The sequence below is a fragment of the Duganella violaceipulchra genome, assembly GCF_019166075.1.
In the GTDB taxonomy this organism is placed as follows: Bacteria; Pseudomonadota; Gammaproteobacteria; order Burkholderiales; family Burkholderiaceae_D; genus Rugamonas; species Rugamonas violaceipulchra.
Map to the genome: position 1 here is coordinate 282,453 of NZ_JAHTGR010000008.1, position 50,157 is coordinate 332,609.

Consider the following 50,157-nt stretch of genomic DNA (forward strand, 5'->3'; position numbering starts at 1 on the left):
GGACTGCTGACCTGTCCCGGATGAAAGCGCACCTTGATCGGATAAGCTTCGGCGTCGCGAATCGCCGCGCGTAGGCGCTGGTCCGAATCGCCTTTGACGAACAACACGAACTGGCGCTGCTCGCCGTCCAGCGTGAAATACAGGCCTCCCTGCGCCGACTGCGACCAGGCCACGCGGCCGCTCGCCGTCTCCAGCTGCTCGGCATTGGGGAAGTTGCGCTCCAGCGCGACGAACAGCATCATCAGACCGATACCGAGCAGCAGAAAAAAGTACGCGCCGCGCTGGCTGGCAAACCAATTCTTCATCGTGTTTCTGTCCAAGAGTGATGCCGCATCATAGCGCAACGATGTATAGTTAAGGTTCTTGCAACCAAAAGCTAAAAACGTGCGCATCCAACTAAGAGAAAAAATCATCCGCGTCTGCAATGACAAGATCGCGCAAAAAGGCGAGACGGTCGGCCTGTCCTTCTACGCCTTCTTCGCCAACAGGAACGACGACCCGGAACTGCTGATGGAAGCGGCCGAATGGTGGATACGCACCCACGAACTCGATCACTTCGAGAAGGCCGTCAAGATCCGCACGATGGTCGAGCAGCAGCGATAGCCACCATGCAGATCGATCACCTGTTCATCCGCGCCCGCGCTGGCGCGCTGGAAGCCGAACTGCTGCGGTCCCTCGGACTGGCCGAAGGATCGGGCAACCGCCATCCGGGCCAGGGCACCGAGAACCGCCGCTTTTTCTTCCACAACGCCTTCCTCGAACTGCTGTGGATCGCCAACGACGATGAAGTGCGCAGCCCGCAGACCAGCCCCACCCTGCTGGCCGAGCGCCTGGCCGAAGGCAGCCCGGCCTGCCCGTTCGGCGTATGCTGGCGGCCGTCCGGCAACGATGCGACCGCGCCTTTCCCGTGCTGGAACTACGCGCCGTCCTATCTGCCGCCCGGCATGCAGATCGGCATAGGCGCGGACGTGCCGGCCTCGGAGCCGATGTGGTTCTTCCTGCCCAAAGGCGCAGCGCCATCCGCCTATCCGGAAGCGCGCCGCCAGCCGCTGGACCACGCGGCCGGGGTGAAGACGATCACTACGGTCACGCTGACGCTGCCGCCGCAAGCCTTGTCGGCGTCCGCCCAGGCCAGCAGCTCGGGCACGCAACTGAAGCTGGAAGAAGGCGACGCCTACCTGATGGAAATCCACTTCGACCATGGCGCCCAAGGCCAGACTCACGATTGCCGCCCCACTTTGCCACTGCTGCTGCACTACTGAGTTTATAAACATTTTCGTTTACTTATTAGCGGAGGCCGCTTACAGTGTCGGTACTCGCTCCCTTTGATTGCCGCTGATGAAAACACCTCTGCTGATAGGCGCCGCCTGCCTGCTGGCCCTGCTCTCGACGATAGGCGCGTCGCTGCCTTATCCCATCCTGCCGCCGCTGTTCGCCGCCGGCGTCAGTAACGGCCTGAACCAGTTCCTCGGCCTGCCGCCCAAGCTGCTGTTCGGCCTGGCGCTGACCATCAATCCACTCGGCCTGCTGATCGGCTCCGCGCTGCTGGGCCCGATGTCCGACCGCTACGGCCGCCGCCCGGTGCTGCTGATCACCGCCGTCGGCGCCGCCATCGGCCACGCCGCCACCGCTTGCGCGCTGCTGCTGGAATCCTACCCGCTGTTCATCATCGCCCGCTTCGTCACCGGTCTGCTGGAAGGTAACGGCTCGGTGGCACGCGCCATGCTGGCCGACCGCCTGGACGGCGACCTGCGCCGCAAAGCCCTGTCGTGGCTGAACGGCGCCTTCTACATGGGCTGGCTGGCCGGACCGCTGCTGGCCGGCATGACGCTGGTGTGGGGCGTCACCGTGCCGTTCTGGATCGCCGTGGCGGCGCTGCTGATGGTGGCGCTGCTGGTGGCCGTGGTGCTGCCGAACGAGGCGCCATCGCTGGCGACCACCTCGTGGTGGCAAGTGGCGCGCGACCGCCACTCACTCAACCTGCTGCGCGAACCGGACCTGCGCAACCTGTTCATCGTCACGCTGGCCTACACCTGCGGCGTGACGGCGTTCTACGAATTCTATCCACTGTGGCTGGTCGAAGTGCCCGGCTACGGCGCGCGCGGCATCGCCTGGACCACCGCAGCCATGTGCGCGGTGATGACCACCACCACCATGTTCGCCGGCCGTCCGTTCAAGGGCGAGCCGCTGCTGCGGGCGCGCCGCTTCGCCTTCGTCACGGCCTCGCTGATCGCGCTGCTCGCGGCCAGCAACGCATGGATAGGCATCGCCGCCATCATCCTGTACGGCATACCGCATTCGATCTACAACGCGATAGTCCCCAACTGGTGCGCCGAGCGCTTTGGCGCGCACGGACAAGGCGCCGTCATGGGACTGATCTCCACCACCTTTTGCCTGGCCAATATCATCATGGCCCTGGTCGGCGCGGTGCTGACCCTGATCGACACGCGCCTGATCCTGGTGCTGGGCGCGGCGTTGACTGCGTGGTCGGCCTGGCGCATGCAGACCTGGCACGCCAGCATGGCCCGCGATGACCGCGACAAGCTGGAAGGCGCGCTGCAATGAACACCGCCGAACACACGCTGTTCCTGCTGAAGACGCGCGGCCCGCAAACCGCGCAGCAACTGGCCGCCCTGCTCAACCTGACCTCGATGGGCGCGCGCAAGCAGCTCGAATCGTGGCAGGAAAAAGGCATGGTGACGTACGAGGAAGTGGCCGACAAGCCGGGCCGCCCGTCGCGCCGCTGGCTGTTGACGGAGGCCGGCCACGCCCGCTTCCCGGATCGCCACGCCGACCTGACCTTGCAGCTGATCGACCAGGTGCGCGGCCTGTTCGGCGAGGCCGGTCTCGATAAACTGATCGGCGCGCGCGAGGCGGCCAGCGAGCAGCAGTACCGCCAGCATCTGCAAGCATCGGGCACGCTGTCGCAGCGGGTGGAAGCGCTGGTGCAGGCGCGCAGCACCGAAGGCTATATGGCCGAAATCGAAACCCGCGACGACGGCAGCATGCTGCTGATCGAGAACCACTGCCCGATCTGCGCGGCCGCCCGCCAGTGCCAGAAGTTCTGCCGCTCGGAGCTGGACGTATTCCAGCGCGTGCTGGGCCCCGAGTGTTCGGTGGGCCGCGTCGAGCACATGCTCAACGGCGCGCGCCGCTGCGTCTACGTGATCAAGCCGCTGTAGTCTCCGGCGCGGCCACCTGCCGCGCAAACGCATGGGTCAACAGCAATTGCCGCAACTGCTCCGGCGGCAGCGGACGGCTGAACAGATAACCCTGCATCTCGTCGCAGCCGTTCTGGCGCAGGAAGGCCTTTTGCTGCTCGGTCTCCACGCCCTCGGCGATCACGCGCAGGCGCAGGCGGTGCGCCAGGTCGATGATGGAGCTGGCGATGGCTTCGTCGCCCTCGCTCACGCCCAGGTCGCGCACAAACGATTTATCTATTTTCAGGGTACTGATCGGGAACGACTTCAGCGCCGACAAGCTCGAATAGCCGGTGCCGAAATCGTCGATCGCCAGCGACACGCCCATCGCCCGCACCTGCGCCATCTTGTCCACGGCCTGCTGCAGGTCGCGCATGATGACGCCTTCGGTCACTTCCAGTTCCAGCCATTCCGCCGCCAGGCCGCTGTCGGACAGCGCCTGCGCCACCCGCTGCACCAGCCCCAGCTCCTCGAACTGGCGCGGCGAAACGTTGACGGAAACGCGCAGCGGCGGCAGGCCGGCGTCCTGCCAGGCACGGTTCTGACGGCAGGCGGTCTGCAACACCCACTCGCCCAGCGCGATAATCATGCCGCTTTCTTCGGCCAGCGGGATGAAGCGGTCCGGCCCGATGCAGCCCTGTTCCGGATGTTCCCAGCGCACCAGCGCCTCCACGCCGAAGATGCGGCCCGTGTGCAGGTCCACCTTGGGCTGGTACACCAGCCGGAACTGGCCTTCGTCCAATGCGCTGCGCAAGCCTTCCAGCAGCACCAGCTTCTCTTCGATGCAGGCGTTCATTTCGCGGGTGTAGAACTGGCAGTTGTTCTTGCCCAGGTCCTTGGCGCGGTACATGGCGGCGTCGGCGTGCATCAGCAGCGTTTCAGCGTTGGCGCCGTCGTTGGGATAGACCGCCACGCCGATGCTGCAACTGACCTGGACTTCCTGCCCGCTCAAGGTGATCGACTTGAGCACCGCCTCGCGCACCCGTTCCAGCACCGGCGCGGCGCGCTCGCTGTGGCGCGGCTCGTTCAGCACCAGCACGAATTCGTCGCCGCCGAAACGGCCGACGGTGTCGCCGGCGCGCAGGCAGGCGCCCATGCGCGCGGCCACCACCTTCAGCAGCTCGTCGCCGGCGTTGTGTCCCAGGCCGTCGTTGACCAGCTTGAAACCGTCAAGATCGATGAAGGCCACCAGCACCGCGCCGCCGTTGCGGCTGGCCTGGGCGATGGTCAGGTCGAGCCGGCTGGCGATCAGGCTGCGGTTGGGCAGCCCGGTCAGGGTATCGTGATGCGCCAGGTGCAACATGCGCTCCTCGGCCAGTTTGCGTTCGCTGATGTCGCGCACGATGGCCACCAGGCCGCCCTCCACCGGCACCACCTGCTGGTGCAGCCAGCGCGCCCGCAGCTGCGGGATATTGCTCTCCCATTCCTGTTCATGCACGCCGCCGACCTGCGTCACGTGCACCAGGTGTTCGAACATGCCGTTGCCGCGCGCCTGCGGCATCAGGCCGCACAGCGTCATCAGGCGCAGTTTTTCCTTGCTGTAGCCGGTCATCTTCTCGGCCCGCGAGTTGGCGTCGACAAAGACGAAGTCGATGATCTCGCCGCCGATGTTGCGCACCTCGCGCATGACGAAGAAGGCGTCCAGGCTGGCCGCCGATGCCGCCGCATAGGTTTCCTGCGCGCGGCGCATGCGGGCGCGGTTGCGCGCCCCCTGCCAGGACCACAGCCACACCAAGGCGGTGCTCACGACCAGCACCACGCTGACGACCGAAGCCTCCCAGATTTTCTCGCGGCGCTGGCGCTCGAAGCCCGCCATCTGCTCGCGCTCCGACAAGCCGACCACCACGTTCAGCGCGACGCCGTGCAGCTCGCGCATGCCGCTGTAGCGGCGCACGCCATCCACGGTGCTGAGCTGCTCCGCCGCGGATTCCATGTGCTGGCCAAAGGACAGCTTGTCGCCGACGCGCAGCGAGCGCACCACGCCGTCGCTGCCCACCAGGCCCAGCATGCCTTGCTCGCCGAGCTGGCTGCGTTCATAGCTGCTGGTGAAGTAGGCCGGATCGGTTTCGACGATGACGATGCCGGCGAAGTTGCCCATGTCGTCGTCCAGCCGGCGCGTGAAGTGCAAATGCCATTCGGTGTTGGCGGCGTCGCGCGTGGCCTGGCTGACGAAGGTGACGCCGCTGTCGCGCTCCTGGTGGAATTTGAAGTAGTTTTGATCGGCCACCGAAATCGGCAGTGCCTTGGGATTGCTGGCGACGGTGAGGCCGTTGCGGTCGACGATGCTGACCACAAACACCACGCCCGGTGGCAGCAAGCCCTCGCGGCCCAGTTCCGGCAGCGCGCCCAGCGCTCCCTTGCGTTCGACCGCGTATTTGAGCACGCGCAGCGTCTGGTCGATGCCGTCCAGGCTACGCGCCACCTGCGCCTCGTAGGTGCCCATCAATTCACGCAGTGTATCGGCGGCGGCCTCGCGCGCGTGGGCGCGCTCGGCGTCCACCTCGTGGAAAGTCACCACCCAGATCGCCAGCAGCAGCAGCAAGGCGAACAGCGGCAGCGAGAAATGCGTGTCCAGCCCGCGCCGGAGCCAGCGCTTGCGCAAGGTGTCGCCGCCGCTGCGCGCTGTCATCGCGTCACCAGCACGGCTTTGACGCTGCCATCCAGGGCCGCGCGGTCGATATAGCCGATCATCGATGGATTATCGGCCACCATCTTGCGCACAGCGATGCTGTTGGCCAGTTCGCGCGGCGGCTGGCCGCGGCCGGTGAACACCATCTTGGTCCAATAAGCCTTCATCAGCGCCGGCGACTTGGCCGCGACCTTGCTGTAGAACTCATCGCGCAGCGGGCTGCCGAGCGGCAGGTCCAGCGCCATGGCTTCATCGCCGCCGGGGAAGCGGCCGGTCTGCGCCAGGAAGATGTCGACCACCTGCTCGGGACGCAGCACCGACAAGGGATTCCTGGCCGAGACGATGACAACCAGTTCGGCCGCGCCGGCGCCGGCACAAGCCAGCACCAGCAACACCAGGGAGATCAAGCGAAGGATAAACATGTGATCCCCGTCAGAACACAAAATCGACCGACGCGCTCATCACGCTGATCGGGTGGCCGGACTGGAAGCCTGGCTGCACATTGATGAAGGTGCCGTTCGAGCCTTGCTGCGGCGTCAGGCGGTCGTACTGCAGCTTGACCGCGTAGTTGGCGCGCAGGTCCCAGCGGATGCCGGCGGTGATGCTGCGCTGCTGCGGTATCGTGTCGAGCATCTGGTTCAGGCCAGCGTTCAACTGGGCGCCGGCGCCGGCCAGTTGCGGCGGCAGGCCGCGCAAGTCCAGGCCTGCGATGCGGGTCGGCATATTGGCGCGCGACACGGCGTAGGAGAGGTAAGGCGTCAGGTCGCCGTAGCGATAGCCGCCGCTGACATAGGCGGCGGTCTTGTCGCCCAGGTAGGAGCGGGCGTTCATGCGCCCCACTTCGCCCATCAGGAACCAGGCGCCCGGATCGTAGCTGGCGCCCAGCGAGACCACGTCGGCCCGCTTGGCGTCGACATCGTAGCGGGCCGCCAGCGCCACGCCCTGCGGCCCGAACTGGTTCAAGCCGGCGAACAGCTCGCGCGCCAGCTTGAGTGTCAGCTCGGTGCTCATCGCGCTGGCGCGCACGGTCAGCGCGCCGCTGGTGGTGGTGTTGGACAGGCCCGTCATCGCGCGCGCCTCGGCATGCGCCTGCGGCGTAACGGTGACATCGGTGTGGCCGAAGAAGAACTGGGTGACGTTGTTGATGCCGGCCGCGCTCCAGCGGTAGCTGGCGTCGACGCCGTCGCTGTTGCTGATCGGGATGGCGCCGTACACCTCGACCGGCGGCCGCACCCATGGCAGGGCATAGCCGGCCTTGCGATAATCGCCGGCCAGGAACAGCGGCAGCGCGATGCGTCCCACACGCAGGCTCAGGTCCGGCGTGGCCTGGTACTTGACGTTGGCCCATTCGACCATCGGTGCATAGCCGCTTTGCAGCGTGCGCTCGGACACCAATTGCAGCACCGCCGACCAGTGGCTGTCCAGGTTCAGGCCCAGTTGCATGCCCACGCGGCTGTCCACCGTGGCGCTCCATTCGTGGCTGGCGCCGGCGTTGCCGGGATTGAGGACGTTGCCGGTGAAGTCGGACTGGCTGTCGTTACTGTGTACAAAACCCAGCGTACCGTAGCCGCCGAAAGTCCAGCGCGGCGCGGCGGCGCCGTCGTCGGCTTGCGCCACGGCGCAGGCCAGCATCGTCAAGGTAAAGGCCAGCGACGCCAGGGCGGCGCGCTGCGGTGAAAAATCAAACGTCATTCGTGGTTCCTGTCTTTCGTTACATACGGCGTATTCTGCCAAGTGCACCGTGTTCAGGACGCGCGAAGACGCGGACGCCGGCCGCAAGGACGGGCGATCATGCTCAACAAGGTGGGAAGTTCGCGGCTAGCGCGCGTGGCACATGGCTGGGGTGCCGTTCCGAAGTACTGATACGGATGTAGGTACTTTATACTGCCGCAAAGCAACTGTCGATGCATTAGAGTACAACACCAAAAAATCTATCGAAAAACCACGGATTGGGATAATTAAATACCAATTCAAATAGCATTACATCACCAAATGTCTTGTATCGCCGATCATCTTGCGAAGGCGACTACACGCGCCGGACACCGACCGTGGCGTTCCTGAACAGGGCGTCGACAAAATCGACGAACACCTTGACGCGGGCGGCGCGCTGGTGGCGCTGCGGATACAGCACCGACACATCCGGCCCCGGCGCCTGCCATTGCGCCAGCAACGGCACCAGCGCGCCGCTGCGCAGCGGCTCGATCAGCGACACCGACAGGTGCTGCACCACGCCCCCGCCGCCGATCGCCATCTCGATCAGCGCTTCCACATGATCCATCGCCACCGCACCGCGTGGCGTGGTGGTGAAAGGCTGGCCATCCTGCTGGAAGACCCACGGCCGCAGCTGGCGGGCCTTGGGATAGACGAAATTCAGGCAGGGGATGTCGTTCAGGTCATCGGGATGCTGTGGCAGGCCGTGGCGCGCGATGAACGCTGGCGAGGCGCAGCAGATGTAGTGGTTCTTGAAGACGCTGCGCGCCACCAGGCCGGAATCGGGCAGTTCGCCGATGCGCAGCATCACGTCCACGCCCTCGTCCACCATGTCGATCAGGCGGTCGTTGGCGGTCAGGCGCACACTCAGCTCGGGATACGCGGCCAGGAAGCCCGGCAGCGCCGGCGCCACGAACTGGCGCGCCAGGATGCCCGGCATGTCGACCCGCAGGCTGCCGCGCGGCGTCTGGTGGGCGTCGCTCATGCTGCTCTCCAGCTCCTCCATCTCCTCCAGCAGCCGGCGCGCCTGCTCGACGCAGCGGCGGCCCTCGTCGGTCAATGACATGCTGCGCGTGGTGCGGTTCAGCAGCTTGACGCCGAAATGCGTCTCCAGCACGCCGATCTGGTGGGTCACCGAAGACGTCGAAATCCCCAGCTTGGCGGCCGCCCGGCTGAAGCCTCCGGCATCGACGACGGCGCAAAAAACCTTGAGGGCATCCAGACGGTCCACGTTTTCTCCTTGTTCTGGGCTGATTATCCACGATTCCGGGATACTGAATGCGGCGCAGCCCACTTTTTCCCGCCGTCGCCCGGCCGCAGAATAGCTCCATCAACCCATCACCAAGGAGCTCCACCATGAACACCATGCAAGCCGTCGTACTGAACGCCTTCGATACGCCCCTTTTGGACCAGCAGATCGCCCGCCCAGTGGCGGCCGCCGGCCAGGTGCTGGTGCGCGTGATCGCCAGCGGCGTCAACCCGCTCGACACCAAGATCGCCGCCGGCAAGGCCGACCACGCCCAGGTTCAGTTGCCCGCCGTGCTGGGCATCGACATCGCCGGCATCGTCGACAGCGTCGGCGACGACGTGGAAGGCTTCGCCGCCGGCGACCGCGTCTTCGGCATGACGGGCGGCATAGGCAAGGTACAAGGCTCGCTGGCGCAGTACGCGGCGGTGGATGCCGGGCTGCTGGCGCATATGCCGCCGCAGCTGAGCATGCGCGAGGCGGCCGCCCTGCCGCTGATCTTCATCACGGCATGGGAAGGCCTGGTCGACCGCGCCCGCGTCGGCGAGGGTATGAAAGTGCTGGTGCATGGCGGCGCCGGCGGCGTTGGCCACATGGCGGTGCAGTTGGCCAAGGCGCGCGGCGCGCAGGTCTACGCCACCGGCAGCGCCGACCAGCGCGAGATGATCGAGAAAATGGGTGCGACCTTCATCGACTACCAGAGCACCAGCGTCGAACAATACGTCCAGCAGCACACCGACGGCGAAGGCTACGACGTGGTCTACGACACGGTGGGCGGCGCCACGCTGGACGCCTCCTTCCGCGCCGTGCAACAGTACGGCGGCCATGTGGTGAGCTGCCTGGGCTGGGGCACGCATGCGCTGGCGCCGCTGTCGTTCCGCGCCGCGACCTACTCTGGCGTATTCACGTTGCTGCCGCTGTTGTCCGGCAAAGGCCGCGCCAATCACGGTGCGATCATGAAGGAAGCCGGCGCGCTGGTCGCCGCCGGCAAATTAAAAGTGACGCTGGATGCCGGTGTCTATACGCTGGACGCTGCCAGCGTCGCCGCCGCCCACACCGCGCTGACCGAAGGCAAGGCGCGCGGCAAGGTGGTGGTGCAGGTCGCCGATATTTAAGGCTTGAGCGTGTCGGCCTCGCCAAACGAGGCCGGCGGCGCGAACTGCATGCCCGGGTTGGCGAACATCTTCACCGGCCGGGTGCCGGTGTTCTTGATGTAGCCGAACTGGCCGGGGTCATACTGGAACTGGCCTGCTTCGTTGACGATGGAAATGCCTCCGGCGCTGACGTGCACATGCAAGCCCGGCTCCAGCCCCGGCGACGGCTCGGCATCGCCCTCGCCGGTCAGGTATTCGAGGAAGAAGGTGGTGCCGCGTATGCCGATGGTGGCGCTGGGCGTCTTCATCGCGAACTTGTCCTTGTTACGCTTGCCGAGGATGCCGGTCAGCGAACGCAACCCGCCTTTGACCAGCGTGAAGGCCGCGCGATCGCCTTCAGGCCTGTCGCCGTCGAAAGTAAATTGGTCGACGACGACGGTGGTACCGGGCTTCAAGGTCAACTCGCTGTTGTCGATGAAGCGCACCAGCGCCCAGGCGCCGGCCGCGGTGGCCAGCGCATCGCCGCTTTCCACTTCCGATTGCGCCTTGAGCGGCTTGACCGCACCGGACGGCGAACGCGCCGTCATCGAGCCGCTGGCCTGCACCACGACGCCCGCCACCTGCGCCGCCACAGCCAGCGCCGCGCAACTCCACAGCAGCAGCGCCGCCAACGCATCCCTGATCGACATGGGTCACCCATCCAGAATGTGAACAGGTCTTTATACCATGCCCGGCCGCTGCCGATTGACTTCCAACGCGACATCCCCAACTATAGCGGCATGCGCAAACCGCCCACCGCCGCCGATCTGTGGCAAAAATTCCACCCCGCCGTGGCGGCATGGTTTCGCTCGGCCTTTGCTTCGGCAACGGAGGCGCAGCGACGCGCCTGGCCGCTGATCCAGGGCGGGCGGCCGACGCTGATCGCCGCCCCCACCGGCTCGGGCAAGACGCTGACCGCCTTCTTGGCCGCCATCGACGCGCTGGTGGCGGAAAGCGCCGGCGCGCCGCTGCCCGACGAGTTACGGGTGCTGTACGTGTCGCCGCTGAAGGCGCTGTCCAACGATATCCGCCTCAATTTGCTGGCGCCGCTGGAAGGCATCAGCCGCGAACTGGCCACGATGGGCTTGGCCGACCACGGCATCCGCAGCGCCGTGCGCACCGGCGACACCACCCAGACCGAACGCAACGCCATGCGCCGCCGCGCGCCGCACATCCTGGTGTCGACGCCGGAGTCGCTGTACGTGCTGCTGGGTTCCGACAGCGGCCGCGCCATGCTGTCGACCGTGCGCACGGTGATCGTCGATGAGATCCACGCGGTGGCCGGCAGCAAGCGTGGCAGCCACCTGGCCCTGAGCCTGGAGCGGCTCGACGCCTTGTGCGCGCGGCCGCCGGTGCGGGTGGGCTTGTCGGCCACGCAGAAGCCGCTGTCGCTGGTGGCGCAGTTCCTGGTTGGCGCCGGCGGCGATTGCGCGGTGGTCGACGTCGGCCACGTGCGCGCGCGCGACCTGGGCCTGGAGCTGCCGCCGGTGCCGCTGGAGGCGGTGATGGCCAACGAGGTGTGGGAGCGCGTCTACGACCGCCTGGCCGAGCTGGTGGTGCTGCACAAGACCACGCTGGTGTTCGTCAACACGCGGCGCATGGCCGAGCGCATGGCGCGCCACCTGGGCGAACGGCTCGGCGCGCAACTGGTGGCGGCGCACCACGGCAGCCTGGCCAAGGAATACCGGCTCGACGCCGAACAGCGCCTCAAGCGCGGCGAGTTGCGCGTGCTGATCGCCACCGCCTCGCTGGAGCTGGGCATCGACATCGGCGACGTCGACCTGGTGTGCCAGATCGGCTCACCGAGGAATATCGCCTCACTGCTGCAACGCGTGGGCCGTTCGGGCCACCAGGTGGGCGGCCTGCCCAAGGGCCGCCTGTTCCCCACCTCGCGCGATGACCTGATCGAATGCGCGGCGCTGCTGGACTGCGTGCGCCGCGATGAGCTGGACTTGCTGCATATTCCATCCGCGCCGCTGGACGTGCTGGCGCAGCAGATCGTCGCCGAAGTGGCCTGCCGCGAATGGCGCGAGGACGAGCTGTTCGACATGGTGCGGCGCGCCTCGCCCTACGCGCAGCTGGAGCGCGGGGGCTACGACGCAGTGATCCGCATGCTGTCCGAGGGTTACACTGGCCGCAACGGCGTGCGCGGCGCCTACCTGCACCGCGACACGGTGGCCGGCGCGCTGCGCGGCCGGCGCGGCGGCAAGCTGACCGCCGTCACCTCCGGCGGCACCATACCGGACAACGCCGACTACACGGTGGTGCTGGAACCGCAGGGCCAGATGGTCGGCACGGTGCACGAGGACTTCGCCGTCGAGAGCCTGGCCGGCGATGTCTTCCAGCTTGGGAACACGTCCTACCGCATCCAACGTATCGAAGCGGGCAAGGTGCGGGTGGAGGATGCGCACGGCGCGGCGCCCAACATCCCCTTCTGGCTGGGCGAGGCGCCCGGCCGCAGCGACGAACTTTCGATGGGCGTGGCGCGCCTGCGCGGCGAGATCGAACGCCAGTTGGCGGCCGCCCCGGACGGCACGGCCGCCATTGAGCGCACCGTCGACTGGCTGTTCGAGCATCTCGGCCTGGCCGACGACGCCGCGCGCCAGATCGTCGAATACCTGGCCCGTTCGCGCGCCGCGCTGGGCGCCCTGCCCACCCGCGACACGCTGGTGATGGAGCGCTTCTTCGATGAATCGGGCGGCATGCAGCTGGTGCTGCACTCGCCCTACGGCAGCCGCATCAACCGCGCCTGGGGACTGGCGCTGCGCAAGCGCTTCTGCCGCAGCTTCAACTTCGAACTGCAGGCGGCGGCCACCGAGGACGCCATCGTGCTGTCGCTGTCGACCGCGCACAGCTTCCCGCTGGACGAGGTGTGGCGCTACCTGCGCTCGGCCAGCGCCGAGCACATACTGATCCAGGCGTTGCTGGACGCGCCGCTGTTCAACGTGCGGTGGCGCTGGAACGCCACCACCGCGCTGGCCCTGCCGCGCTACGCCGGCGGCCGCAAAGTGGCGCCGCAACTACAGCGCATGAAGAGTGATGACCTGCTGGCCTCCGTCTTCCCCGACCAGGCGGCGTGCCTGGAAAACATCGTCGGCGAACGCGAGCTGCCCAGCCATCCGCTGGTCGACCAGACCCTGGACGACTGCCTGCACGAGGCCATGGACTGCGAAGGCTGGCTGGCCCTGTTGCGCCGCATGGAAGCGGGCGAAGTGCGCTTGTTCGCGCGCGACCTGCCGGCGCCCTCGCCGCTGGCGATGGAGATCCTCAACGCCCGCCCCTACGCCTTCCTCGACGACGCGCCGCTGGAGGAGCGCCGCACGCAGGCCGTCATCAACAGGCGCTGGACCGATCCCGCCTCCACCGACGACCTGGGCGCGCTCGACGCCGGCGCCATCGCCAGCGTGGCGGAAGAAGCCTGGCCCACCGTGCGCAACGCCGACGAGATGCACGAGGCCCTGATGTCGCTGGCCTGCATCACGCAGGCGGAGGCGGCCTCCAACGACGGCTGGAGCGGCTGGCTGGAGGCGCTGGCGGCCGGCGGACGGGCGACGCGCCTGCGCGGCGATACCGTGGCAGCAGGCGGCATCGACTTCTGGGTGGCGCTGGAACGCCTGGCCTGCGTGCAGGCCGCCTATCCGCAGGCGCACGCCACGCCGCCGCTGACCGCCCCCGCCGATGCTGGCCTCGACGCCGATGGCGGTTGGACCGCCGATGCAGCCTTGGTTGAAATCCTGCGCGCGCGGCTAAGCGGCTTCGGCCCGCAGACGGTGGCCGCCATCGCCGGCGCGCTCGGTCTCACGGCCAGCGCCGCCACCATCGCCCTCACGCAACTGGAAGGCGAAGGCTATGTGATGCGCGGCCGCTTCTCGCCCGGCGCCACGACGGAGCAATGGTGCGAACGGCACCTGCTGGCGCGCATCCACCGTTACACCATCAAGAGCCTGCGGCGCGAGATCGAACCGGTGGAGCGCCAGGACTTCATGCGCTTCCTGTTCGACTGGCAGCACCTGTCGCCCGACACCCAACTGCAAGGCGAGGAATCGCTGCCGCTGCTGCTGGCCCAGCTGGAAGGCTACGAGGCCGGCGCCGGCGCGTGGGAAAGCGATCTGCTGTCGCTGCGCATGCAGGACTATTCGAAAACCTGGCTCGATGACCTGTGCCGCAACGGCAAGCTGGTGTGGACCCGCATCGGCGCGCCGTCCAGCGCCGCCGGAGGGCCGGTGCGCAACACGCCGCTGGTGCTGCTGCCGCGCCGCCAGCTGGCCCTGTGGCATGCGCTGCCGGCGGTGGCCGCCGAGATCGAGATTTCGCCGCGCGCCGCGCGCGTGCTGGCCGCGCTACGGCGTGACGGCGCCATGTTCTTCGATGAACTGGTGCAGGACGCCCGCCTGCTGCCGGTGGAGCTGGAAAACACGCTGGGCGAACTGGTGGCGACCGGTTTGGTCAACGCCGACAGCTACGCCGGCCTGCGCGCCATGCTGCTGCCGGCGAACAAGCGCGCCAGCAACGACAAGCGCCGCCACCGTGGCGCCGGCGCGGCGCCGTCGATGGAGGAAGCCGGACGCTGGGCGCTGGTGCGGCGCGGCGACGGCGTCACGATCCGCGAGCGGGTCAGCGACATCGCCGCCGCGATCAAAGAGCCCGCGTCGGCCGGCGACATAGCCGTCGCCACCCGCGCCGCGCCGCCGGCCCGCAAGCCACGCACCGATCCCGGCACGCTGGAGCACATCGCCATGACGCTGCTGCGCCGCTACGGCGTGATGTTCTGGCGCCTGCTGGAGCGCGAGGCCGCATGGATGCCGTCGTGGCGCGAGCTGCTGCCGGTCTACCACCGCCTCGAAGCGCGCGGCGAGATACGCGGCGGCCGCTTCATCGCCGGCCTGTCGGGCGAGCAGTTCGCCCTGCCCGAAGCCATTCCGCTGCTGCGCGACGTGCGCCGCCGCCAGCACGACGGCGGCCTGGTATGCGTCTCCGGCATCGATCCGCTCAACCTGTGCGGCACGCTGCTGCCCGGCGACAAAGTTCCCGCGCTGGCCGGCAACCGCCTGCTGTTCCGCGACGGCCTGCCGGTGGCGACCCTGGTGGCCGGCAAATTCAACTATCTGTACCAGCCGTCCGCGGCGGAACGGGAAGCGCTGCGTGGCGCGCTGGTGCACGCCTGAATCAGCCGCCCCGGCTGTGCTCGGCCGCATGCATCGCCAGATAGGCCTTCAGATTGTCGTCGCCGATGCCCATGGTGCGCAAGATTTCCGCCATGAAGCTGACCGGCGCGCTGCCGGGCGCCGTGACCACGCGTTGATCGGCAACGGCATAGGGCACGTTCTGGTAGTGGGCGGCGCCGGCATAATTGAGTTGCGACAGATTCAGCGCCGAGTTGGACGTATGGCGGACATGATCGAGCACACCGGCCCGCGCCAACGCGCGGGTGCCGTCGCAGATGCCGGCGACGACTATGTTGCGGCTGTGGGCAGCGGCCAGCAGCGCGCTGATCTCGGGCGCCCGGTCGGTCTGCCAGATGGTGCCGCCACAGACGATCAGCAGGTCTAGCCCGTCGAGCTGAATGGCGTCGATCGCCAGCTGCGGTGTCACCTTCATCCCGCCGGACGAGGTGACCGGATTGCCACCGGGGCTGGCGAAGCGCGTGTCGAAGCCGTAGTAAGCGCGCGCGGCTGAATTGATCAGCGCGGTTTCCCAATCGGAAAAGTCTTCAGTGAGGATGGTGATGGAACGTTTCATGATGGCCTCCTATTTCGGAAAACATCAGCGTAGCCGAAACGCCTGTCAATTTGTGTCAGGAGCCGTAAGGTGTGATGGCGTACAGAGTACGCGGAGATAGACGCATATCTTGGCGGTTGACTGTTTAACCAACGAAGGAATCTCCATGCGCCTGCCTCTGATCGCCCCGCAAGACCTGACGCCCGAACAAAAGCCGCTGTACGACAATATGCGCAAGGGCATCACCAGCAACTTCAACGACTTCATCGCCGTGCGCGAGGACGGCGCCTTGATGGGCCCATGGAACCCGTGGCTGCACGAGCCCGGCATCGGCAAGGCGATCTGGGACTTGACGCTGGCGATGACCGCCAACGCCACGCTGCCCGACAACGCGCGACAGATCGCCATCCTGGTGATGGGCGCCAGCTACAACGCGGCCTACGAAATCTACGCCCACATCGCCGTGGCCGAGCGCGAAGGCATGTCGGCCGAACGCCTGGCCACGCTGATGGCGGACGTCAAGCCCGGCGACCTGAGCAAGGAAGAAAGCGTGGCCTATGACATGGCGTATGCGCTGAGCCGCGGCGGCACGCTGCCCGAACCCCTGTACCGTCTGGCGGTCAGCACCTTTGGCCAGCACGGTGCCAATGAGCTGATCTACCTGGTCGGCCTGTACGCACTGGTGTCGGTCACGCTCAACGGCTTCAACGTGCCTGTGCCCGAACGGGATTGAGGCCTGCGATGAAAGCACTTCAGTAGCGTGAACGTCGAGGTTCAGGTCGTCACGGCCCTCTGCGCCGCCACGAAGACGTCGCGCGCGGACGTTGTACCCGCTATGTGCTCCGTCCCCTCGGCTCCGAGGTCCATCCATCCCGCATTAACGGCCTCGTACATTTCTTCGGCAGGTCCGCTGTGGCCTTTCGGAATGCCGAATTGCTCTAACGCTTGCGCCCACCCGGCACGCGGGATTGCAAAGGCTTTCACGTCGAGATTCAGGACTTCGCCCAATTGCTCCGCGACTTCATCAGCAGTGACCATCGAACCAATCTCGACGATGCGCTGCCCTGACCACGCTGGTCCGGTCAACAGGGCTGCGAACTCCGCGCCGATGTCGTTCGTCGCGACCATGGTCGATTTCCGGTTTGTCGGATGGTAGAAGACCGGTAGCGTTCCGCCCTTCGCGGCCTGCAAGCCGAAAAGAAAATTCTCGAAGAATCCGCCTGCGCGCACCAATGCGACTGGCGATATCAGGTCGCCCAAACCCTGCTCCAGAAGCGACAAGGCCGTGATCACCCCGTGTCCGGTGGTTCTGTTCGCACCCATTGACGAAAGCGCAACCACTCGCGGCGGCGCTACCTTGGTGAGCGCCGCGACATAATTTGCAATCACGCCCTTTGCTTCCTTGTAGTCGGGTGACGGCGCCCAGACGGGTGGCAACATGACAAACGCACCTTCGACGCCTTTGAGCGCTCGCTCGATGGCTGCCGCATCGTTCCAGTCGCCGTCAACCAGTTCCACCCCCTGGTTCGCCCAGCTAAGTGCCTTCTCGCGGTCGCGGACCAGCGCGCGCACCTTCTTGCCTTGTGCAAGCAAATGCCTTGCCGTCGCGCCGCCCACGTTACCCGTGATTCCCATGACTAAAAACATGCGTCTTCTCCTGATGTTGAGGGACAGAATACTGCCCTGGTTGTTAAAAAATATACGTTCTCTTCCGGTCTTGAAGGACACAACACCGTCCTTTTTGATTCAACGGATGAGGGGCAGAATGGCCCGAATACGGGGATCGCGCGCATAGAGGCCGCCCCAGGTCATCGCGCCCAGAAGCAGGGAAATGATTTCCGGCGGAGACCCTAACTCACCAATGCGGACATGGGCGCAGATGGCGCCTCCCAAAAAGCCTGTCAACAGGATGGCGCCGAGAAAAGCGGTCGCCGGGACGGCGTAAAGGATGGCGGAGGCAAGCAGGAGCGGACCGACGACACGGGTTAGTTCCAGCGGGAACCCGGTTTCATGCAACATGCCGGCGATCTGTGCCGGGGCGAAAAGCTGAATCGCGCCGTCCGCCAGCAGAGCGATAACGACTAACGCGCTCATTATCCGGCCAGCCCAAAGCCTGCGACGCAACGTCAAGGTTTCAGGCATCCGATGCTGGTTCATAGTTTCAGCCATTTCATTTCTCCGATGGGGAATATCAATATTTGGAGCATACTGTGTCCCTTGGCAGCAATAAACACCGATAAAACAAACTCATTGTTCTCTCTATAACCATCAATGCCATACTGAGGCACGACAATGCAAAATCTCGAACCCATCCTCATTTTCATAACCGTAGCGGAAATGGGGAGCTTCACCCATGCCGCCGATAGCCTGGGCATTCAGAAAGGAAGGGCCTCAACGGCGGTCCGAAAGCTGGAAGAAGATATCGGGGTCAGGCTTTTGCACCGGACCACTCGTCGTGTGCAGTTGACAGAAGACGGACGGGTATTTCATGCACGTGCACGCGATCTGCTTGCTGAAGTTGATGATCTGCATTCAATGTTCGCAAGCGATCGGGTGGCGCTTCGCGGGCGCTTGCGGGTTGATTTGCCGAGCGAGCTGGCCCGCATCACTATCGTGCCAGCCTTGCCGGACTTCATGGCGAACTATCCCGAGTTGGAGTTGGAGATGTCGAGTACGGATCGCCAGGTTGATCTGGTTCAAGAGGGGTTTGATTGCGTATTGCGACTTGGTCCCATCGGGGACGAGACGCTGATCGCCCGCCCGCTGGGCAAGTTACGCATGGTTAACGCCGCCAGTCCTGCTTATCTGGCGCGCCATGGCGTCCCCCGCTCGCTGGAAGATCTGCAACTGCAGGAACATCGGGCAATTCATTTCGCCAGGACGCTCGGCGCCAAGCCCTATGGATGGGAGTATCCGCACGGTGACGGCTACGCGCGGCTACAGTTACGCGGTACGCTGCACGTCAACAGCGTACAGACCTATGAAGCCGCTGGCATCGCCGGCCTTGGCTTGATTCAGGCACCGCTGCTGGCGATCGGCCGCTACTTGGAGAGCGGCGCATTGATAGAGCTTCTGCCCGATTTCCAGCACAAGCCGCTCGACGTCTCTCTGGTAGTCGCACATCGGCGCAACCTGTCGCGCCGAGTCCGCGCCTTCATGAAATGGATCGAAAGCGTCCTCGCGCCCCACTTGGAATAGCGAAACGGACCGCTACGTCCGGCCCTCGAAATCAATGCCCACACAAAAATATCGCTTGCCGTCACGCCCCGTGGAATATATGATTCATATACGTTTCATATATAGGATAAAAATGGGTATTGTAAACATCGACGAGGACCTGCACGACCAGATCCGCAAAGCGAGCGCGGTGGTGTGCCGGTCCATCAACGCGCAAGCGGCCTTCTGGATCAAGATGGGCATGTTGAGCGAAATGAATCCTACGCTGACTTTCAACGAGATCATCGCGCGGGAACTGCGGGCCGCCGGCGTCGAAACACAGGTGGGCCGGAGTGTGGTGGCATGACCAAGCGCCCCGAGGAAATCGCACTGATGGCGGAATCGGGCAAGCTGCTGGCCAGCGTATTCGGCCGCCTGGACCAGCTGGACCTGATCGGCATGTCCACCATGCAGGTCAACGATCTGGTCGACCGCTACATCGTTGATGAACTCAACGCGCGGCCGGCCAGCAAGGGCCAGTATGGATTTGCCTATGCGCTGAACTCCTCCCGCAACAGCGTGGTGTGCCACGGCGTTCCCTCCGCGACGGAGTTCTTGCAGAGCGGGGATATCGTCAACTTCGATATCACGCTGGAGAAGAATGGCTACATCGCCGATTCCAGCAAAACCTATCTGGTCGGCGACGTGCCGCCATTGGCCAAGCGGCTGGTGCAAGTGACGTATGAGGCCATGTGGATGGGAATCAACGTCGTCCGTCCCGGCGCCAGGCTGGGCGATGTCGGCCATGCGATCCAACGTCACGCCCGGCGCAGCGGCTATTCGGTCGTCAGGGAATACTGCGGACATGGCATCGGCCGCGAGATGCACGAACCGCCGCAAGTACTCCATTGGGGAAAGCCAAAAACCGGCCTAGTGCTGCGCGAAGGCATGGTGTTCACCATCGAACCCATGCTCAACCAGGGTGGCCGCGCCGTGCGCACCGAAGACGATGGCTGGACGGTCGTGACGACAGACGGCAAATTGTCCGCGCAGTTCGAGCATACGGTGGCCGTCACACGCAACGGTGTCCAGGTCCTGACGCTGCGCCACGGCGAAAGGCCGTTGAACTAAAGCCTACTTGTAATCGTCGGGCGTCAGCGCGTACTTCTGCATTTTATAGTACAGCGTTTGCTTGGGCACGCCCAGCGCGCTGCTCACTTCGGTGACGCTGCCGCTGGCCCGCCGCAATTCCTGTTCGATGACGGCCCGCTCGAAGCAACCCACCTGATCGGCCAGCGGCAGCGGCGCCATGCTGCGCGCCGACAGCAGTCCGTCGGCCCCGCTCGACAAGCCCAGCACGAAGCGCTCGGCGATGTTGCGCAGCTCGCGCACATTGCCCGGCCAGTCGTGCGCCATCAGCGCCTGCATCAGCGGTCCCGGCACCGGCGGCGCGCTGCGCTTGTAGCGCGCGGCGGCGCCCAGCAGGAAGTGCTCGAACAGCAGCGGGATATCCTCGCGCCGCTCGCGCAGCGGCGGCAGGTTCAGCACGATCAGGTTGAGGCGGTAGTACAGGTCGCTGCGGAACTTCTGCTGGTCCGACCATTCCTTCAGGTCGACCTTGGCCGCCGCGATCACCCGCACATCCACCGGCACCGGGCTGTTGGAACCGAGCCGCTCCACATAGCGCTCCTGCAGCACGCGCAGCATCTTCACCTGCAGCGCCATCGGCAGGCTTTCGATCTCGTCGAGGAACAGTGAGCCGCCGTCGGCGTGCTCGATCTTGCCGATCTGGCGCTTGCCGGCGCCGGTGAAGGAGCCCGACTCGTGGCCGAAGACCTCGCTCTCGAAGATGGTCTCTGGGATCGCGCCGCAATTGAGCGCGACGAAATTACGCTGGTGGCGGCGGCTGAACTGGTGCAGGCAGCGCGCCACCATCTCCTTGCCGGTGCCGGTCTCGCCGTAGATCAACACGTCGGCCGGCTCGTCGGCCAGGTCCAGGATCAGGCGGCGCAGCTCGCGCATCGGCGCCGAATCGCCCAACAGCGTCGCTTCGATGCCCTCGCCGTGTTCGATGCGGTGGCGCAGCGCGGCCACCTCCAGCACCAGCCGCCGGGTTTCCATTGCGCGCTGCACCACGTCGGTCAGCTGCTCCGACGAGTACGGCTTGGCGATGAAGTCGTAGGCGCCGTCGCGCATGGCGCCGACGGCCATGGTGATGTCGCCGTGGCCGGTCACCAGCACCACCGGCAGTTGCGGGTCGATGGCTTTGACGGCGGCCATGAAGTCCAGGCCGCTCATGCCTGGCAGGCGCACGTCGCTCACCACCACGCCGTCGAATCCCGGCGTGATCAGGGGCAGCGCCTGTTCGGCGGTGTGGAAGGCTTGCACCTCGATGCCCGCCAGGTCCAGCGCCTGCGCGCTGCCGGCGCGCACGGTGGCGTCGTCTTCGATCAATAATACTTTCATGCTGTCTCCTGCTGCGCAATGGGCAACTCGATGATAAACCGGGCGCCGCCCGCGGTGGTGGATTCGGCCAGTAGCTGGCCGCCAAACTCGCGGATGATCTGCTCGGATATCGCCAGTCCAAGGCCGAGGCCCTGCCCTTGCGGTTTTGTTGTGAAAAATGGTTCGAATAAATGACCGCGGACCGATGCCGGTATGCCCGGCCCCGTGTCCGAGACGGCGATCATGGCTTTGTTGAAACTGCGGGTCACGCTGACGGCCAACTGCCGCACTTCGCAGCCGGCCATGGCGTCGAGCGCGTTGGTGAACAGGTTGACCAGCACCTGTTCGAGCCGGTTGCTGTCGCACAGCGCATACACGTCCTGGCTCAGCATCGACATGCGGAAGTTGACCCGCTCCTGCTCCACCCGCCGCTCCACCAGGAACAGCGCGGCGGTGATCGCGGCCGCCACCGGCACCGGCCTGAGGCTGGCGTCGGACTTGCGGGCGAACTGGCGCAGCTGGCCGGTCAGCGCGCCCATGCGGCCGACCAGTTCCGAGATGGTGGTCAGGTTGTCCTTGGCTTCGTCCAGGCGGCCGCGCTCGATCAGCACGCGGGCGTTGTCGGACATGGTGCGCAGCGCCGTCAGCGGCTGGTTCAGCTCGTGCGTGATGCCGGCCGACATCTGGCCCAGCACCGCCATCTTGCCGGCCTGGACCAGCTCGCTCTGCGCCTGCCGCAGCTTCTGCTCGGCCTGGCGGCGCACAACGTTTTCCTCGCTCAGGTTGTGGGTCATCTGTTGCAGGCTGGCGGTGCGCTCGGCCACCATGGTTTCCAGGTGGTCGTAGGCGCGCTGCAAGTCCACGCGCGCGCGCTGGCGTTGCCGTCCCAGCCGGCGGCGCTGGCGGCCGTACAGCACCAGCATCAGCAACAGCGCTTCCGACAGCAGCGTGAACAGGAAGGCGTTGCGGGCGCTGGCCTCGGCCGGCGCCAGGTCGGACAGGTAGACGAATTGCCATTTGCGCGGCGCCAGCGAACGGGTCTGGCTGAGCATGCGCGCATGGTCGGCCGGCGCCGGCGTGGCGACGATGGTGGCGCCGTTGTCGAGCTTGCGCAATGCGCGCATGCCCAGGGGCAGCAAGGCGTGCGAGAAATACTGGCGCGACACTTCCAGCTCTTGCAACACCTCCGCCGACAGCGGCGCCAGCGTGCGGTATTTCCAGTCCTGCACCGAGCTGAGGAAGACGACCCCGTGGGCATCGGTCAGCATCACCTTGTCGGCGCCCTGCACCCAGCCGTTTTCCAGCGTCTCGATGTTGACCTTGACGGTGGCCACGCCCAGCATGCGGCCGTTGTGATAAATGCCGTGCGCGAAAAAGTAGCCCGGCTCGCCGCGCGTGGTGCCGACGCCGTAGAAGCCGCCCGGCGTGCGCCGCAGCGCATCGCGCACGTAGGGACGGAAGGCGACGTTGTCGCCGACGAAGCTGTCCGGCTGGCGCCAGTTGCTGGAGGCCTGGGTCAGCCCCTGCAGGTTGACGATGTAGATGGTGGTGGAGCGGGACAGGCGATTGACCTGTTCCAGGTAGGCGTTGACGTCGGCGCGCAGGGCCTCGTCGTCCGGCCGTTGCAGCAGGGCGATGACATCCTTGTTCAGTTCCAGCGTGCCGGGCAGGAAGTCATATTTGGACAGCAGGTTTTCCAGGCTAACGGCGTAGCTGTCGAGCCGCTGGGCGCCGGCCAGGCGCAGCTTGTCGGTCGCTGCGCTTTCGGTCCAGCGCCAGGCCAGCACTGCCACCGCGATGCAGCACAGCAGCACCAGCACCCACGGCGCGGCCCGGCGCAGCAACCGGCGGCCCGGCCGTGACGGCAAGTCGGTCTGCGCTGCTGCGGCCATAAACTCCCCTGTTGTTATTGTGGTTTCATCGGCTCACATTAAAACACATGGCGCACGCCGAGGTTGAATCCGGTGGTGCCGGTGCCGGTGTCGGTCGCCGTGCCGACGTGGAAATTGGCGCCGTTGCGGTTGAGGATGCGGCCATATGCAGTGTACAGGTCGGTACGCACCGACAGCGGATGCAGATAGCCGATCGCCGCTTGGCGCGAACGCTGGTGCGCGGCCGAGTCGTCGCGATGGTCGATGTAGGAAGCGAGGAACTTGCCCGCGCCCGCCGCCACGCTCACGCCCAGCAGCGCATCGCGGCTGGTGACGCCGAGCAGGTCCTGGTTGCGCGAATAGGCCGCGTGGCCGGTCACGCCGTCGATGCGGTAGCGTCCGGCCAGCATGGTGTAGCGGGTGTGCGCGGTGGCCAGCGCGTTGTCGCGCTGATGGTGGGCCAACACCAGGCTCAGCGGGCCGTTGTCGTAGCTGGCCGAGCCGCCGATGCTGCGGTTCTTGGCGCTGTCGCCGGCCGTCTCGCCGAAGCCGTACATCACGTCGGCCGAAAAGCCGTTGTAGCGCGGCGTGATGTACTCGACCGAGTTGTCGACCCGGGTGCTCGGGAAGAACAGGTTCTGCGCATTGCCGGCGAAGCCGGTGACGAAGGGATCGGCCACATCGCGCAGGGCTTTGTAGTACGGCATGTACTGGCGCCCCATGCTGACCGCGCCGGCCTTGCCGGACAGGCAGACATACGCCTGGCGGCCGAACAGCAGGCCGCCCTGCCCGGCGGCGCCGGTGTCGATGGTGTAGCCGTTCTCCAGCACGAAGCCGGCGCTCATGCCGCCGCCCAGGTCTTCCTTGCCCTTGAAGCCGATGCGCGAGCCGGAGCCCACGCCGCTGCTGATGTTTTGCAGGTTGCCGGCGGCGCCGCCGCGCTCCAGCACCAGGCCGGCGTCGGCCACGCCGTACACGGTCACACTCGATTGCGCCTGCGCGACAGCCGACACCAATCCCAGCGCCAGCGCGCTCATGACATACTTTTGCATCTTGCAGTCTCCTCTAATTATTTCAAGCCGCACGCATCGTGGCGACGACAGGTTGTTCCACTTCTTCGTTCAACGCACCTTCCCACTTGGCGACCACGGCGGTCGCGACAGCGTTGCCGACCGCGTTGGTGGCGGAGCGGCCCATGTCCAGGAACTGGTCGATGCCCATCAACAGCAGCAGGCCCGCTTCCGGAATATGGAACTGGTTCAGCGTGGCGGCGATCACCACCAGCGAGGCGCGCGGCACGCCGGCGATGCCTTTCGAGGTCACCATCAGCAGCAGCAGCATGGTGATCTGGGTGCCCAGCGACAGGTCGATGCCGTAGGCCTGGGTGATGAACAGCACGGCGAAGGTGCAGTACATCATCGAGCCGTCCAGGTTGAAGGAATAGCCCATCGGCATGACGAAGCTGGAGATCTTGCGCTGCACGCCGAACTGGTCCAGCGCCACCAGCAGTTTTGGATAGGCCGCTTCCGAGCTCGCGGTCGAGAACGCCAGCAGGAAGGGTTCGCGGATCAGCACCATCAGGCGGAACACGCGCTTGCCGATGAAGGCGAAGCCGCCCAGGATCAGCAGCGCCCACAGGCACACCAGGCCCAGGTAGAAGCCGCCCATGAACTTGGCGAAGGTGGCCAGGATGCCCAGGCCGTTGGTGGTGATGACTGATGCCATCGCGGCGAACACGGCCAGCGGGGCCAGGTTCATGATGGCGCCGGTGATGCGCAACATCACCTGGGCCAGCTGGTCGATCACGGCGGTCAGCTTGGCGCCGGCTTCACCCATGGCGCTCAGCGCGCTGCCGAAGAAGATGGAGAACACCAGCACTTGCAGGATCTCGTTGTTGGCCATCGCCTCGATCGGCGACTTCGGCACCATGTGGCTGACGAAGTCCTTCAGCGTGAAGGCCGCGGTTTTCAGGCCGGTGGTGGCGTCGACCGCCGGCAGCGGCAGGCCCAGGTGGGAACCGAGCTGCATGAAGTTCGACAGCACCATGCCCAGGGTCAGCGACACCAGCGAAGCGATGACGAACCAGCCCATGGCCTTGATGCCGACCCGGCCGGCCGCCTTGGCGTCGCCCATGTGGGCAATCCCGACCGCCAGCGTGGAGAACACCAGCAGCGAAATGATCATCTTGATCAGACGCAGGAAGACATCGGTGACGATCGAGATGTGGCTGGCGATGTCGGCGCTGAGTGCCTTGTCAGGGAAGGTGTAGTGGCAGGCATAGCCAACCAGCACGCCGAGTACCATGGCGATCAGGATGTAGAGGGTTAATGGGCGTTTCTTTTTCACTTGGCTTCTCCGGTTTTTGTTGTCGTCACCGCTCAGCATGCGCAGGCGGGTGTGGGCTACATAGCAATGGCTGTGCCAGCCTTTGACAGACATAAATTCGGAAGCAAGTCCTTGATTCTAAATATAATTCATTTTAGAAACATTTGACGGGGCGCGGCAGGCGTCCCGAAATCCAAACGCCCTGGACGGGGTTTGTATGGAAAGTTGGACGCCGCTCAGGCCGGCGGCGGGGTTTGGCTCCACTCGAACCAGCCGCCGTCGTAGACGCTGATCTCGGGCCAGCCCATCAGCCAGGCGTAGAAGAAGGCCATCGAGGCGCGCCAGCCGGTGCCGCAGTAGAAGGTGGCCGGCCTGCCGGGCCCGATGCCGTGCTCGGCCCACGGCGCGACGATGTCGGCCGCCGGTTTCAGGCTGCCGTCGGCGCGGTGGTAGGCGCTCATGCTGTTGACGTCGCCGTCCTCGCCCGCCCTGCCCCAGCGCGCGCCGGGGATGTCGCCGGCGGCGATATAGCTGTAGCCGGAGACCTGGCCCATGAACTCGGCCCTGGTGCGGATGCTGGCCAGCACGCCGTCGCCGCCGTCCAGCAGGGCCCGCACCTGGGCGGTGCTGGCCAGGTATTCGGGATGCGCGGGGAAGGCGACGCCGAAGTCGGGCGCGGCCGCGCATGCCGGCGCCGGCCCGCGCGCACACGGGTGGCCGCCGGCCTGCCAGCGCGGGTAGCCGCCGTCGAGCAGGCGCACGTCGGCCACGCCGGCGTACAGCAGCAGGTGGGCCAGCCGCGCGGCCGCCAGGTTGTTGCGGCCGTAGAGGATGACGGTGCTGTCGTGGCGCACGCCGCGCGCCAGCAGCAGCGCCAGCAGGGCCTGGTCGGAGACCTTGTTCCACAAGGGTTGCTGCTCGATGTCGCAGGTGTCGAGATAAGCGGCGCCCGGAATATGGGCTTGCTCGAACAGCGCGGCGCCGCCGCAGCCGACCTCGAACAGGCGCCAGGCCGCCGCCGGCGCTGCCTCCACCCGGGCGCCCGCCGTCAGCGCCGCCAGCCACGCGGGCGTGACGAGCTGGCGCCAGCGGACCAGGTCCGGGCGGAAGTCGGTGGCGGCAATATCAACGGCAATCATGAGGAAAAGGGACGGCAAGCATGCAAGGGGCACTATTTTACGCGATCGCAAATCCGTCACTCGCCAATAATAGTAAAATATTTCCTTACAGATACATCCTCACCAATTCTTATTTCGACGCAAAGGAATGTTCGATTCACATGCCTACCATCCCTGGATCCCAGTTTGCCCCGCCACGAACATGGGACGAATTCGAAGATATCGCCCTATCCGCCGCCAAGATCCGCTGGGGACGCACGGATTTCTTCCGCAACGGCCGCAGCGGCCAGCGCCAGCGCGGCGTCGATATCTTCGGTACGTCTGGCCTACCTGCGGCGGCAATTGGAATTCAGTGCAAGAATACGATAGACGGCGTATCTGAAAAAACCGTGCTGGCCGAAATACAAAATGCCGAGTCATTCAATCCGCCATTGACCGAGCTGTACATTGCGACGACTGCCAGCCGCGACAGCGCGCTCCAAGAGAAGATACGGATTGTTTCCGCAGCGCGGGCCGCGCAAGGCAAGTTCACCGTTAATTTGCTTTTCTGGAGTGACCTGGTCTCCGATCTGGCCAAAGATCGAGATGAGTTCTTCAAACACTTTCCTGCCTATGCACCTGTACCCGTCACTACTACCATTCAAACTGACAGTGGCAAGCCGATCTTTACTATCGAACAGCTGAGAGTCGTGCGGCATCCTGCATTGTCGGGAAAGCGGATTCGGCGACGCGGGCTGGCAACGCTGGGGAAAGCGACAACTAGCGCAGGCATCGTGGCCCTCTTGTTGACGCTGCTGCCGTCGTTCTTTGGAAGATTCTCGAATTGGACTCCGGCCTCGATGCTCCTGTTCGGCGTCGGCATGACTTTGCTCGCGATTCCAGAGGTGTTAAAACGGCGCAGATTCGAGCACATCATGTTTGGCAGGTATTACCTCGAACTAAACGTCAATGACGATCTGTGCATCAATCGGCTGACCGCGACTTGCCCATGGTGCGAGTCCCATATGGATCTGCGCCACCTTGGTCCAAAAGATGGCCCCAAAGAGGATATCTTTGTCTGCGAAAGAAATTCAAAGCAGCATACGATTCTTCTGGATCCGACCATACTCCCTGAAATAACCGACTGACCATCAGCCACTTGGCGGCGTGACACTGTCCAGCACTGGGCGTGAAAGTGGACGTGTGATGCGCTAGTCGAAGCGGTAGCTGACCGCCACCAAGCCAGAATCGAGCGAGCGGCGGCGCACGGCGGGATTGCTGCGGATGGAAGCATCGAGCCAGCTGCGGCGCAGGTTGGCGACCAGGTACCAGTGCCCGCCCAGCTGCGCCTCCACCAGCAGGCCGGCAAACGGATTGCTGGCCGAGCGCGCCACGCCGTCGTAGTAGCGGACGTAACTGGCGGAACGGTACTCGACGCCCGCCTGCGGATAGAAGGTGTAGCGGCCCTGCTCGATTTCCGCCGCATACATCAGGTCCAGCATGGCGCCGTGCGATTTGCCGAGGTCGCGATACAGATTGACCATGAAGGCGCCGGCCGGCGTCACCTGCAAAGTGCCCAGGCCCAGCGGTATCGACGAGCGCTGCTGCGTGTGCGGCGGCGCGCTGCCGCGGTAGCCGTCCTCCAGCACGCGCGTCAGCAGTTCGACACTGCCGTAGCCGACCGGCGCCAGCTTGACGCCGAAGGTATCGATGCGCGCAAACACCGGCCCGTAGTCGAAGTTGGCGTACGGGACCGCGCTGCCGCTGCGCGACTGCGCCGGCAGCGCGACCGGCGCCACGCTGACGCCCAGTCCGATATCACCCACCAGCTGCGTCTGCTGCGCCTGCGCGCCAGCGGCGCACAGCAGCGCCAGCAAGACCCGGCACCGGCAAGCAGCGCTCATCGAAACGCGCCGACGATCAGCGCGACGTTGCTGCCACCGAAGGCGAAGGAATTGGACATCGCCGCCTGCAAGGTCAGCCCGCGCCGGCACTCGCGCGGCACGAAGTCGAGATCGCATTCCGGATCGGGCTGGTCCAGGAAGGCGGTCGGCGGCACCGCGCCGTGGCGCACGGCCTGGGTGGTCAGCACGAATTCCAGCGCGCCGGCCGCGCCCAGCGTATGGCCGTGCATGGACTTGGTGGAGCTGACCAGCAGCTCGCGCGCCGCCGCGCCGAAGGCTTGCTTGATCGAGGTGGCCTCGGCCACGTCGCCGGCCGGCGTGCCGGCGCCGTGGGCGTTGATGTAGCCGATCGCCGATGGCGGCAAGCCGGACTGCTCCAGCGCCTGCCGCATCGCCCGTTCCTGGCCGTCGGCGTCGGGCTTGGTGATGTGGGTGGCGTCGTTGCTGGCGCCGTAGGCAAGCAGCTCGGCCAGGATGGTGGCGCCGCGCGCCTGCGCCGACTCCAGCGATTCGAGCATGACGGCGGCGCCCGCCTCACCCAGCACCAGGCCGCCACGGCCGGCCGAGAACGGCCGGCACGAACGCTCGGGGTGCTCGGCGTCGAGCGGCGCCAGCACGCGCAGCGCGTCCCAGGCGCTGACCACGCCGTAGCCCAGCAAGGCCTCCGAGCCGCCGGCCAGCACGCGGTCGGCGTAGCCGTGGCGGATGTGGCGGTAAGCCTCGCCGATGGCTTGCGCCGACGATACGCAGGCGCTGCTGTAGTTGTTGACGCTGCCCTTGAAGCCGCAACGCAAGGCGATCTGCGCGGCCGCCGCATTGGTCATGCCGGCCACGACCGACATCGGCCGCACGCGGGTCTTGCCGTCGACGAACAGGTCGACATAGCCGGATTCAACGGTGAGCGCGCCGCCCATGCCGCTGCCCCAGAACACGCCGCTGCGCTCGGGCGCGACGCTGGCGTCCAGGCCGGACTGGGCCAGCGCCTCGCTGGCGGCGGCCCAGCCCAGCAGCGAGAAGCGATCGAAGATCGGCAATTCCGACGTCTTGACCAGTTCGGGCAAGGGGCTACGGATCTGCGCGGCGGGCGTGCCCGGCCGCTGGCGTTCGCCGGCCAGCTGCAACAGGCCGATGCCGCTGCGGCCGGCCAGGGCTTGCTCGAAATTATGCTCGGCGCCGACGCCCAGGGAAGAGATCGCCCCCAGGCCGGTGATCACCACGCGCCGCGCGCTCATGCGTTGGCGGCCTTGCCGGCCAGATAGGTATCGATCTGGTCGGCGATGTCCTGCACCACCACCAGCTTGGGACGCTCGTCGCCCACCTCGATGCCGAACGCTTCTTCCAGGTCAAAAATCAGTTCAATCACGGTCAGCGAATCGGCGCCCAGCGCTTCGAGTTCGGTTTGCGGCTGGATCGTTTCTTCGGCTACATCGAGGCTCTTGGCCAGCAGTTTGGCGACGGTTGGAAAGGAATTCATAAAAATAGTCTCGCTATGGTAGGTGTTAAGCGCGGTTCAGCAGGGCGTCCTCGGACGGCAGATGCTGGTTGAAAAACGCGATCGTTTCGTCGGCAACAAGTTCTTTCTCGTTGTCGAGGGTGATGATGTGGTAGCTGTTGTGCAGGATGATCTTGCGGCGGCTCGGCGAGCTGATGCTGCTCTCGACCAGGTCGGCACTCTTGGTGCTGGCGACGTCGTCTTCCTCGGCGTGGATGATCAGCGCCGGCGCGACCACCTTGGACAACTGGCTGCGCACCTGCTTGATCAGGCGCTGCGCCTGGAAGATGCCCTCGGCCGACAGGCGCGAGGCGCCGGCCGCCGACGAATCGCTGACCTTCATTTCGCGGGCGATCCAGCGGCGCAGGTTTTCGTTTTTCAGACCGTAGGGATAGCGTTCCTGGTAGGAGTACCAATGGCGCAGCGGCGTGTAGTACGCCAGCGGCAGCAGGAAGCGGTATTTCGGGATGCTCCAGCCGTCGTAGGCCAGCGTGGTGGCCAGCAGGCCCAGCGAGGCGATCTGGTCGCCACGCTCGATCGCCAGGCGCAAGGCCAGCACCGCGCCGATGCACAAGCCCACCACCGAGACGCTGGCATGGGTCTGCTTGAGCTGGTCGAACAGCCGCGACACTTCCTCGAACCAGCGCTCGCTGCGCGTGGTGCGATACGAGTCGGCCTGGCCGGACGAATAGCCATATCCTGGTATCAGCGGGATGACGACCGTGTAACCCGCACGTTGCAGGCGCTTGCCCACATACTGCATTTCCAGCGGGTTGCCCAACAGGCCGTGCAATGCCAGCACGGCATGTGGACCGCCTGCCAATTCAATAGTCTTCATACTACCCTGTTCAAGAAAATCTTATTATTGTTGACCGTCAGTGCGGTCTTATTCGCCGTTGCGCGAAGATGAGAATAGGGGGACATCATAACCCTGATTCGCTCGGAATTTCCAGTGCAGGCTGCGCCCTGCGGGCCAACTTGCGGCAGGCATTTTAGCGAGTCCGGTCTCACTACAGGATGGGCGCTTCATTACCGATTGGATAGGAAATGCGGCGCCGCCAGGCTCAGGCGAGCGTATCGACCACGCTGCCCAAGGTGGTGTCGGTCAATTTCTTTTTTTCAGCGGCGGCCAGTTCTTGCTGGTGCTTCAGTTGTTCCAGCGCGGCCTTCTGCGCGGCGGCCGATTGCAACTGCTGGATCTGCGTTTGCAGCGCCTGGATCTGCATTTGCAGCAGCTTCAGGCGCTCTTTCGCGCCAGGGCTAGTGTCCTGGGTCGCCTCCCTCAGCTTCTTCATCAGGTCGCCCATTTTCGCTTGCAGCACCTCAATCGCATTAGTTCCGCTTGACGTGCTGCTGGTGCCCGCACCAGATCCCACTGCCTTGATCATCACCGTCCCCCATGTCATATCCGAGAGTATCGGCTAGCAGCACATGACTCTTTAGCATTGTTACAAATTAAAGATTGTTACTATAGCCATCTTCCGCAGTGGGACAGCAGCGCGATGGCGCCATGCAAGGCAAACGACGACGGCATGCCGTGCCACAGCCCCTCACCCGGCCCGATAGGCGCGCGGTGCTTGCTGCAACATCCGCCAGCCCAGCATTTCGCGTATGCGTTCCGGGCTGGGCGCGGCCGCCCGCGGCGAGTTGCGACTCGGCGACGACGGGCCAGACTGGCCGTGGCGCGGCGCGGCGAACTTGTTTTCCATGATATTCCCCTCAATAAAGGATGTTCATGGACAGTATTGTTCGGGGCAGGCATGCGCGCCATCGGCGATCCCATCATTCCCTTGTAGGGGATTGCCGCCGCGGCCTGATCGCTGGCGCCCGCCCAGCGCGCGCCCAGCCATAGCGCGCGTCGGCCAGCATGTGGAGATACGCCCCTCCCCGCGCTGCCGGCTATCACCTCTTGCGGATGTCATGCTCCGGCCGTAAATTCCGCGTACGCCGCCAGCGCATTGGCGCTATACATCGCCGACGGACCGCCCCCCATGTAGATGGCCATGCCGAGCGCCTCCTCAAGTTCGGCCTTGCTGGTTCCAAGCCGCACCAAGGCCTGCACATGAAAACCGATGCAGGCGTCGCAATGGGCGGCGACGCCCAGGGCCAGCGCGATCAGCTCCTTGGTCTTGCGGTCGAGCGCACCGTCGCGGGTTGCCGCGCGCGCCAAATCGCCAAAGCCCTTCATCACATCCGGCAAGTCCTCGCGCAAGGTCGCCAGTTGTTTCGACACCGACTGCGTCAGCTCCAGATAGCCATTTCCATCGTTCGTCATCGCCACGCCTCCACCGGTGCTCATTTTTTGGCCGCACAGGTGCGGATGCCGAACGGCAAATACGCCGGACAGAAACGGAACAGGCCGGTGGCCAGCGGCACGACACCGAGCCAACCCCAGGCGCCGATGACCCCGGCCAGCGCCGCGCCGATCAACGCCAGTCCGATGACGATGCGGATGGCCCGGTCTATACTTCCCACGTTTGCGTTCATGATGACTCTCCTCAAGGATGCGGTTTCACTGCAAAAATTTAATCCGGGCGGCCAGTCCCGGCGCCGCCAGGCAAGCACACGCTCTTACCTCACATCAGCGACTTCCCGATCAAGCCGCACGCCACTGCCAGGCAGATCAGGGAAAACGCCAGTTTCAGATATTCCGGTTTCAAGCTGGCCGCAAACCGCCCGCCCAACAACATCCCCGCCGTGGCGCCGGCGGCGAAGGGGATGCCCTGCGCCAGGTCGAAATGGCCGCCGTGGATGGTGCCGGCGACGCTGACCAGCGAAATCAGCGCAATCACCGCCAGCGAGGTGGCAACAATGGATCGCATGGCCAGATTCGAAAAGTGTTGCAATGCCGGAACGATGACAAAGCCTCCACCGACCCCGAGCAGGCCGGACAACATGCCGGCGCCGGCGCCCATCAGGGAAAGCCGGGTGGCGCAACGCAGGTTCCAGGCCAGCCTGCCGCTGCCGCTATCGAGGCGGCAAGGATAGGCGCTGGCGTGGCGAACCTGCCGGTCAGCCAGCCATACCTCGCGCGCACCTTTGGCGGCGACCCCGATCAGCACCACGGCAAACACCATGGTCAGGTAGCGCACCGGCATCCGCAGCGCCAGCCACAGGCCAAGCGGATTGCAGGCGATGCCGATGAGCGCGATCAGCAAGGCCGCGCGATAACGCACGACACCGGCGCGCAGGCCATGCGCGGCGCCCATGGCCGCCGCGATGCCGACCGCCAGCAGTCCGATCGGCGCCGCGCTGGCAACCGTCATATGCAGCCCGAACACCAGCAACGGCACGGCCAGAATACCGCCGCCGGCGCCGGTCAAGCCCATGACGATGCCGACCACGGCACCGAGTATCAGGCTCACGCCCATGGTTCACTCCTTTCCGCTTAGCCCACCAGTTCCGGCTGGGCCATCCACTCGCGCCCTTTGAGCATGCCTTGCCAGTACAGTGGCGGCAGCAGGCGTTCCTTGAGCAGCCAGGCCAGGCGCGACGGCCGCGTACCGTCGAGCAGCCACGATGGAAAGCTGGGCGCGAGCTTGCCGCCATAGGTGAATTCCGCCAGCACGATCTTGCCGCGCTCGACCGTCAAAGGACAGGAACCATAGCCGTCGTAGCGCGCCTCGCGCGCCTCGGCGCCCAGATCGACCAGCAGGTTATGCGCCACCACCGGCGCCTGCTTGCGCGCCGCCGCCGCCGTCTTGGCATTGGGCGCATTGACGGCGTCGCCCGGGCCGAAGATATTGGGATGGATTTTGTGGCGCAAGGTCGCCTGATCGACGTCGATCCAGCCGGCCGTATCGGCCACGCCAAACAACACGGCGCCGGCCGTCATGAAACGGACCTTGGCTTGCCCGAGCACGCCGTTGCGGCGCCATGTGTCGCAGGACAAATACATCGCCTTCTGCGGCGCACCGGCGCACTTGATCGGCATCGGCGGCTGGGTGAACAAGGCTTGGCCACCGCGAAACCGCCGCACCAGTTCCCAGGTGTAGGAGGCCAGGTCGTAGCGGTAGTTGGAGGTGACGCCGTGGCGGCCCAGCGTGTCGCCCAGGCCGGCGATGCCGTCCCAGTCCAGCTTCAGGCCGGGACACACCACCAGCCGCTCGTAGCGCACCGTGCGGCAGCCTTCGAGCAGCACCACGTTATGCTCGGGAACGAAGCCGGCAACGGCCGCCTTGATCCAGCGTACGCCGCGCGGGATCAGCGCGCCCATCACGCGGGCCGTCTGCGCCGGCTCGAAGACGCCGCCGCCGACCAGGGTCCAGCCCGGCTGGTAATAGTGCACCTCGGCCGGGTCGATGATGGCGATATCGAGCGCGGGCTCACGCGCCAGCAGGCTGACCGCCACCGCAATGCCGGCGGCGCCGGCGCCGACAATGACGATCTGGTGGCGGGCGTCGTTGACCGCATACGGATCGACGCTGCCGGCCAGGCGCCGCACCAGGGCGTTCAGGTCGTAGCCACAGGTGGCGGCGCGATTGACGATCTGCTCGGGCGGCAGACGGGCGGCATTGGCCAGGCCCCATAATGTCGCACTGCGCATACCGCTGCGGCAATACGCCAGCACTGGTTTGGGCAGCGCCTGCATCAGGCGGTCGAACTCGACGCCCTGCTGCACCGACGCCTGCCCCGGCGTCACCGGCAGATCGTGCGCTTCCAGCCCCGCAAGTTCGGCCGCGGCGGCGATTTCACGGAAGCCCGGCTGATCGCCGCCCTCGCCGTCCGGACGGTTGCACATGATGGCGCGCACGCCCGCCGCCGCAATATCGGCCATGTCGCCAGGGCCGATCTGCGGCGCGATGTAGAGTTGTTCTGTCAGCTGCTGCATTTTCACCATGGTCTCCTCGTTCGCCCGCGCAGCTTCAAACGGCGTTCAGCGGTATTTTCAGGTAGCGCACGCCGTTGGCTTCGGCCGGCGGCGGCTGACCGGCGCGCATATTGACCTGGACCGACGGCATGAGCAGCACCGGCATGTCGAGGGTGGCGTCGCGGGCGGTGCGCATGGCCACAAACTCTTCCTCGCTGATGCCGTCGCGCACATGGATGTTGCTGGCGCGCGCCTCGGCCACCGTGGTGACGAACGCCAGCGGACGACCGTTGGGCCGGTAGTCGTGGCACATGTGGAGTTTCGTCTCCGGCGGCAGGCTCAGCACGCGATTGATCGAACGGAACAGGACACGCGGGTCGCCGCCGGGGAAGTCGCAGCGCGCGGTACCGTAATCCGGCATGAACAAGGTGTCGCCAACAAACGCCGCCGACGCGTCGCCCCCGTCGACCACATAGGTCATGCAGGCCGGCGTATGGCCCGGCGTATGCATCGCATGGGCCTTGAGCATACCGATATGAAACACCTCGTCATCCCCGAACAGATGGTCGAACTGGCTGCCGTCATGGGCGAAATCGGGGCCGGCATTGAACAGCTTGCCAAACACCTCCTGCACCTGGCGAATGTGGCTGCCGATGGCGATGCGGCCGCCAAGGTGTTGCTTCAGATAGGGCGCGGCCGACAGGTGGTCGGCGTGGGCGTGCGTTTCCAGTATCCATTCGACTTCGGCGCCGAGCGCGCGCACCCGCTCGATGAGCTGGTCGGCGCTGCCGCTATGGGTGCGTCCCGACTTGGGGTTGTAGTCGAGCACACTGTCGATCAGCGCGCAGGCGCGGCTCTGGCGGTCCATGACGATGTAACTGATCGTGCTGGTGACGGCGTCAAACAAGCCTTCGACGTACAGTTGTTCCATCCCCTACTCCCTGTCAGTGTGATCACCTGCTGATCTATACAAAACCCGTGCCAGCTGGGCGCCGACCGCAAGTACCTGATTTTATGGGGTTTCCGGCAATCCACTATTCCAGCGTGACAGTCACGCGTGGCAGTGGCATACTGCCATTGGCAGTTTGGCAGTCACCTTTAGGAAAACGCTCATGACGGATCACCATCTACTCCAGGCGCCCGAAGTGCGCGCACTGATTTCCTACCTGGACCACGAAACCGCGCCGATGATCGTGATGAACACGGCGTATGAAATCCTGGCGGCCAACACCGCCTACGAACGCCAGTTCGCCGTGGCCGGCAAGCCTTACCTGGGCCACAAGTGCTATGCGATCTCCCATCGATTTTCGGTGCCCTGCGACCAGGCCGGCGAACACTGCCCGCTGCAAAGCGCCCTGGCGTCCAAGGCACCCGACCGCGTGCTGCATATCCACCACACGCCACGCGGCCCGGAACATGTGGATGTCGAACTGCGACCGATCATCGACGCCAGCCACCGGGTGATCGGTTTCGTCGAGCGCTTGCAAACGGTACGCCAAGCCTCCGCCAGGGCCCGTGGATCGGGACTGGTCGGGCAGTCGCCGGCGTTCAACCGGGCGCTGGGCGAACTGCAGCGCGTGGCGAAGTCGGAATTGCCGGTGCTGTTGCTGGGCGAATCGGGGACCGGCAAAGAACTGTTCGCGCGTGCCCTGCACGAAACCAGCTTGCGCGCCAGCGGGCCCTTCGTGGTCGTGGACTGCTCGGGACTGACCGAGACGCTGTTCGAGAGCGAAGTGTTTGGTTATGAAAAAGGCGCGTTCACCGGCGCCTTGGCGCGCAAGGCCGGCCTGGCCGAAACGGCCAACGGCGGCACCCTGTTCCTCGATGAGATCGGCGACGTGCCGCTCAGCATGCAGGTCAAGTTGTTGCGGCTGATTGAATCGGGAACCTATCGCCGCGTCGGCGGCCTGGAGACGCTGCAGACCAACTTCCGCCTGGTGACGGCGACCCACAAGCCGCTCGAACGCATGGTCGCCGACGGCCAATTCCGTCAGGACCTGTACTACCGGATCGCCGCCTTCCCGTTGCGCCTGCCGCCACTGCGCGAGCGCAGCGGCGACATTGCGCTGCTGGTGGAGTCCTTGCTGCAACGCAGTGGCGGCAATGCCACCCAGCGCATCTCGCCCGAGGCGCTGACGGCGCTGGGCCAGTATCCGTGGCCCGGCAATATACGGGAGTTGCGCAACGTCATTGAGCGCGCGCGGCTCTTTGCCGACGATGGCGAAATCAAGGTGGCCCACCTGGGCCTGGTCGCGCCTGCCGTGCCGCACAGCGCAGCGCCATTGGATGCAGCAGGTTTCGCCGAGTTCGCGCGCACCTTTGCCGGCACGCGCAAAGCGCTGGCGGCCGCCTTGGGCATGAGCGAGCGCACCGTGTATCGCCGGCTCAAGCAGGCAGGTCTCGCCTGACCGGCGACGCCACGCTTGCGCAACAATTCACTTTGGCGTCTGTCGTCGATAGATAAATCAGGCCGATCAGGTTGACAGCAGGCCCAGCGCGATCGCGCGGCTGATCGCGTGGCGGGTCGTATGGACGTTCAACTTGGTGGCCACATTAGTGAGATGGAAATATGCGGTGCGCTGGGAAATGCCCAGAATAAGACCGATCTCGCGGCTGGTCTTGCCCGCAGCGCTCCAATGGATGCACTCCAGCTCGCGTTTGGACAGCAAGGCGGCCGGTTGCTGCGCCCGCTCGCGCCACAAGATCTCCGCGCGGTCATGCAAATACAGGCCGAGCAGCACCAGCGATGCCTGCTGCACGCAGGTGGTGGCGAACGGATGGACGCTGTCACCATAAAAATCGATGCGGCTGGCCGCTTGCCCGCTGCGCACCATCAGGCTGAGCGCATGGACTATCCCCGACGTGTCGAGCAAGGGGTAGATCGTCGGCGCCGGCCCGGCGACCTTCGCGGGCTGCCAGCGCAACGGCAGGCCGGACACCAGCAGTTGACGGCCGATAGGGTCGGAGGCCGCGTGCTCGCGGTTGGCGAACAAGTTGAGCATGGGAGCGGGCAGCGTACCGACGACATGGCTGAGCGAGCCCTCGCTGCCCTTGACATCCAGCTTCAACATGAACTGGGCCACCCCCAGCCGCGCCAGCACGCCCTTCACGCCGGTCCTCAGTTGCCGCCAGTCGGCCGCACCGGCGACGACGGCCACATCGTCATGGGTCAGCCCTTCACTCACTTTGAAATCCAACATCAGTGTCCTCTCACTGTCGGCGCTTGAGCAGATCACTCAGAAAATCCGCATACGAATAAATTGGTCCTGGCAAATAGCGGCATGGCAAATCGAACAAGGCCCAGAAATAATCCTGCTGCCCCTGGCAATGCTGCGCTGGCAAGCAATACGCCTGCCAGCTGTCTTCGATGGCGTCGACGTACATGCCGGTATCGGAAAAGAACGGCAGTATCTGCATCGCCTCCAGCCCGGCCACCAGTCCGGCGGGGCCGCCGGCGTCGCGCGCCGCCTCGAAGTGGGCCAGCATGCCAGCCTCGGTCTCGATCACCATCAGCGTCGGTGTTCCGTGAAAATCAAAAAACAACAGGCCGGTCGGATTGAGGAACAAATAATATTCCACGAAGTCATACTGCTTGCGCAAACGCCCGATCAAGTCCGTCATCACCGGATCGAATAGGAAGCTGTGCGACTGTCGGCCCAGCAATTCCTTTAGCGTGCTGGACTGGTCGACGAAGAAGGCGTTCCCCAGCGTCCGAATGCCGACCGCGAGATGGTCGAGCACCGCATGGTCGTTCTTGGTCAGGAAGTGGTCGATCAGCCCCAGATTGAACGCGTCGATGGCGACCTTGTCGTCGGCCTGCCCGGTAAACATGATTTTCTTGCATGGCAGACTCCCCAGCGCCTCGCAGACCGCCACCCCGTTCATTTGCGGCATGGCGTAATCGACCACCAGCACCGACGGCGTCAGAAACCGCTGGGGGTTCATCACCCGCCGGTAAATCTGCTCCAGGTCGACCGACACCACGCGCCGCTCCAGGGACAGGACCTGCTCGTCGTAGCTGACCTCGATCGACAGGCCGCGGCCGGCGGCGTTGCGGCTCGCTTCGCGTATCCAGGTGATCGCCTCGCCGGCGTTTTGAAACGTCTTGTGCGCTATGCGGGGATCCAGCTGAAACGACAGGCTGTCCAGGAAGCGCTGATTGTCGTCGATGAAGACCGTGGTAGTCGGGTGCTGATAAACACTAAGAAATTTTTCCATCAATGGCAATGAGTAATCTATGAATATCGTCACGGCCGCTCCGCGGCTAACACGGCGGATTCGGCCGTGACGGCGCAAACTCCAGGACGAACACAGTGTAATAATGCAAGCGAGAAACGCAGCGTATCTGCGCGCCCCATGCGTCGAGTACATCCTTACAAAATGCCAGGCCGATTCCGGCGCCGTTCCCCGCTGGCGAAGAGTAAAAGCGCTGGAAGATATTCCGCAGATTCCGGGGCGCGATGCCGCATCCGGTATCAATGAACAGCACCCTGGGCCGGGCTCGCGCGCCGTCGATAATGATGCGTATGCGCCCCTTGCCCGCCCGCTGCACGGCGGCGACCGCGTTGCGCATCAGATTGATCAGGACCATCGAGCACAACTCCGGCTGGCCCTGAAACTGGAAATCCGCGCGCAGCGTGAGCGAGATCATATCCTGTCCCGGCGAATTAGTAAAAAAATATCTTTCCTGCGCGGATAAAACCATCGCCAGCATGGAAAGCATCTGATTGCCCTGCAGATTTTTGTTGCCGGACGTCACCCCCAACAGCAGCAAGTCGATCGTCGTGTTCATCTGCCGCACTTCCGAGGACACCCGCGTCAGCGCACCGTCGAAGGCCTCGTGGCCGGCGTCCGGCAGCCGGGCCTCGGACAGGATGCGTCGCATGCCGCGCGAGTTGGCGTCGATGCTGAGCAAGGGGGTACGCAATTCGTGCGATACGGTGGCCAGCGCGCTCGCCATGCCCGCCAGGCGTTCGCGCGCCAGCACGTCGCGCCCCACCTTGACCAGCGACACGCAGCCGATGGCAAACACATGGATCGGCCATTGCGTCAGTTCGCCCACGCTGACGCGGCCGTCGGCCAGGCCCTCCGCGCCGATCCACCAGTGTTCGCTGTACGCCAGGTAGGCCAGGCCGGTACCGACCAGATAGACCAGGAAGGCAGTGGCGGTATCGAAATGGAACAGCACGATCACCGCCACAAGCAGCGACTGGCTCCAGATGTTGTTGCCACCGTTCATCAGGTACATATAGGTGAAGAAGAACGGCAGCATATAGGTCAGGCCGACGAACAGGTAGGCCGACAGCCAGCACCGGTCGGCGTAGCGGCGCGCCATGACGCCTGGCAAACACAAGACGAAACCGATGCCGCGCAGCATGGGGCTTTCGTAGGGCTGCGGTATCCAGCTCCCCCACAGAAAATAAAACAGCGGCATGCCCACCAGGCCGATCCAGGACAGCGCCACCACCCGCTTGACCAGGATGTCATTATCATTATTGTAAGCCAGCCACCAACGGCTCGAATCCTGGCGGTACGCCACCAGGCGCGCGCGCAACGTCGGCAGCGCATTTTTAATCATATCTTTTTTGCAATGTTGATGAAGCAAGTTGTAGGATAGATGCCGTGCGCGTGACGAGCGCATGGTCCGGACGCTAGCCGGGCATCGACAAGGCAGCGGTAACTCATGGATAACTTCATTAATTTATAAATACATCTTAAGCAAGGAACACAATATGGAACAAGCAACCGCCCCCGCCAGCAAACTTAAAATTGCCGCCGAGCAAATTCTACCGAATTTCGTGAACAAACGCATGGACCAGCACTTCTGCGAGCGCGTCGAACGCCTGCTGGGTGGCGAGCACATGCATCAGTGGCGCGCGCCCGGACCCGACGCCATTTATGTCGCCAGCAACGATTACCTGTGCATCACCGCCGAGCCCGAGCTGATCCTGGCCCAGGCGGCGCAGCTGAAATTTGGCGGCGACATGCTGATGTCCTCGGTTTTCCTGCAGGCGGGCAGCGTCCAGCACCAGCTCGAACAAAAATTCGCCGCCTACCTGGGATCGCAGGACAGCTTGTTGACGCAATCGGGCTGGGCCGCCAACGTCGGTCTGCTGCAAAGCATCGCCGCGCCCGGGGTGCCCGTGTATCTCGACATGATGGCCCACGCCTCCCTGTGGGAAGGCGTGCTGTCGGCGCAAGCGCGCGCGCTGCCGTTCCTGCATAATGATGCAAGCCATTTGAAGCGTCAAGTTGCCAGGCACGGGCCCGGCGTGATCGTGGTGGACTCGGTGTACAGCACCAATGGCAGCCTGTGCCCGCTGCTCGAGGTGCTGGCCGTGGCCGAGGACAGCGGCAGCATCCTGGTGGTCGACGAATCCCATTCGCTGGGCACGCATGGACCGGAGGGCGCCGGCCTGGTCGCCGCGCTAGGCGTCAGCGAGCGCGTGCATTTCCGCACCGCCTCGCTGGCCAAGGCCTTCGGCGGGCGCGCCGGCCTGGTCACCTGCTCCAGCAAGTTCAAGAACTATTTCCTGTCGTCGTCGCGTCCGGCGATTTTCAGTTCCTGCCTGCTGACGCACGAGCTGGCGTGGTTCGACGCCGCGCTCGACTTCATCCGGGCGGCCGAAGACCGCCGCCAGACGCTGCGGCGCAATACCCGGCGCATCCGCGCCGGCCTCGCTGGCCTGGGCTACAACGTCAGCGACGGCAGCGAACAGATCATCGCGCTGGAGGCTGGCACCGAGCCAAGCACGCTGGTGCTGCGCAAGGCGCTCGAGGAACAGGGGATATACGGCGCGGTGTTTTGCGCGCCCGCCACCGCCAAGAACCGCTCGCTGGTGCGCCTGACCCTCAACGCCGGCCTGACCGAGATTGAGCTGGACAAGCTGCTGGCGGTCTGCGCCGACATCCGCGAGCGCGTGGCCCTGTCGACCTGGTCGTCGACACGCCGCCGCGCACACGGCGCGGCGGCCGCCGCGCCGCGGTGATCGCGGCGCCGGCGGGGCCGGTGCGCACGCGCACCGGCCTCACTCATAGCGCAGGCATTCGACCGGCAACAGCACCGAGGCGCGGCGCGCCGGATAAAACCCGAAGAACACCCCGACCAGGCTGGAAAATCCGCACGCCACCAGCACCTCCCGCGGCGACACCCAGACTCCGAATTTGCTGTGGGCGGTGATCAGCGAGGCGGTCCCGGTCGCCAGCAGGATGCCGACCGCCCCGCCCGCCAGACAGATCACCACCGCCTCGGTGAGAAACTGCCACAGCACGTCGCGCGGCTTGGCGCCGATCGCCATGCGGATGCCGATCTCGCGGGTGCGCTCGGTCACCGAGACCAGCATGATATTCATGATGCCGATGCCGCCGACAATCAGCGAGATGGCGCCGATCAGGCCCAGCAAGGCGGCGATGCCGGTGCTGATCTTTTGCGCGGTTTCCGCGAACGAGGCCAGATTCTCGATATGAAAATCGTCGGGTTGCTCGTACTTGATGTGGTGGCGGTCGCGCAGCGTGTCGTTGATATCGGCGATGCCGTCCGGCAGCGCCAGGCCGGAGCGCCCTTGGGCCACGATGTAGTGCACGCTGTCCGCGACCGCACCGCGGATCAGGTTGGCGCGGGCGGCGCTGATCGGCACCAGCACCAGCTCGGACAGGTCCTCGCCGCCGTCGACCTGCTTGCCCTCGCCGTGCAGCACGCCGACCACTTGGAAGGCGACGTTCTCGATGCGGATGAACTTGCCGAGCGGATCGACCTTGTAGAAAAACTGGTCGGCCAGCTTGCGCCCGATGATGACCATGCGCGCGGCCGCGTGCACGTCGGCGTCGCTGAACAGGGTGCCCTGCTCCAGCTTCCAGTTGCGGATCTTGAACATGGTCGGGGTGATGCCGCGCACCGCGGTGTTGGTGGTTTCATTGCCCACCGCCAGATTGAAGTTGGCCTGCAGCACCGGCGCCGCCCCCACCAGGCTGGGCAGCCTGTTCATCGCCGCCGCGTCCTGCATCGTCAGCACCGGCACCGCGTCCACCCGCGCGCGCTGGCCGCCGGAGCGATCGCCGCCCGGCACCACGAACAGCATATTGGTGCCCAGCTGCTCGAGCTCCTTGCCGATGAAGCCCTGCATGCTGGTGCCCAGCGCCAGCAGCAGCACCACCGAGGTGATGCCGATGATGATGCCCAACATGGTCAGCACCGTGCGCAAGCGGTTGGCGTTCATCGAGCGCAGGGCCTCGACCACGATCTGCAAGAAATTCATCTGTGGGTTCCGATCCGGTCGCCAGGCGCGACCTTATGCATGGTTGGGGATCTGCGCCGCCGGCGCGGCCAGTTCCGCGCCCGGCGGGCCGTCGTACAGCACGCGGCCATCCTTGAGCCGTATCAGCCGCTGGCTGTAGGCTGCAATATCGGGCTCGTGGGTGACGAGCAAGATCGTGATCCCCCGTTCCCGGTTAAGCCGCTGGAACGAGGCCATGATCTCGATGCTGGTCTGGGTGTCGAGGTTGCCGGTGGGCTCGTCGGCCAGCAGCACCGGCGGATCGCCGACCAGCGCGCGCGCGATCGCCGCCCGCTGCTGCTGCCCGCCGGACAGCTGGTTGGGCGTGCGGCCGGCATAGTCCTTCAGACCCACCCGCTCCAGTTCCAGCAGGGCCTTGGCGTGCGCCCGGCGGCGCGACACGCCGGCATAGATCAGCGGCAAGGCCACATTTTCCGCCACGCTCATGCGCTTGATCAGGTTAAAGCTCTGGAACACGAAGCCGATGGTGCGGTTGCGGATGGTCGCCAGTTCGGCGCGCGACAGCGACAGCGTATCGACGCCGTTCAACAGATAGGTGCCGGCGCTGGCCTGGTCCAGGCAGCCGAAGATATTCATCAGGGTCGACTTGCCCGAGCCGGACTGTCCCATGACGGCCACGAAATCGCCGCGCGGCACCAGCAGGTCGATGCCGTGCAACACCCGCGTTTCCATGCCGCCGGAGAAATAGCTTTTGGTGACCTGGCGGATGTCGATCAGCGCGCTGGCGGCGGTGCCGGGCGCGCCCATCACAGCAAGCCCGGAGCGCCCGGCGTCAGCGCGCGGACCACCACCTTGTCGCCCGGCTTGATTGCCCCCGAACGCACCTCGGTGTAACGGAAGTTCGACAGGCCGATCTGCACGTCGACCGGCACCGCCTGGTTGCGCGCGTCGAGCTTGTAGATCTTGAACGAGCGCGCGCGCTCGCCCTGGTTGAGGAAGGCGACATCGTCGCCGCTGGCCGCCGGCGCCGCCACCGCCGGCGATCCGCCACCACGCTCTTTTTGCAGCCTGGCTTCCTTCTCCAACTCTTCGTCCGACAGCCGGAAGCGCAGCGCCGCGGTCGGGATGCGCAGCACGTGCTGGCGGTTGCCCACCACCAGGCGCACCTGCGCCGTCATGCCCGGCTTGAGCAGCTCATCGCGGTTGGCCACGTCCAGCACCACATTGTAGGTGACGACGTTTTGCGCCACCGTCGCCGCCAGCCGGAACTGGCGCATGGTGGCGTCGAACTCCTTGTCGGGATAGGCGTCGACCACGAAGCGCGCCGCCTGCCGGTCTTTCAGCGCGCCGACGTCGGCCTCCGAGACGTTGGTGTCGATCTGCATCTTGGTCAAGTCCTGCGCGATCTGGAACAGATTGGGCGTGGTGAACGCGGCCGCGACCGTCTGGCCGAGTTCGATGGTGCGCTTGATCACCACGCCGTCGATGGGCGCGCGGATCACGCTGTTGTCGAGATCGGCCTGCGCGTGCGCCAGTTCGGCCTTGGCCAGTTCGAAATTGGCGCGCGCGACATCCAGTTCGCGGCGCGCCTGGTCGAGCACCAGCGCCGACAGATAGTTCTGCGCCACCAGGCGTTCGTTGCGCTCGTACGTGGCCTGCGCCAGCCGCAGCGACGCCGCCGCCGACGCCAGCCCGGCCTGCGACTTGCGCACGCCGGCGTTGAAGATGGTCGGGTCCAGCTTCAGCAGCACCTGCCCCTTCCTGACATGGTCGTTGAAGTCGGCGTTCAGCTCCGCCACCGTGCCCGACATCTGCGAACCGACGTTGATCAGGGCCACCGGGTTGATGGTGCCGGTGGCCGTCACGGTCTGGGTGATGTCGCCGACGTCGACGGTGGTGGTGTGGAATTTCGACGCCGGCACCACCGCTTCCTGGTTGGCCTGCAGGTAGGAGGCGCCGCCCACTACGGCGGCCAGCAAGCCGGCGCCGAACGCCAGGCGTTTCTTGCTGCGCGTGCGCATCTAGGCCTCCCGCCGGCGCGGACCGGCAAGCCGGCAGGCATCGGAAAGCGGCCTGGTCGGGCCGGTGGCGGGCGGATGGCGGCGGGTAGGCATCGATAGTTCTTTCATCGTCAGGGTCGGGCGGCGTGGCCGCGTTCGGCAATCAACTACTCATCGACACCAGGATTTTGCGCGCGCCGGTGAACGGCGAGCGGCCGTGGGCGGTCAGCATATTGTCGATGATCATCATGTCGCCGGCCTCCCAGGGGAAGGCCACGCTCAGGCGCGCCATACCGTCGCGCACCGCCGCCAGCATGCTGTCGGGAATCGGCGTGCCGTCGCCGAAGCAGCCGTATTGCGGCATCTCGAACGGATCGTCGCCATAGATTTCCATGATGGCCTGGTAGACATCGGGCGGATTGGTCGACGGGTGGAACTGATCGACCTGGTTGAACCAGACCCGTTCGCCGGTGCGCGGGTGCAGCGCGGTGGCCGGGCGCCGCTGGATCAGGCGTATGCCGCCATCGGGCTTCCATGCATACTCGATCGCGCCATCCCTGCAGTACTGTTCGACCACCGAGCGCTGCTCGGTTTCAAAGGTCTGCTGCCATGACTTGCCGATGGTCGCGCCGGCGCCGCCGTGCAGGTTGCGGACATAGGTCACGCCTTTTTCCTCGAACGCGGCCAGCACTTCCGGCGGCAGTTCGCGCAACAGCGCGCGGCTGTCGGCGATCAGCGTGCTGCCGCCACTGCGCGGCGCCGTGATGCAGCAGAAATACAGGCGCGCCGGCCACGCATGGCTGTATGACAATTCGTTGTGCATCGAAATGCTCAGCTCGGCCGGATACTCGGTCGAGGTGTAGATGCTTTCGCTCAACTTGGTGCGCGGCGAGTTGCCGTCGATGTAGGCGGCGGCGGCGCCGGCCAGCAGCTGGGTGCAGCTCTGGAACTTCTCCATCGAACCGACGTCGAAATTCCGCAACAGAATCGCGCCATGCTCCAGCAGCAAACGGTCCAGCTCTTGCCGGCGGGTCTGCAACAGCTCGTGGATATCGACGCCATCGGCGCCGGCCAGCCATACGTAGGGCAATACTTGGGACATCGGCATCTCGTCTTTCAATTGTTGGGAGGCGGCCGCCATGCTAGGCGGCAATCGAATAAATATTGCCGCGTGCCGTGGCCATGCGGTCCAGGCAATGTTGCGCCAGCACCTTGACCGGATCGATGATCTGGAAGCCGGCCCAGCGATGCCCCTGGATGGCGAACGACAGCTCGGTGCACCCCAGTATCAAATGGGTGGCGCCGGAACGCTCGCGCAAGCGGGTGGCGACCTCGATCAACACTTCGATCGCCTTCATGCTGGGCAGGTTGCCGGTGGCCTTGATGCCGAACTCCGTATCAAAAATGGCGGTCATTAACAGTGCCTGGTCGTCGTCGTCGGGGATGGCCAGCGAGCGGTTCAGCTTGCTGAAGTAGCGGGCGTACAAGCCCGACTTGACCGTCGCGGTGGTGGCCAGCAGGCCCACCCGCGCTTGCGGGAAGCTGGCCTCGATATGCTCGACCGCGTTCTCGACCATATTGATCAACGGCATCTTGACCTGGTCGGAAATTTCATCGAAATAAATGTGCGCGGTGTTGCAGATGACGACGCCGAAGTTCGCGCCCAGCGTGGCGAGCTTGTCCAGCGACGTCACCACCGACGGCGCCGGATTGGTGCTGCGGTTCAGAAACGCCTCGACCCGGTTCGGGATGTGGGGATCCGAATACAGGATGAAGGGCACATGGTCGACGTCCTGCCTGGCCGTGGTGTTGAGCGCGATAAGCTGCTGGGCGAAATACAGGCCCGCGGCCGACCCCATGCCGCCCAAAATTCCGATTTTTTCCATCATGAAGAGACTCCGATCTGGTCTTGCCGCACTGAGAGGGGAGCGGCGTCGGCGCGCAAGGACGGCTGGCGCGCAAGCCGGTCCGACGACGGACGGGAGAATTATCATGCAAGTTGGTACGCATCAAAAAGCGCCTGGTTTTCTTTGCATTTTTATCATCCTGATGCATACTGAAAGGTTGCGGAAAATTAAGGGACGGGCGCGGCCGCATTAAATAACTAGCAATATTGTCAGGTGTCGAAGCACGGCGTTTTCATTAGAATCCTGCCATCGTCGAAGAACGGTCATGGTTTCAGACCATCGGAAAATTCCATACGTTTTTTTACAACAACGAAGCTTTCTCGCCATGTCCCTGACTACCTACGCCTATTCTGCTCTAGAGCAAATTCACGCCTGCGACAGCCCTGCCGAACTGACCGACTTCACCCAGCGCCTGATCGGCGACCTGGGGGCGACCTCCTACGTCTACTCGATCCACATCACCGACGACCACATGCCGGAGCAGTTCAGCCAACGCCATGTCATGAGTTCCGACGAAGAATGGTGCGAGCTGTACAACAAGCGCCGCTGGTTCATGAACGACCCGTTTCTTGAATACGCCAAGCGCAACTCGTCGCCGGTGTGCGGCAGCGAGGTGTTGCCCAGGACCCAGGGACAGCAAGACATGCTGCAGATGGCGGGAAAATATGGATTTCTCAGCGGAATACTGGTGCCCACCCACAGCAGCAACAATGTGGAAGAGCGGCTCAGCATGCTCTATGTCGGCGCCGACGCCCCGCCGGAGGTGGGCGAGCCGCAGCTGAAGACCTTCCGCATCTTCTACCGGGCGCTGGGCATGGAACTGATGGACTGGTGGATCAACCACCTGCGGGAAAAGGCGGCCGAGAAATTCAAGCTCAACGAGGAAGAAATCGAGCTGCTGCAGCTGTCGAAAAACGGCTGCGTGGTGTCCGAGATAGGCGCCAAGCTGAGCATGAAACCCAGCAATCTGTACCGCAAATTCGACATCATCAAGGACAAGTTCAACGTCGAGAAGATCGGCGAAGCGGTGCGTGCCGCCAACCGTTGCGGACTGCTGGGCTAGCCGCGCCGCGGACGGCGCCGCCGCCCGGGCGCGCCGCGCTCAGCGCGCTGCCGGGCGCGCCAGCTCCAGCAGCAGGCGCTCGCCCAGCAGGCGCTGCTCGGCCAGGATGTCCTTCAGATGCCCGACCTTGGTCCTGACGTTGCTCAGCACGATGCGCAACACATCGATGTCGCCGCCGTGGCGGGTCGATTCCAATATCGTGCGCGAAACAAAGCTCAGTCCATTTTCCTTCTGGCGCGTCTGCAAAGCGATGTTCAGCGCGTTCAAATACCCGTTGAGCGCGGCGGCATCGTCCAGCCGGCCCTGGGCGGCGTAGGCGGCCAGCTCCCGCTTCATGCGGTAAGGCACGTAGCGGTAGGTCAGGATGAACGTCGACGAGGCCGAGATCAATTCAAAGTCCTCGTCGTTGCCGATCAATTCCTGCATCGACTGCGCGAGGCCCCCGCACTGCGCCAGCAGCGCCGCGTAGCCATTGGTGCCCAGCAACTTGAACGAGAGCCACAGCTTGAGCGCGTCGAAGCGGCGCGAGCCCTCCAGCGAGGTCTGCCCGAGGTCGCCCGAACTGCTGCGGATGATGTAGTTGGCATGGTGTTTCAGGGCATTGAGGCTGGCGCTGTCCTTGAACAGCACCACGCTTTGCGCCATGCTGACCCACAGCAGCTTGTGGCCGTCGATCACCACCGAATCGGCCAGCTCGACGCCGCGGTACAGCGCGCGGTGCGCCGGCGACAGCATCAGCGCGCCGCCCCAGGCCGCGTCCACGTGGAACCAGGCGCCTTCGCGCCGGGCGATGCCGGCCAGCGCCTCGAGCGGGTCGATCGCCCCGGTCTCGGTGGTGCCGGCGATCCCGACCAGCGCCAGGATCTGTACGCCGCGGCTTTTCAGCGCGGCGATCCGCTGCTCCAGCGCCGCCAGGTCGACGCGGTTGTCGGCGTCCACCGGCACCGCGTGGATCGCCTCCTCCCCCAGCCCGAGGGTGGCCAACGCCTTCTTCATCGAGTAGTGGATGCGGGCCGAGCCCAGCACCGCGAAGCCGGCGCAGTCGGCTTCGCGCATGGCCGCGTACAGGCCGCGCTTGCGCACGCCCGGCAGGCGCTGCTCCAGCGCCACCGCCATCGCCGTCAGGTTGCCGGTGGTGCCGCCGCTGACCATATTGCCCAGCGCCGTGCTGGTGGCGTTGAAGGCGTCGGCGTAGTACGCCTCGCTGTTTTGATAACACAGCTGATGGAACCAGCCGATCACCTGCTTTTCGATCAGCGTCGACACATAGGCGGTCTCGACCTTCACCTGGTTCTGGTTCAAGGTGCCGATGAAGGCCTCGGCCAGCACCGAGATCCACGGCAGCGCCTGGGTCATGTGGCCGATATATTTCGGATGGTTCAGCTGTATCGAGTGCTCGAAGACCTCGCTGTCGAGCGCCCGCAACAAGGCGTCGGGCGGCATGCCGTCGGCCGGCATGCCGGCGCAGTCGAAGCGCTGTTTCAGCGCCGCCATCGACAGCGTCGGGTAGGGCTGCGGGCGCGTACCGGCCAGCCAGTCGCCCATCATGCGCAGCGCGCTGGACAACAGCTCGGGCGCCTTGGCCAGGGAGTCGACCTCAAAATATGCTTGAAATTCATTTTTCATCAAAAGTTCTCTCGTCTGCTACAGCAAGCTCGGTGCGACATCGACGGCGTCGATGCCGGTAGGCGCCGGCGGCGCGGGCGCGGGCGCCGCGCCTAGCCCCGGCTCAGGCGGAACTTGACCGGCACCAGCGCATACACGCTGAGCGCCTTGCCGTTTTCCATATAGGGCTTGAACAAGGCCCCCATGACGGCCACGCGCGCCGCCTCGTCCAGCCGCGCCGAGCCGCTGGATTTCTCCACGCTGGCGCGCAGCGGCGCGCCCGCCTCGGACACCAGCACCAGCATCAGCGTGTCGCCCTCCTCGTGCTCGCGGCGCGCCTTGGCCGGGTATTCCGGCGACGGCTTGCGCAGATACTCGACCTCCGAACTGATGGTCTTGATCCGCCCGCCTTCGCCCCCGGCGCCCCCGGCGGCGCCACCCTGGGAACCGGCGCCGCCGCCCTGGGCGACGGACGCCGGCGCCGGCGTCGGCGCCGCCACCGGCGCCGGTGTTTCCACCACGACCAGCACCGGCAGCGGCGCCGGCACCGCCACGCGCGGCGCCTCCATCAAGGGCACGGCCGGCGGCGCGGGCTGCCGGCCCCCCGCCCGC

49 protein-coding genes (1 of these 49 cut by a window edge) are annotated in these 50,157 nt (G+C 65.1%); 14 read left to right on the forward strand and 35 right to left on the reverse strand.

Annotation, left to right across the window (positions count from 1 at the left end):
- Positions 1 to 305: the 5' portion of a hypothetical protein gene (locus KVP70_RS17130; protein ID WP_217943412.1), read on the reverse strand. 217 nt of this gene lie to the left of the window's left edge; the window shows 305 of its 522 coding nt (coding positions 1-305); the start codon lies at positions 303 to 305; its stop codon lies off the left edge, out of view.
- Between the two features lie 79 nt (positions 306 to 384).
- Between KVP70_RS17130 and KVP70_RS17135 the strand changes: the two genes are divergently transcribed.
- From KVP70_RS17135 to KVP70_RS17150, 4 genes are all read left to right on the forward strand, one after another.
- Positions 385 to 603 (forward strand): DUF6500 family protein, encoded by a 219-nt coding sequence (locus KVP70_RS17135; RefSeq protein WP_217943413.1) that lies wholly within the window; start codon positions 385 to 387, stop codon positions 601 to 603.
- A gap of 5 nt (positions 604 to 608) precedes the next feature.
- Positions 609 to 1,262, forward strand: a complete 654-nt coding sequence (locus KVP70_RS17140; protein WP_217943414.1) for a VOC family protein — start codon at positions 609 to 611, stop codon at positions 1,260 to 1,262.
- A gap of 76 nt (positions 1,263 to 1,338) precedes the next feature.
- Positions 1,339 to 2,565, forward strand: coding sequence for an MFS transporter (locus KVP70_RS17145; RefSeq protein ID WP_217943415.1), 1,227 nt, complete (start codon positions 1,339 to 1,341; stop codon positions 2,563 to 2,565).
- Positions 2,562 to 3,182, forward strand: a complete 621-nt coding sequence (locus KVP70_RS17150; RefSeq protein ID WP_217943416.1) for a helix-turn-helix transcriptional regulator — start codon at positions 2,562 to 2,564, stop codon at positions 3,180 to 3,182. The genes KVP70_RS17145 and KVP70_RS17150 overlap by 4 nt, the downstream gene beginning before the upstream one ends.
- On the opposite strand, the gene KVP70_RS17155 is transcribed toward KVP70_RS17150, so the two are convergent.
- The 4 genes from KVP70_RS17155 to KVP70_RS17170 all read right to left on the reverse strand — a co-directional run bounded on the left by KVP70_RS17155 (position 3,169) and on the right by KVP70_RS17170 (position 8,770).
- Positions 3,169 to 5,829: a bifunctional diguanylate cyclase/phosphodiesterase gene (locus tag KVP70_RS17155; protein WP_217943417.1), complete on the reverse strand. Its 2,661-nt coding sequence runs from the start codon at positions 5,827 to 5,829 to the stop codon at positions 3,169 to 3,171. The genes KVP70_RS17150 and KVP70_RS17155 overlap by 14 nt on opposite strands.
- On the reverse strand, positions 5,826 to 6,251 hold the full coding sequence (locus KVP70_RS17160; protein WP_217943418.1) for a type 2 periplasmic-binding domain-containing protein: 426 nt from the start codon (positions 6,249 to 6,251) through the stop codon (positions 5,826 to 5,828). Before KVP70_RS17160 ends, KVP70_RS17155 begins: the two co-directional genes overlap by 4 nt.
- A gap of 10 nt (positions 6,252 to 6,261) precedes the next feature.
- Complete coding sequence (locus KVP70_RS17165) at positions 6,262 to 7,521, reverse strand: porin (protein ID WP_217943419.1); 1,260 nt, start codon at positions 7,519 to 7,521, stop codon at positions 6,262 to 6,264.
- Positions 7,522 to 7,855: 334 nt separating this feature from the next.
- Positions 7,856 to 8,770, reverse strand: a complete 915-nt coding sequence (locus KVP70_RS17170; protein ID WP_217943420.1) for a LysR family transcriptional regulator — start codon at positions 8,768 to 8,770, stop codon at positions 7,856 to 7,858.
- Positions 8,771 to 8,895: 125 nt separating this feature from the next.
- On the opposite strand from KVP70_RS17170, the gene KVP70_RS17175 reads away from it, so the two are divergent.
- The gene (locus KVP70_RS17175; RefSeq protein ID WP_217943421.1) at positions 8,896 to 9,900 is read left to right on the forward strand and encodes a zinc-dependent alcohol dehydrogenase family protein; all 1,005 of its coding nucleotides are present in this window, start codon (positions 8,896 to 8,898) and stop codon (positions 9,898 to 9,900) included.
- Here KVP70_RS17175 and KVP70_RS17180 read toward each other — a convergent pair.
- Complete coding sequence (locus tag KVP70_RS17180) at positions 9,897 to 10,568, reverse strand: FecR family protein (RefSeq protein ID WP_217943422.1); 672 nt, start codon at positions 10,566 to 10,568, stop codon at positions 9,897 to 9,899. The two genes, KVP70_RS17175 and KVP70_RS17180, sit on opposite strands and share 4 nt — an antisense overlap.
- Positions 10,569 to 10,658: 90 nt before the next feature.
- Here KVP70_RS17180 and KVP70_RS17185 point away from each other — a divergent pair, with 90 nt between their 5' ends.
- Positions 10,659 to 15,083 (forward strand): Lhr family helicase, encoded by a 4,425-nt coding sequence (locus KVP70_RS17185; RefSeq protein WP_217943423.1) that lies wholly within the window; start codon positions 10,659 to 10,661, stop codon positions 15,081 to 15,083.
- A 1-nt stretch (position 15,084) separates the two neighbouring features.
- Here KVP70_RS17185 and KVP70_RS17190 read toward each other — a convergent pair whose 3' ends face one another.
- A complete protein-coding gene (locus tag KVP70_RS17190) occupies positions 15,085 to 15,657 on the reverse strand; it encodes a type 1 glutamine amidotransferase family protein (RefSeq protein WP_217943424.1) in 573 nt (190 codons plus the stop codon).
- Positions 15,658 to 15,802: 145 nt separating this feature from the next.
- On the opposite strand from KVP70_RS17190, the gene KVP70_RS17195 reads away from it, so the two are divergent.
- Positions 15,803 to 16,369: a carboxymuconolactone decarboxylase family protein gene (locus KVP70_RS17195; RefSeq protein WP_217943425.1), complete on the forward strand. Its 567-nt coding sequence runs from the start codon at positions 15,803 to 15,805 to the stop codon at positions 16,367 to 16,369.
- A 41-nt stretch (positions 16,370 to 16,410) separates the two neighbouring features.
- Here the strand turns inward: KVP70_RS17195 and KVP70_RS17200 are convergent, their stop codons facing one another.
- Together KVP70_RS17200 and KVP70_RS17205 are read right to left on the reverse strand one after the other, a co-directional pair.
- Positions 16,411 to 17,364 (reverse strand): NmrA family NAD(P)-binding protein, encoded by a 954-nt coding sequence (locus KVP70_RS17200; RefSeq protein WP_262311767.1) that lies wholly within the window; start codon positions 17,362 to 17,364, stop codon positions 16,411 to 16,413.
- 18 nt (positions 17,365 to 17,382) lie between these two features.
- Complete coding sequence (locus tag KVP70_RS17205; protein WP_217943426.1) at positions 17,383 to 17,805, reverse strand: DoxX family protein; 423 nt, start codon at positions 17,803 to 17,805, stop codon at positions 17,383 to 17,385.
- A gap of 123 nt (positions 17,806 to 17,928) precedes the next feature.
- Between KVP70_RS17205 and KVP70_RS17210 the strand changes: the two genes are divergently transcribed.
- The 3 genes from KVP70_RS17210 (at position 17,929) to map (ending at position 19,923) form a co-directional block, all read left to right on the forward strand.
- Complete coding sequence (locus tag KVP70_RS17210) at positions 17,929 to 18,834, forward strand: LysR family transcriptional regulator (protein ID WP_217943427.1); 906 nt, start codon at positions 17,929 to 17,931, stop codon at positions 18,832 to 18,834.
- Positions 18,835 to 18,946: 112 nt separating this feature from the next.
- Positions 18,947 to 19,159, forward strand: coding sequence for a ParD-like family protein (locus tag KVP70_RS17215; RefSeq protein ID WP_020706182.1), 213 nt, complete (start codon positions 18,947 to 18,949; stop codon positions 19,157 to 19,159).
- On the forward strand, positions 19,156 to 19,923 hold the full coding sequence (gene map, locus KVP70_RS17220; RefSeq protein ID WP_217943428.1) for a type I methionyl aminopeptidase: 768 nt from the start codon (positions 19,156 to 19,158) through the stop codon (positions 19,921 to 19,923). The genes KVP70_RS17215 and map overlap by 4 nt, the downstream gene beginning before the upstream one ends.
- A gap of 3 nt (positions 19,924 to 19,926) precedes the next feature.
- On the opposite strand, the gene KVP70_RS17225 is transcribed toward map, so the two are convergent.
- The 5 genes from KVP70_RS17225 to KVP70_RS17245 all read right to left on the reverse strand — a co-directional run bounded on the left by KVP70_RS17225 (position 19,927) and on the right by KVP70_RS17245 (position 26,572).
- On the reverse strand, positions 19,927 to 21,258 hold the full coding sequence (locus KVP70_RS17225; RefSeq protein WP_217943429.1) for a sigma-54-dependent transcriptional regulator: 1,332 nt from the start codon (positions 21,256 to 21,258) through the stop codon (positions 19,927 to 19,929).
- Positions 21,255 to 23,129 (reverse strand): sensor histidine kinase, encoded by a 1,875-nt coding sequence (locus tag KVP70_RS17230; RefSeq protein WP_217943430.1) that lies wholly within the window; start codon positions 23,127 to 23,129, stop codon positions 21,255 to 21,257. The genes KVP70_RS17225 and KVP70_RS17230 overlap by 4 nt, the downstream gene beginning before the upstream one ends.
- A 38-nt stretch (positions 23,130 to 23,167) precedes the next feature.
- Positions 23,168 to 24,160, reverse strand: a complete 993-nt coding sequence (locus KVP70_RS17235; protein WP_217943431.1) for a porin — start codon at positions 24,158 to 24,160, stop codon at positions 23,168 to 23,170.
- Between the two features lie 22 nt (positions 24,161 to 24,182).
- A complete protein-coding gene (locus KVP70_RS17240; RefSeq protein WP_217943432.1) occupies positions 24,183 to 25,454 on the reverse strand; it encodes a dicarboxylate/amino acid:cation symporter in 1,272 nt (423 codons plus the stop codon).
- Positions 25,455 to 25,669: 215 nt separating this feature from the next.
- A complete protein-coding gene (locus KVP70_RS17245) occupies positions 25,670 to 26,572 on the reverse strand; it encodes a sulfurtransferase (protein ID WP_217943433.1) in 903 nt (300 codons plus the stop codon).
- Positions 26,573 to 26,712: 140 nt separating this feature from the next.
- On the opposite strand from KVP70_RS17245, the gene KVP70_RS17250 reads away from it, so the two are divergent.
- Positions 26,713 to 27,678: a hypothetical protein gene (locus tag KVP70_RS17250; protein WP_217943434.1), complete on the forward strand. Its 966-nt coding sequence runs from the start codon at positions 26,713 to 26,715 to the stop codon at positions 27,676 to 27,678.
- Positions 27,679 to 27,741: 63 nt separating this feature from the next.
- Here KVP70_RS17250 and KVP70_RS17255 read toward each other — a convergent pair whose 3' ends face one another.
- The 11 genes from KVP70_RS17255 to KVP70_RS17305 form a co-directional block, all read right to left on the reverse strand.
- Positions 27,742 to 28,434, reverse strand: a complete 693-nt coding sequence (locus KVP70_RS17255) for a MipA/OmpV family protein (protein ID WP_217943435.1) — start codon at positions 28,432 to 28,434, stop codon at positions 27,742 to 27,744.
- Positions 28,431 to 29,666 carry a beta-ketoacyl-[acyl-carrier-protein] synthase family protein gene (locus tag KVP70_RS17260; RefSeq protein WP_217943436.1) on the reverse strand — a complete coding sequence of 412 codons (1,236 nt, stop codon included), beginning with the start codon at positions 29,664 to 29,666 and terminating at the stop codon, positions 28,431 to 28,433. Before KVP70_RS17260 ends, KVP70_RS17255 begins: the two co-directional genes overlap by 4 nt.
- The gene (locus KVP70_RS17265) at positions 29,663 to 29,908 is read right to left on the reverse strand and encodes a phosphopantetheine-binding protein (protein ID WP_217943437.1); all 246 of its coding nucleotides are present in this window, start codon (positions 29,906 to 29,908) and stop codon (positions 29,663 to 29,665) included. Before KVP70_RS17265 ends, KVP70_RS17260 begins: the two co-directional genes overlap by 4 nt.
- 25 nt (positions 29,909 to 29,933) lie before the next feature.
- Positions 29,934 to 30,764 carry an alpha/beta hydrolase gene (locus KVP70_RS17270; RefSeq protein ID WP_217943438.1) on the reverse strand — a complete coding sequence of 277 codons (831 nt, stop codon included), beginning with the start codon at positions 30,762 to 30,764 and terminating at the stop codon, positions 29,934 to 29,936.
- A gap of 226 nt (positions 30,765 to 30,990) precedes the next feature.
- Entirely contained in the window at positions 30,991 to 31,332 is a 342-nt protein-coding gene (locus KVP70_RS17275; protein WP_307730281.1) for a FlxA-like family protein, read from the reverse strand.
- A 144-nt stretch (positions 31,333 to 31,476) separates the two neighbouring features.
- A complete protein-coding gene (locus tag KVP70_RS17280; RefSeq protein ID WP_217943440.1) occupies positions 31,477 to 31,635 on the reverse strand; it encodes a hypothetical protein in 159 nt (52 codons plus the stop codon).
- Positions 31,636 to 31,844: 209 nt separating this feature from the next.
- Positions 31,845 to 32,225: a carboxymuconolactone decarboxylase family protein gene (locus KVP70_RS17285; protein WP_229224874.1), complete on the reverse strand. Its 381-nt coding sequence runs from the start codon at positions 32,223 to 32,225 to the stop codon at positions 31,845 to 31,847.
- Entirely contained in the window at positions 32,222 to 32,413 is a 192-nt protein-coding gene (locus KVP70_RS17290; RefSeq protein WP_217943441.1) for a YgaP family membrane protein, read from the reverse strand. Before KVP70_RS17290 ends, KVP70_RS17285 begins: the two co-directional genes overlap by 4 nt.
- An 89-nt stretch (positions 32,414 to 32,502) precedes the next feature.
- Positions 32,503 to 33,297, reverse strand: a complete 795-nt coding sequence (locus tag KVP70_RS17295; RefSeq protein ID WP_217943442.1) for a sulfite exporter TauE/SafE family protein — start codon at positions 33,295 to 33,297, stop codon at positions 32,503 to 32,505.
- 17 nt (positions 33,298 to 33,314) lie between these two features.
- Positions 33,315 to 34,763 (reverse strand): bifunctional protein tyrosine phosphatase family protein/NAD(P)/FAD-dependent oxidoreductase, encoded by a 1,449-nt coding sequence (locus tag KVP70_RS17300; RefSeq protein WP_217943473.1) that lies wholly within the window; start codon positions 34,761 to 34,763, stop codon positions 33,315 to 33,317.
- A 28-nt stretch (positions 34,764 to 34,791) separates the two neighbouring features.
- Positions 34,792 to 35,667, reverse strand: coding sequence for an MBL fold metallo-hydrolase (locus tag KVP70_RS17305; protein WP_217943443.1), 876 nt, complete (start codon positions 35,665 to 35,667; stop codon positions 34,792 to 34,794).
- 181 nt (positions 35,668 to 35,848) lie between these two features.
- Between KVP70_RS17305 and KVP70_RS17310 the strand changes: the two genes are divergently transcribed.
- Complete coding sequence (locus tag KVP70_RS17310; protein ID WP_217943444.1) at positions 35,849 to 37,144, forward strand: sigma-54 interaction domain-containing protein; 1,296 nt, start codon at positions 35,849 to 35,851, stop codon at positions 37,142 to 37,144.
- A gap of 66 nt (positions 37,145 to 37,210) precedes the next feature.
- Here the strand turns inward: KVP70_RS17310 and KVP70_RS17315 are convergent, their stop codons facing one another.
- From KVP70_RS17315 to KVP70_RS17325, 3 genes are read right to left on the reverse strand one after another with little or no spacing between them, the layout of a single operon-like run.
- The gene (locus tag KVP70_RS17315) at positions 37,211 to 37,936 is read right to left on the reverse strand and encodes a helix-turn-helix transcriptional regulator (protein ID WP_217943445.1); all 726 of its coding nucleotides are present in this window, start codon (positions 37,934 to 37,936) and stop codon (positions 37,211 to 37,213) included.
- Between the two features lie 10 nt (positions 37,937 to 37,946).
- Positions 37,947 to 38,987 (reverse strand): response regulator, encoded by a 1,041-nt coding sequence (locus KVP70_RS17320; protein ID WP_262311769.1) that lies wholly within the window; start codon positions 38,985 to 38,987, stop codon positions 37,947 to 37,949.
- A 13-nt stretch (positions 38,988 to 39,000) separates the two neighbouring features.
- Positions 39,001 to 40,377 carry a sensor histidine kinase gene (locus tag KVP70_RS17325; RefSeq protein WP_229224876.1) on the reverse strand — a complete coding sequence of 459 codons (1,377 nt, stop codon included), beginning with the start codon at positions 40,375 to 40,377 and terminating at the stop codon, positions 39,001 to 39,003.
- A 91-nt stretch (positions 40,378 to 40,468) separates the two neighbouring features.
- Between KVP70_RS17325 and cqsA the strand changes: the two genes are divergently transcribed.
- Positions 40,469 to 41,725: an alpha-hydroxyketone-type quorum-sensing autoinducer synthase gene (cqsA, locus tag KVP70_RS17330; protein ID WP_217943446.1), complete on the forward strand. Its 1,257-nt coding sequence runs from the start codon at positions 40,469 to 40,471 to the stop codon at positions 41,723 to 41,725.
- A 39-nt stretch (positions 41,726 to 41,764) separates the two neighbouring features.
- On the opposite strand, the gene KVP70_RS17335 is transcribed toward cqsA, so the two are convergent.
- The 5 genes from KVP70_RS17335 to cuyB form a co-directional block, all read right to left on the reverse strand.
- A complete protein-coding gene (locus KVP70_RS17335) occupies positions 41,765 to 42,991 on the reverse strand; it encodes an ABC transporter permease (RefSeq protein WP_229224877.1) in 1,227 nt (408 codons plus the stop codon).
- 33 nt (positions 42,992 to 43,024) lie between these two features.
- Positions 43,025 to 43,777, reverse strand: coding sequence for an ABC transporter ATP-binding protein (locus KVP70_RS17340; protein ID WP_217943447.1), 753 nt, complete (start codon positions 43,775 to 43,777; stop codon positions 43,025 to 43,027).
- Entirely contained in the window at positions 43,777 to 44,991 is a 1,215-nt protein-coding gene (locus KVP70_RS17345; protein ID WP_217943448.1) for an efflux RND transporter periplasmic adaptor subunit, read from the reverse strand. Before KVP70_RS17345 ends, KVP70_RS17340 begins: the two co-directional genes overlap by 1 nt.
- Positions 44,992 to 45,133: 142 nt before the next feature.
- Positions 45,134 to 46,072, reverse strand: a complete 939-nt coding sequence (locus KVP70_RS17350) for a TauD/TfdA family dioxygenase (protein ID WP_217943449.1) — start codon at positions 46,070 to 46,072, stop codon at positions 45,134 to 45,136.
- Positions 46,073 to 46,112: 40 nt separating this feature from the next.
- On the reverse strand, positions 46,113 to 46,859 hold the full coding sequence (cuyB, locus tag KVP70_RS17355) for a cysteate racemase (protein ID WP_217943450.1): 747 nt from the start codon (positions 46,857 to 46,859) through the stop codon (positions 46,113 to 46,115).
- Positions 46,860 to 47,202: 343 nt separating this feature from the next.
- On the opposite strand from cuyB, the gene KVP70_RS17360 reads away from it, so the two are divergent.
- Positions 47,203 to 47,940, forward strand: coding sequence for a helix-turn-helix transcriptional regulator (locus KVP70_RS17360; RefSeq protein ID WP_217943451.1), 738 nt, complete (start codon positions 47,203 to 47,205; stop codon positions 47,938 to 47,940).
- Between the two features lie 39 nt (positions 47,941 to 47,979).
- On the opposite strand, the gene KVP70_RS17365 is transcribed toward KVP70_RS17360, so the two are convergent.
- A complete protein-coding gene (locus KVP70_RS17365; protein ID WP_217943452.1) occupies positions 47,980 to 49,566 on the reverse strand; it encodes a pyridoxal phosphate-dependent decarboxylase family protein in 1,587 nt (528 codons plus the stop codon).
- A gap of 92 nt (positions 49,567 to 49,658) precedes the next feature.
- Positions 49,659 to 50,157 (reverse strand): energy transducer TonB (locus KVP70_RS17370; RefSeq protein ID WP_217943453.1); only part of this gene is annotated, 499 nt, incomplete at its 5' end.

Bases quoted from the DNA above. Each gene is read 5' to 3' on its own strand.
- KVP70_RS17140 (WP_217943414.1), top strand. From the start codon at position 609: ATGCAGATCGATCACCTGTTCATCCGCGCCCGCGCTGGCGCGCTGGAA.
- KVP70_RS17145 (WP_217943415.1), top strand. From the start codon at position 1,339: ATGAAAACACCTCTGCTGATAGGCGCCGCCTGCCTGCTGGCCCTGCTC.
- KVP70_RS17150 (WP_217943416.1), top strand. From the start codon at position 2,562: ATGAACACCGCCGAACACACGCTGTTCCTGCTGAAGACGCGCGGCCCG.
- KVP70_RS17155 (WP_217943417.1), bottom strand. From the start codon at position 5,829: ATGACAGCGCGCAGCGGCGGCGACACCTTGCGCAAGCGCTGGCTCCGG.
- KVP70_RS17160 (WP_217943418.1), bottom strand. From the start codon at position 6,251: ATGTTTATCCTTCGCTTGATCTCCCTGGTGTTGCTGGTGCTGGCTTGT.
- KVP70_RS17165 (WP_217943419.1), bottom strand. From the start codon at position 7,521: ATGACGTTTGATTTTTCACCGCAGCGCGCCGCCCTGGCGTCGCTGGCC.
- KVP70_RS17175 (WP_217943421.1), top strand. From the start codon at position 8,896: ATGAACACCATGCAAGCCGTCGTACTGAACGCCTTCGATACGCCCCTT.
- KVP70_RS17180 (WP_217943422.1), bottom strand. From the start codon at position 10,568: ATGTCGATCAGGGATGCGTTGGCGGCGCTGCTGCTGTGGAGTTGCGCG.
- KVP70_RS17185 (WP_217943423.1), top strand. From the start codon at position 10,659: ATGCGCAAACCGCCCACCGCCGCCGATCTGTGGCAAAAATTCCACCCC.
- KVP70_RS17190 (WP_217943424.1), bottom strand. From the start codon at position 15,657: ATGAAACGTTCCATCACCATCCTCACTGAAGACTTTTCCGATTGGGAA.
- KVP70_RS17195 (WP_217943425.1), top strand. From the start codon at position 15,803: ATGCGCCTGCCTCTGATCGCCCCGCAAGACCTGACGCCCGAACAAAAG.
- KVP70_RS17205 (WP_217943426.1), bottom strand. From the start codon at position 17,805: ATGGCTGAAACTATGAACCAGCATCGGATGCCTGAAACCTTGACGTTG.
- KVP70_RS17210 (WP_217943427.1), top strand. From the start codon at position 17,929: ATGCAAAATCTCGAACCCATCCTCATTTTCATAACCGTAGCGGAAATG.
- KVP70_RS17215 (WP_020706182.1), top strand. From the start codon at position 18,947: ATGGGTATTGTAAACATCGACGAGGACCTGCACGACCAGATCCGCAAA.
- map (WP_217943428.1), top strand. From the start codon at position 19,156: ATGACCAAGCGCCCCGAGGAAATCGCACTGATGGCGGAATCGGGCAAG.
- KVP70_RS17225 (WP_217943429.1), bottom strand. From the start codon at position 21,258: ATGAAAGTATTATTGATCGAAGACGACGCCACCGTGCGCGCCGGCAGC.
- KVP70_RS17230 (WP_217943430.1), bottom strand. From the start codon at position 23,129: ATGGCCGCAGCAGCGCAGACCGACTTGCCGTCACGGCCGGGCCGCCGG.
- KVP70_RS17235 (WP_217943431.1), bottom strand. From the start codon at position 24,160: ATGCAAAAGTATGTCATGAGCGCGCTGGCGCTGGGATTGGTGTCGGCT.
- KVP70_RS17245 (WP_217943433.1), bottom strand. From the start codon at position 26,572: ATGATTGCCGTTGATATTGCCGCCACCGACTTCCGCCCGGACCTGGTC.
- KVP70_RS17250 (WP_217943434.1), top strand. From the start codon at position 26,713: ATGCCTACCATCCCTGGATCCCAGTTTGCCCCGCCACGAACATGGGAC.
- KVP70_RS17255 (WP_217943435.1), bottom strand. From the start codon at position 28,434: ATGAGCGCTGCTTGCCGGTGCCGGGTCTTGCTGGCGCTGCTGTGCGCC.
- KVP70_RS17260 (WP_217943436.1), bottom strand. From the start codon at position 29,666: ATGAGCGCGCGGCGCGTGGTGATCACCGGCCTGGGGGCGATCTCTTCC.
- KVP70_RS17265 (WP_217943437.1), bottom strand. From the start codon at position 29,908: ATGAATTCCTTTCCAACCGTCGCCAAACTGCTGGCCAAGAGCCTCGAT.
- KVP70_RS17270 (WP_217943438.1), bottom strand. From the start codon at position 30,764: ATGAAGACTATTGAATTGGCAGGCGGTCCACATGCCGTGCTGGCATTG.
- KVP70_RS17275 (WP_307730281.1), bottom strand. From the start codon at position 31,332: ATGACATGGGGGACGGTGATGATCAAGGCAGTGGGATCTGGTGCGGGC.
- KVP70_RS17280 (WP_217943440.1), bottom strand. From the start codon at position 31,635: ATGGAAAACAAGTTCGCCGCGCCGCGCCACGGCCAGTCTGGCCCGTCG.
- KVP70_RS17285 (WP_229224874.1), bottom strand. From the start codon at position 32,225: ATGAGCACCGGTGGAGGCGTGGCGATGACGAACGATGGAAATGGCTAT.
- KVP70_RS17290 (WP_217943441.1), bottom strand. From the start codon at position 32,413: ATGAACGCAAACGTGGGAAGTATAGACCGGGCCATCCGCATCGTCATC.
- KVP70_RS17295 (WP_217943442.1), bottom strand. From the start codon at position 33,297: ATGGGCGTGAGCCTGATACTCGGTGCCGTGGTCGGCATCGTCATGGGC.
- KVP70_RS17305 (WP_217943443.1), bottom strand. From the start codon at position 35,667: ATGGAACAACTGTACGTCGAAGGCTTGTTTGACGCCGTCACCAGCACG.
- KVP70_RS17310 (WP_217943444.1), top strand. From the start codon at position 35,849: ATGACGGATCACCATCTACTCCAGGCGCCCGAAGTGCGCGCACTGATT.
- KVP70_RS17315 (WP_217943445.1), bottom strand. From the start codon at position 37,936: ATGTTGGATTTCAAAGTGAGTGAAGGGCTGACCCATGACGATGTGGCC.
- KVP70_RS17325 (WP_229224876.1), bottom strand. From the start codon at position 40,377: ATGCGCTCGTCACGCGCACGGCATCTATCCTACAACTTGCTTCATCAA.
- cqsA (WP_217943446.1), top strand. From the start codon at position 40,469: ATGGAACAAGCAACCGCCCCCGCCAGCAAACTTAAAATTGCCGCCGAG.
- KVP70_RS17335 (WP_229224877.1), bottom strand. From the start codon at position 42,991: ATGAATTTCTTGCAGATCGTGGTCGAGGCCCTGCGCTCGATGAACGCC.
- KVP70_RS17340 (WP_217943447.1), bottom strand. From the start codon at position 43,777: ATGGGCGCGCCCGGCACCGCCGCCAGCGCGCTGATCGACATCCGCCAG.
- KVP70_RS17345 (WP_217943448.1), bottom strand. From the start codon at position 44,991: ATGCGCACGCGCAGCAAGAAACGCCTGGCGTTCGGCGCCGGCTTGCTG.
- KVP70_RS17350 (WP_217943449.1), bottom strand. From the start codon at position 46,072: ATGTCCCAAGTATTGCCCTACGTATGGCTGGCCGGCGCCGATGGCGTC.
- cuyB (WP_217943450.1), bottom strand. From the start codon at position 46,859: ATGATGGAAAAAATCGGAATTTTGGGCGGCATGGGGTCGGCCGCGGGC.
- KVP70_RS17360 (WP_217943451.1), top strand. From the start codon at position 47,203: ATGTCCCTGACTACCTACGCCTATTCTGCTCTAGAGCAAATTCACGCC.
- KVP70_RS17365 (WP_217943452.1), bottom strand. From the start codon at position 49,566: ATGAAAAATGAATTTCAAGCATATTTTGAGGTCGACTCCCTGGCCAAG.